The organism is Sphaerisporangium sp. NPDC004334 (assembly GCF_053602655.1).
Window position 1 is genome coordinate 1 of the sequence record NZ_JBSGDZ010000014.1, and the last position, 53,624, is coordinate 53,624.

Annotated in this window: 52 protein-coding genes and 1 pseudogene; 28 read left to right on the forward strand and 25 right to left on the reverse strand. The window is 73.3% G+C overall.

Annotated features, from left to right (window positions below):
* Together ACWEN6_RS19195 and ACWEN6_RS19200 are read left to right on the forward strand one after the other, a co-directional pair.
* A pseudogene (locus ACWEN6_RS19195) lies at positions 1-459 on the forward strand (potassium-transporting ATPase subunit B); the annotation flags it as partial.
* Positions 460-1,335: a potassium-transporting ATPase subunit C gene (locus ACWEN6_RS19200; RefSeq protein ID WP_452571439.1), complete on the forward strand. Its 876-nt coding sequence runs from the start codon at positions 460-462 to the stop codon at positions 1,333-1,335.
* A 112-nt stretch (positions 1,336-1,447) separates the two neighbouring features.
* Here ACWEN6_RS19200 and ACWEN6_RS19205 read toward each other — a convergent pair whose 3' ends face one another.
* The 3 genes from ACWEN6_RS19205 to ACWEN6_RS19215 form a co-directional block, all read right to left on the reverse strand.
* Entirely contained in the window at positions 1,448-1,828 is a 381-nt protein-coding gene (locus tag ACWEN6_RS19205; protein WP_452571441.1) for a MerR family transcriptional regulator, read from the reverse strand.
* A 16-nt stretch (positions 1,829-1,844) separates the two neighbouring features.
* Positions 1,845-2,864, reverse strand: coding sequence for an MDR family NADP-dependent oxidoreductase (locus ACWEN6_RS19210; RefSeq protein ID WP_452571442.1), 1,020 nt, complete (start codon positions 2,862-2,864; stop codon positions 1,845-1,847).
* A gap of 229 nt (positions 2,865-3,093) precedes the next feature.
* On the reverse strand, positions 3,094-3,738 hold the full coding sequence (locus ACWEN6_RS19215) for a TetR/AcrR family transcriptional regulator (protein WP_452571444.1): 645 nt from the start codon (positions 3,736-3,738) through the stop codon (positions 3,094-3,096).
* 207 nt (positions 3,739-3,945) lie between these two features.
* Between ACWEN6_RS19215 and ACWEN6_RS19220 the strand changes: the two genes are divergently transcribed.
* The gene (locus ACWEN6_RS19220) at positions 3,946-5,064 is read left to right on the forward strand and encodes a substrate-binding domain-containing protein (RefSeq protein ID WP_452571446.1); all 1,119 of its coding nucleotides are present in this window, start codon (positions 3,946-3,948) and stop codon (positions 5,062-5,064) included.
* Here ACWEN6_RS19220 and ACWEN6_RS19225 read toward each other — a convergent pair.
* The gene (locus ACWEN6_RS19225; RefSeq protein WP_452571448.1) at positions 5,015-6,988 is read right to left on the reverse strand and encodes a DUF2264 domain-containing protein; all 1,974 of its coding nucleotides are present in this window, start codon (positions 6,986-6,988) and stop codon (positions 5,015-5,017) included. The genes ACWEN6_RS19220 and ACWEN6_RS19225 overlap by 50 nt on opposite strands.
* A gap of 148 nt (positions 6,989-7,136) precedes the next feature.
* On the opposite strand from ACWEN6_RS19225, the gene ACWEN6_RS19230 reads away from it, so the two are divergent.
* From ACWEN6_RS19230 to ACWEN6_RS19255, 6 genes are all read left to right on the forward strand, one after another.
* Entirely contained in the window at positions 7,137-8,153 is a 1,017-nt protein-coding gene (locus tag ACWEN6_RS19230; RefSeq protein WP_452571450.1) for a hydroxyacid dehydrogenase, read from the forward strand.
* Between the two features lie 38 nt (positions 8,154-8,191).
* On the forward strand, positions 8,192-9,496 hold the full coding sequence (locus ACWEN6_RS19235; RefSeq protein WP_452571452.1) for an ABC transporter substrate-binding protein: 1,305 nt from the start codon (positions 8,192-8,194) through the stop codon (positions 9,494-9,496).
* A gap of 79 nt (positions 9,497-9,575) precedes the next feature.
* Positions 9,576-10,517: a carbohydrate ABC transporter permease gene (locus ACWEN6_RS19240; protein WP_452571454.1), complete on the forward strand. Its 942-nt coding sequence runs from the start codon at positions 9,576-9,578 to the stop codon at positions 10,515-10,517.
* Positions 10,514-11,440 carry a carbohydrate ABC transporter permease gene (locus ACWEN6_RS19245; protein ID WP_452571456.1) on the forward strand — a complete coding sequence of 309 codons (927 nt, stop codon included), beginning with the start codon at positions 10,514-10,516 and terminating at the stop codon, positions 11,438-11,440. Before ACWEN6_RS19240 ends, ACWEN6_RS19245 begins: the two co-directional genes overlap by 4 nt.
* A 5-nt stretch (positions 11,441-11,445) precedes the next feature.
* Positions 11,446-12,138 (forward strand): hypothetical protein, encoded by a 693-nt coding sequence (locus tag ACWEN6_RS19250; protein WP_452571458.1) that lies wholly within the window; start codon positions 11,446-11,448, stop codon positions 12,136-12,138.
* Positions 12,135-12,935, forward strand: coding sequence for a sugar phosphate isomerase/epimerase family protein (locus ACWEN6_RS19255; protein WP_452571460.1), 801 nt, complete (start codon positions 12,135-12,137; stop codon positions 12,933-12,935). The genes ACWEN6_RS19250 and ACWEN6_RS19255 overlap by 4 nt, the downstream gene beginning before the upstream one ends.
* On the opposite strand, the gene ACWEN6_RS19260 is transcribed toward ACWEN6_RS19255, so the two are convergent.
* Positions 12,899-13,054 (reverse strand): hypothetical protein, encoded by a 156-nt coding sequence (locus ACWEN6_RS19260; RefSeq protein ID WP_452571462.1) that lies wholly within the window; start codon positions 13,052-13,054, stop codon positions 12,899-12,901. The two genes, ACWEN6_RS19255 and ACWEN6_RS19260, sit on opposite strands and share 37 nt — an antisense overlap.
* 577 nt (positions 13,055-13,631) lie before the next feature.
* On the opposite strand from ACWEN6_RS19260, the gene ACWEN6_RS19265 reads away from it, so the two are divergent.
* Both ACWEN6_RS19265 and ACWEN6_RS19270 read left to right on the forward strand, forming a co-directional pair.
* Positions 13,632-15,998, forward strand: coding sequence for a beta-xylosidase/alpha-l-arabinosidase (locus tag ACWEN6_RS19265; protein ID WP_452571464.1), 2,367 nt, complete (start codon positions 13,632-13,634; stop codon positions 15,996-15,998).
* Between the two features lie 156 nt (positions 15,999-16,154).
* Positions 16,155-17,015 (forward strand): hypothetical protein, encoded by an 861-nt coding sequence (locus tag ACWEN6_RS19270; protein WP_452571466.1) that lies wholly within the window; start codon positions 16,155-16,157, stop codon positions 17,013-17,015.
* A gap of 119 nt (positions 17,016-17,134) precedes the next feature.
* Here the strand turns inward: ACWEN6_RS19270 and ACWEN6_RS19275 are convergent, their stop codons facing one another.
* Entirely contained in the window at positions 17,135-17,557 is a 423-nt protein-coding gene (locus ACWEN6_RS19275; RefSeq protein WP_452571468.1) for a DoxX family protein, read from the reverse strand.
* 225 nt (positions 17,558-17,782) lie between these two features.
* Here ACWEN6_RS19275 and ACWEN6_RS19280 point away from each other — a divergent pair, with 225 nt between their 5' ends.
* The 3 genes from ACWEN6_RS19280 to ACWEN6_RS19290 all read left to right on the forward strand — a co-directional run bounded on the left by ACWEN6_RS19280 (position 17,783) and on the right by ACWEN6_RS19290 (position 19,640).
* Positions 17,783-18,151: a ClpX C4-type zinc finger protein gene (locus tag ACWEN6_RS19280; protein WP_452571470.1), complete on the forward strand. Its 369-nt coding sequence runs from the start codon at positions 17,783-17,785 to the stop codon at positions 18,149-18,151.
* A 64-nt stretch (positions 18,152-18,215) separates the two neighbouring features.
* Entirely contained in the window at positions 18,216-18,842 is a 627-nt protein-coding gene (locus ACWEN6_RS19285; protein WP_452571472.1) for a class I SAM-dependent methyltransferase, read from the forward strand.
* 93 nt (positions 18,843-18,935) lie between these two features.
* Complete coding sequence (locus ACWEN6_RS19290) at positions 18,936-19,640, forward strand: TetR/AcrR family transcriptional regulator (RefSeq protein WP_452571474.1); 705 nt, start codon at positions 18,936-18,938, stop codon at positions 19,638-19,640.
* A 168-nt stretch (positions 19,641-19,808) separates the two neighbouring features.
* Here ACWEN6_RS19290 and ACWEN6_RS19295 read toward each other — a convergent pair whose 3' ends face one another.
* Positions 19,809-20,807, reverse strand: a complete 999-nt coding sequence (locus ACWEN6_RS19295; RefSeq protein WP_452571476.1) for an Acg family FMN-binding oxidoreductase — start codon at positions 20,805-20,807, stop codon at positions 19,809-19,811.
* Between the two features lie 385 nt (positions 20,808-21,192).
* Here ACWEN6_RS19295 and ACWEN6_RS19300 point away from each other — a divergent pair, with 385 nt between their 5' ends.
* Positions 21,193-22,083, forward strand: a complete 891-nt coding sequence (locus ACWEN6_RS19300; RefSeq protein ID WP_452571478.1) for a universal stress protein — start codon at positions 21,193-21,195, stop codon at positions 22,081-22,083.
* Positions 22,084-22,259: 176 nt separating this feature from the next.
* Here the strand turns inward: ACWEN6_RS19300 and ACWEN6_RS19305 are convergent, their stop codons facing one another.
* The 8 genes from ACWEN6_RS19305 to ACWEN6_RS19340 all read right to left on the reverse strand — a co-directional run bounded on the left by ACWEN6_RS19305 (position 22,260) and on the right by ACWEN6_RS19340 (position 27,281).
* Complete coding sequence (locus ACWEN6_RS19305) at positions 22,260-22,676, reverse strand: CBS domain-containing protein (RefSeq protein WP_354851463.1); 417 nt, start codon at positions 22,674-22,676, stop codon at positions 22,260-22,262.
* A gap of 65 nt (positions 22,677-22,741) precedes the next feature.
* Positions 22,742-23,566, reverse strand: a complete 825-nt coding sequence (locus ACWEN6_RS19310) for a hypothetical protein (protein ID WP_452571480.1) — start codon at positions 23,564-23,566, stop codon at positions 22,742-22,744.
* Positions 23,563-24,210 (reverse strand): divalent metal cation transporter, encoded by a 648-nt coding sequence (locus ACWEN6_RS19315; RefSeq protein WP_452571482.1) that lies wholly within the window; start codon positions 24,208-24,210, stop codon positions 23,563-23,565. Before ACWEN6_RS19315 ends, ACWEN6_RS19310 begins: the two co-directional genes overlap by 4 nt.
* Positions 24,207-24,785, reverse strand: a complete 579-nt coding sequence (locus ACWEN6_RS19320; RefSeq protein ID WP_452571484.1) for an NRAMP family divalent metal transporter — start codon at positions 24,783-24,785, stop codon at positions 24,207-24,209. The genes ACWEN6_RS19315 and ACWEN6_RS19320 overlap by 4 nt, the downstream gene beginning before the upstream one ends.
* A complete protein-coding gene (locus tag ACWEN6_RS19325) occupies positions 24,782-25,267 on the reverse strand; it encodes a hypothetical protein (RefSeq protein ID WP_452571486.1) in 486 nt (161 codons plus the stop codon). Before ACWEN6_RS19325 ends, ACWEN6_RS19320 begins: the two co-directional genes overlap by 4 nt.
* Positions 25,268-25,428: 161 nt before the next feature.
* Positions 25,429-25,758, reverse strand: coding sequence for a DUF3140 domain-containing protein (locus tag ACWEN6_RS19330; protein WP_452571488.1), 330 nt, complete (start codon positions 25,756-25,758; stop codon positions 25,429-25,431).
* A 1-nt stretch (position 25,759) separates the two neighbouring features.
* Positions 25,760-25,960, reverse strand: coding sequence for a DUF2945 domain-containing protein (locus tag ACWEN6_RS19335; RefSeq protein WP_452571490.1), 201 nt, complete (start codon positions 25,958-25,960; stop codon positions 25,760-25,762).
* 112 nt (positions 25,961-26,072) lie between these two features.
* The gene (locus ACWEN6_RS19340) at positions 26,073-27,281 is read right to left on the reverse strand and encodes a hypothetical protein (protein ID WP_452571492.1); all 1,209 of its coding nucleotides are present in this window, start codon (positions 27,279-27,281) and stop codon (positions 26,073-26,075) included.
* A gap of 156 nt (positions 27,282-27,437) precedes the next feature.
* On the opposite strand from ACWEN6_RS19340, the gene ACWEN6_RS19345 reads away from it, so the two are divergent.
* The 3 genes from ACWEN6_RS19345 to ACWEN6_RS19355 all read left to right on the forward strand — a co-directional run bounded on the left by ACWEN6_RS19345 (position 27,438) and on the right by ACWEN6_RS19355 (position 30,751).
* The gene (locus ACWEN6_RS19345; RefSeq protein WP_354851484.1) at positions 27,438-27,947 is read left to right on the forward strand and encodes a hypothetical protein; all 510 of its coding nucleotides are present in this window, start codon (positions 27,438-27,440) and stop codon (positions 27,945-27,947) included.
* Between the two features lie 360 nt (positions 27,948-28,307).
* On the forward strand, positions 28,308-29,930 hold the full coding sequence (locus ACWEN6_RS19350) for a cellulase family glycosylhydrolase (protein WP_452571494.1): 1,623 nt from the start codon (positions 28,308-28,310) through the stop codon (positions 29,928-29,930).
* A 233-nt stretch (positions 29,931-30,163) separates the two neighbouring features.
* On the forward strand, positions 30,164-30,751 hold the full coding sequence (locus ACWEN6_RS19355; RefSeq protein ID WP_452571496.1) for a hemerythrin domain-containing protein: 588 nt from the start codon (positions 30,164-30,166) through the stop codon (positions 30,749-30,751).
* A 92-nt stretch (positions 30,752-30,843) separates the two neighbouring features.
* On the opposite strand, the gene ACWEN6_RS19360 is transcribed toward ACWEN6_RS19355, so the two are convergent.
* Entirely contained in the window at positions 30,844-32,049 is a 1,206-nt protein-coding gene (locus ACWEN6_RS19360; protein ID WP_452571498.1) for a hypothetical protein, read from the reverse strand.
* Between the two features lie 222 nt (positions 32,050-32,271).
* Positions 32,272-32,469, reverse strand: a complete 198-nt coding sequence (locus ACWEN6_RS19365) for a hypothetical protein (protein WP_354851495.1) — start codon at positions 32,467-32,469, stop codon at positions 32,272-32,274.
* 587 nt (positions 32,470-33,056) lie between these two features.
* Between ACWEN6_RS19365 and ACWEN6_RS19370 the strand changes: the two genes are divergently transcribed.
* Entirely contained in the window at positions 33,057-33,281 is a 225-nt protein-coding gene (locus ACWEN6_RS19370) for a DUF2277 domain-containing protein (RefSeq protein WP_354851498.1), read from the forward strand.
* A gap of 71 nt (positions 33,282-33,352) precedes the next feature.
* Here the strand turns inward: ACWEN6_RS19370 and ACWEN6_RS19375 are convergent, their stop codons facing one another.
* Positions 33,353-34,051, reverse strand: a complete 699-nt coding sequence (locus ACWEN6_RS19375) for a hypothetical protein (protein ID WP_452571500.1) — start codon at positions 34,049-34,051, stop codon at positions 33,353-33,355.
* 150 nt (positions 34,052-34,201) lie between these two features.
* Here ACWEN6_RS19375 and ACWEN6_RS19380 point away from each other — a divergent pair, with 150 nt between their 5' ends.
* From ACWEN6_RS19380 to ACWEN6_RS19390, 3 genes are all read left to right on the forward strand, one after another.
* Complete coding sequence (locus tag ACWEN6_RS19380; RefSeq protein WP_452571502.1) at positions 34,202-34,876, forward strand: response regulator transcription factor; 675 nt, start codon at positions 34,202-34,204, stop codon at positions 34,874-34,876.
* Positions 34,876-36,345, forward strand: a complete 1,470-nt coding sequence (locus ACWEN6_RS19385; protein ID WP_452571504.1) for an ATP-binding protein — start codon at positions 34,876-34,878, stop codon at positions 36,343-36,345. The genes ACWEN6_RS19380 and ACWEN6_RS19385 overlap by 1 nt, the downstream gene beginning before the upstream one ends.
* Before the next feature lie 568 nt (positions 36,346-36,913).
* On the forward strand, positions 36,914-37,972 hold the full coding sequence (locus ACWEN6_RS19390; protein ID WP_452571506.1) for a PP2C family protein-serine/threonine phosphatase: 1,059 nt from the start codon (positions 36,914-36,916) through the stop codon (positions 37,970-37,972).
* A 31-nt stretch (positions 37,973-38,003) separates the two neighbouring features.
* Here the strand turns inward: ACWEN6_RS19390 and ACWEN6_RS19395 are convergent, their stop codons facing one another.
* Genes ACWEN6_RS19395 through ACWEN6_RS19405 form a run of 3 tightly spaced genes read right to left on the reverse strand, consistent with a single transcriptional unit; the run spans position 38,004 to position 40,765 of the window.
* Positions 38,004-39,218 carry a site-2 protease family protein gene (locus ACWEN6_RS19395; RefSeq protein WP_452571508.1) on the reverse strand — a complete coding sequence of 405 codons (1,215 nt, stop codon included), beginning with the start codon at positions 39,216-39,218 and terminating at the stop codon, positions 38,004-38,006.
* A 37-nt stretch (positions 39,219-39,255) separates the two neighbouring features.
* Positions 39,256-40,146, reverse strand: coding sequence for a universal stress protein (locus tag ACWEN6_RS19400; protein WP_452571510.1), 891 nt, complete (start codon positions 40,144-40,146; stop codon positions 39,256-39,258).
* Positions 40,147-40,159: 13 nt separating this feature from the next.
* Complete coding sequence (locus ACWEN6_RS19405) at positions 40,160-40,765, reverse strand: Rv1733c family protein (protein ID WP_354851517.1); 606 nt, start codon at positions 40,763-40,765, stop codon at positions 40,160-40,162.
* A gap of 400 nt (positions 40,766-41,165) precedes the next feature.
* Here ACWEN6_RS19405 and ACWEN6_RS19410 point away from each other — a divergent pair, with 400 nt between their 5' ends.
* The gene (locus ACWEN6_RS19410; protein WP_452571512.1) at positions 41,166-42,128 is read left to right on the forward strand and encodes a hypothetical protein; all 963 of its coding nucleotides are present in this window, start codon (positions 41,166-41,168) and stop codon (positions 42,126-42,128) included.
* Between the two features lie 114 nt (positions 42,129-42,242).
* On the opposite strand, the gene ACWEN6_RS19415 is transcribed toward ACWEN6_RS19410, so the two are convergent.
* On the reverse strand, positions 42,243-43,514 hold the full coding sequence (locus tag ACWEN6_RS19415; protein ID WP_452571514.1) for an APC family permease: 1,272 nt from the start codon (positions 43,512-43,514) through the stop codon (positions 42,243-42,245).
* 124 nt (positions 43,515-43,638) lie between these two features.
* Positions 43,639-45,744 carry a cytochrome c oxidase assembly protein gene (locus tag ACWEN6_RS19420; protein WP_452571516.1) on the reverse strand — a complete coding sequence of 702 codons (2,106 nt, stop codon included), beginning with the start codon at positions 45,742-45,744 and terminating at the stop codon, positions 43,639-43,641.
* Between the two features lie 246 nt (positions 45,745-45,990).
* On the opposite strand from ACWEN6_RS19420, the gene ACWEN6_RS19425 reads away from it, so the two are divergent.
* Positions 45,991-46,185: a CsbD family protein gene (locus ACWEN6_RS19425; protein ID WP_452571518.1), complete on the forward strand. Its 195-nt coding sequence runs from the start codon at positions 45,991-45,993 to the stop codon at positions 46,183-46,185.
* A gap of 140 nt (positions 46,186-46,325) precedes the next feature.
* Here the strand turns inward: ACWEN6_RS19425 and ACWEN6_RS19430 are convergent, their stop codons facing one another.
* Positions 46,326-46,955 carry an RraA family protein gene (locus ACWEN6_RS19430; RefSeq protein ID WP_354851529.1) on the reverse strand — a complete coding sequence of 210 codons (630 nt, stop codon included), beginning with the start codon at positions 46,953-46,955 and terminating at the stop codon, positions 46,326-46,328.
* Positions 46,956-47,267: 312 nt separating this feature from the next.
* The gene (locus ACWEN6_RS19435) at positions 47,268-47,723 is read right to left on the reverse strand and encodes a VOC family protein (RefSeq protein ID WP_380830155.1); all 456 of its coding nucleotides are present in this window, start codon (positions 47,721-47,723) and stop codon (positions 47,268-47,270) included.
* Between the two features lie 374 nt (positions 47,724-48,097).
* Between ACWEN6_RS19435 and ACWEN6_RS19440 the strand changes: the two genes are divergently transcribed.
* From ACWEN6_RS19440 to ACWEN6_RS19455, 4 genes are all read left to right on the forward strand, one after another.
* A complete protein-coding gene (locus tag ACWEN6_RS19440; protein ID WP_452571520.1) occupies positions 48,098-49,429 on the forward strand; it encodes a hemolysin family protein in 1,332 nt (443 codons plus the stop codon).
* Complete coding sequence (locus ACWEN6_RS19445; protein WP_452571522.1) at positions 49,426-50,445, forward strand: hemolysin family protein; 1,020 nt, start codon at positions 49,426-49,428, stop codon at positions 50,443-50,445. The genes ACWEN6_RS19440 and ACWEN6_RS19445 overlap by 4 nt, the downstream gene beginning before the upstream one ends.
* 203 nt (positions 50,446-50,648) lie before the next feature.
* Complete coding sequence (locus ACWEN6_RS19450) at positions 50,649-51,929, forward strand: acyltransferase family protein (protein ID WP_452571524.1); 1,281 nt, start codon at positions 50,649-50,651, stop codon at positions 51,927-51,929.
* Between the two features lie 141 nt (positions 51,930-52,070).
* On the forward strand, positions 52,071-53,510 hold the full coding sequence (locus tag ACWEN6_RS19455) for an LCP family protein (protein ID WP_452571526.1): 1,440 nt from the start codon (positions 52,071-52,073) through the stop codon (positions 53,508-53,510).
* The last annotated feature ends 114 nt before the right edge of the window (positions 53,511-53,624 follow it).

The following is a 53,624-nucleotide window of genomic DNA, read 5'->3' on the forward strand; positions in this document are numbered from 1 at the left end:
GGCGTCGCCATGAACACCGGCACCACCGCCGCCAAAGAAGCCGGCAACATGATCGACCTCGACTCCAACCCCACCAAACTCATCGAAATCGTCGAGATCGGCAAACAACTCCTCATCACCCGCGGCGCCCTGACCACCTTCTCCATCGCCAACGACATCGCCAAATACTTCGCCATCATCCCCGCCATGTTCACCGCCGTTCACCCCGGCCTGGACACCCTCAACATCATGCGCCTGGCCACCCCCCAATCCGCCATCCTGTCCGCCGTCATCTTCAACGCCCTCGTCATCATCGCCCTCATCCCCCTGGCACTACGCGGAGTCCGCTACCGCCCCTCCAGCGCCTCCGAACTGCTGTCCCGCAACCTCTACATCTACGGCCTGGGCGGCATCATCGTCCCGTTCATCGGCATCAAACTCATCGACCTGCTCATTCGGTTGCTTCCGGGGATGTCATAGATGCGCCATCTGCCAAGCTGGATCAACCGGCACCTGGCCGCCCTGCGCGCCCTGCTGGTGCTCACCGTGATCACCGGAGTGATCTACCCGCTGGTGGCGACCGGAGTCGCCCAGGCCGTCTTCCACGACGGCGCCAACGGCTCGATCGTCCACGACAAGGCCGGCAAGGACGTCGGCAGCGCCCTGCTGGGACAGAGCTTCACCGACGCCGACGGCGCCCCGGTGCGCAAGTACTTCCAGTCCCGCCCTTCGGCGGCCGGTGACGGATACGACCCGACGTCCACGGCCGCGAGCAACCTCGGCCCTGAGGACGTCCTGGACGTCCTGCCGGTGCCGGGCGCCAAGGACGACGAGGGCGCCCCCGACACCGGGAAGCAGAGCCTGCTCACCCAGGTATGCGCCCGCAGCAAGGCCGTCGGCGAGCTCGAAGGGGTCAGCGGCGCCCGCCCGTACTGCACCCCCGACGGCGTCGGCGCCGTCCTGAAGGTCTTCCCCGCCACCGGCGCCCCCACCCGCGCCGTCAGCGTCAACCAAGCCTGCCCCGCCACCCCCTTCATCACCACCTACCAGGGCGTGAAGGTCGAATGCGGCAAGCCCGGCGACGACCACGCCGCCGGCCGCACCGTCACCGTCCGCGGCACCGCGACCGCCCTCGTCCCCCCCGACGCCGTCACCGCGAGCGGCTCCGGGCTGGACCCCGACATCAGCCCGGCCTACGCCGAGCTGCAGGCACCTCGTGTCGCCAGGGAACGCGGACTCGGGCTCGACAAGGTCAAGGCCCTCATCGAGCGGAACACCACGGGACGGGGCCTCGGCTTCATGGGCGAGCCCGCGGTGAACGTCCTCTCGCTCAACCTGGCCCTCGACCGCCTCTAGGCGCGACCCGATGAACCCTCCCCGCGGGCGGCCGCGCATCCGCCTCGGCGCCCCCGGTGCCGGCAAGACCTGCGCGATGCTCCGCCAGGGACGGACCGGGCGTCCGCGGGGCTCAGGGGGTCTTCGCGGCCCGCACCCCGGCCCGCGAGGCGAGCTGATCGCGCAGTTGTGTCAGGCGGGAGATCTCCGCGTCGAGGACGGCGAGCCGGCGCTCGACCACACCGCTCGAAGCGGTGCATCCAGGGGCGCCGCGCGCCGGGAGCCTGCCGCCTTCGAGCAGGTGCAGGCGGTCGGCGCAGCGGCTCACGTCCTCGATGGTCAGCCCAAGCGAGAGCAGCTCACGGATGACGCGCACCCGGTCCACGTCGCGCTGCCCGTACTCCCGCTGCCCCGTCACCGTGCGACGGGGCGGGGGCAGCAGCCCGCGCTGCTCGTACAGGCGCAGTGCCCGCGGGGTGGTCCCCGCCGCGGCCGCCGCGTCGCCAATGCGCATCGGTCCTCCCAGAGGTCTACAACTCCACGATGACGGTCCCGAAATGCCGTCCACGCATCGTGTCGTACAACGCCCGGGGTGCGTTCTCGATGCCCGTCACCCGGACGTGCGGGAAGGTGATCGCTCCGGAACGCAGCCAGCCGCCGAAAAGCCCGGCCCACTGCGACCGCGTCCGTTCGTCGGCGCCCTGGAAGGCGCGGATGGACAGGCGCCGGAGGATGAGCCGGTAGGTGTCGAGCTCGACCGGCGCCGTCCCGCCGGTCCCCTCCGGAGCCATCTGCCCGGACAGCGCTCCGACCAGCACGAACCGGGCACCGGGCCGGGCCGCCGCCACCGCCGCCTGGAGCTGCTCGCCGCCGACGTTGTCCAGCAGGACGTCGATGCCGTCGGGGGCGGCCTTCGCCAGTTGCTCGCCGATCGGCTCCCCGCCGCGGACCACGGCCGCGTCGTACCCGAGCTCGGAGACCAGCCGGCCGGCCTTCTCCGCCGAGCCAGTGCTGCCGATCACCGTGCCCGCGCCGAGCAGGCGGGCGATCTGGCCGGCGAGCGACCCGACCGCGCCGGCGGCGCCGGTGACCAACACCGTGTCGCCGGGCCTGACCTCGGCGTCCCGGGTCAACGCGGTGTAGGCCAGGCCGCCCTGGCTCAGGTGCGCCGCGGGGTCGGGCAGCGCGTCGCCCAGCGGCGTGAACCCGCCCTCGGGCACGACCGCGTACTCGCGCCAGCCCAGCCAGTGCGAGACCAGGTCGCCCGGGCGCACCCCGCTGTCCGCGGGCGCCGACACGACTTCGCCGACCGCCGCGCCGAACAGCGTGTCGCCGGGACGCAGCGGCGGGTAGGGCGCGTCCCGCACGCTCCCGCCGATCAGGGTGCGGAGGGCGGCGAAGACGTGGAAGAACCGGTTGCGGACCAGCACCTGGCCTTCGCCCGGCGCCGGAACCGGCACCTCGGCGACCACGAAGTGATCCGGCTCGGGCAGGCCGCCGGTCGCGACGGCGAGCCGGACTTCTCTGGACACCTGCGGCAGATGCGGCATGGGACGCTCCTCAAGGTCGACGGTCGTCAAGGCGTCGAGACCCTAACCCCTGACCCGCAGGTCAAGGGCAACCCCGAAGAGACGCCCGTCGGCGTGGACGCACCGCCGGCCCCGCGTCCCGCCGGGAGCCGGGACGCGGGCCGTGGATCACCGCGGCGAGCCGGTCGGCGCGGGGCGGCGCAGGCCGTTCACCGCGGCGAGCCGGTCGGCGCCGGGTGGCGCAGGCCGTTCAGCAGGGCGAGCCGGTCGGCGCGGGGCGGCGCAGGCCGTTCAGCACGTCGGCGAGGCCGGTCTCCAGGTAGGACAGGTCGTCGGTGGCCTGCAACATGGTGGCGCCGCCGCAGACCGCGGTGAGGATCGTCGTCGCCGCGCGGCCGGCGTCGACGGAGGGCGCGATCTCGCCGGAGTCCTTCAGCGCCTGGACCCCGGCCGCGAGATGGGCGTGCCATCTGCCGTACATGCCGGTGACGATGGTGCGGGTCGCGGGGTTGGAGAGGCCGAGTTGCGCCGTGAGCGCCGAAAGCGGGCAGTGCCGCCGTTGCGCGTCGTACTTCTCGACCACCCGCGTGCGCCACGCCTCCCACTTCTCCCACGTGGTGAGGTCGCCGAGCATGGGCTGCTGGTCGGCGAGCACCTGCTCGGCCTCGTAGGCGGCCACGGCCAGCAGCAGATCGGCCTTGCCGTCGGGGAAGTAGTGGAACAGCTGGCTCTTGCTCGTCGCGGTGACGGCGCGGATGTCGTCCAGCCCGACGTTGGCCGGCCCGCGCTCACGGACCAGTTCGACGGCGCCGTGGATGATGCGCGCCCGGGTGGCGGTCCCCTTCGCCGTCAGCGCTCGCTCGGCGCGCTGGACGGCGGGAGATCCTCGTGACATGCGCCAATGGTAAAGGATGCCCCATCTGCTGCCTCGGACCCGGACGAAGCGGGGCCTGTCCAGGGGAAGCCCGGAGTTATCCCCAGTGTCCACAGGTTCGTACACAGGTTCGAACGCGCCCAGCCGTGCGTGTCGCCGCAGCCGCGGGGACCGGTCAGCTTCGATCAACAACGATCGGTACCATGGCTGTCTCTGGGGAGGGGAGCCATGACAGAGTCCGCCGGGGGGCCCTCGCCCGCCCCGCTGCCGTACGAGCGCCGCGCCCAGGTGGTCGACCTGCTGCGCCGGCGCGGCGTGGTGCGCGCCGACGAGCTGGCCGCCGAGCTGGACGTCTCGGTCATCACCATCCGTCGGGACATCGCCCTGCTGGCCTCCCAGGGGGTCATCCGCCGGGTCCGCGGCGGGGCCGTCATGGAAGGCGCGGACGAGCGGGACGCACCGGTTGCCCCGCAGCCCGCGACCGTGGCCGGGCGGCGGCTCACGGTCGGCGTGGTGGTGCCGTCGCTTACCTACTACTACCCCGACGTGATCCGCGGCGTGCGCGAGGCCGCCGCGGCGGCCTCCGCGCGGGTCGTGCTGCGGGGCGCCACCTACCAGGCCGACGACGAGCGGCGTCAGCTCGCGTGGCTGGTGGAGTCGATGGAGGTGGACGGCCTGCTGGTCGCGCCGACCACCACCGGCGAGGAGGGCGAGGCGCTGGTCCGCTGGCTGCAGTCCGCCGAGGTGCCGGTGGTGCTGCTCGAGCGCGCCGCCACGGTCGGGCCGCTCCGCGAGGCGATGGAGTCGGTGGTCAGCGACCACGCGCTCGGCGCCGCCATGGCCGTGCGGCACCTGGCCACGCTCGGCCACCGGCGGGTCGGGCTGCTCACCCCCGCGCAGAGCCCGACGACCGCGCACGTGCGGCGGGGGTGGCGCCAGGCGTGCGAGGAGCTCGGCCTGGACCTGACGGACGTGCCGGACGTGAACGCGGCCGGGGACGCCGGGCGGGCCGCCGTGCTGGACGAGGTGCTCGACGCCTGCCTCGCCTCGGGGACGACGGCCATGCTGGTCCACTCCGACCCCGAGACGATGTCCCTGGTGGAACGCTGCCAGCTGCGCGGCGTCCGGGTGCCCGGCGACCTCAGCCTGGTCGCCTACGACGACGAGGTCGCCGAGCTGTGCGATCCGCCGCTGACGGCGGTGCGCCCGCCGAAGGCGGCCGTCGGCCGGGCGGCGTTCGAGCTGCTCGCGGCCCGCCTGGCCGGCGGCGACGCCGAGCGCCCCGCCCACCGCGTCGTCATCGCGCCCCGCCTGATGGTGCGCTCCTCCTCGTCGGCTCCGCGCTGACCTCACCCGCCGCGAGGTCCACGACGTCCCGGACGCCGTCGGGCCAGCTCAGCCGCACCGATGCCGGGCCGTCCCACGACAGGTCGGGCGTCCCGGCGGGCTCGCCCCGGCCGAGGTAGACCAGGGCCTGGTACCACCGGCCGGGCCGTGCGGCCGCGGGCGTGGCGCACCAGGGCACGAGCGTCCACGGGGCCAGCGGCGAGGAGTCCTCGGCGCCGACCACCCCGGAGGCCTCCAGCCCCGGGCCGCCGAGCACGCGCGAGCACAACCGGCTCCGGCCGGCGGCCTCGTCGGGCCCGTCCGCGGGCAGGGGCCAGCCGCCGACGCGCAGCGGGCCGTCCCACGGCGTCCCCTCGGCGGGCGACAGCCGTACCAGCCGGGCCTCCCATGGACCGCGCACGACCGAGACCACCTCGATCCACGGCCCGAGGCGCACCGGTCCCGGGCGTCCGTGCCCGTGGTCCGGGCCGCCGGTCTCGGGGGTGACCCAGTGGGCCCGCCAGCGCGAGGCGCCGACCGGCGTCCCGGAGGGCAGGCGGCGGGCGGGCAGGGCCTGGAACCCCGTGCGGTGGCTGGGCGTCCCGTCCGCGTCGAGCAGCACCACCGACTGGTCCAGCGGGCGGGCCGCGTGCTCCCCGGCCAGGACGGGCGCGGTGGCCGTCGAGTACCCGAGGCGCGCGTACAGCGGCGAGTCGGTCAGGTGCGAGCCGGGGAAGGAGTGGTCGGCGCCGTGGTTGACCACCCGCACGACGCCGTCGGCCCGGGTGCCGCCGACCAGCCATCCGGGGGCGCGGAGCACCCGGTGGAAGTCGCCGGACTCCACCGGCAGCGGCTCCTCGACCGCCGTCCACACCGGGTGGCCGGCCGGCAGGGCGAGCCCGAACAGCCCCTTGGAGGCCCAGTACGGGGAGCCGGGCCCGGAGTAGGACTGGGCGATCGGCCGCCACGGACCGTGCCAGCCGAGGCTCAGCACGCCGTCGCCGTCGGGCGCGCCGTGGTCGGCGAAGTGGCGGGCGACGCCGGAGGCCGCGCGGCGCAGCAGGCCGGGCGAGGGCCGCCCGAGCCCGGCCCGCGCGCCTACCCAGAACTGCGCGGCCACGGCGAACCGGTAGGTGAGGCTGCGTCCCTGGATCAGCGGCGAGCCGTCGGCGCCCACCAGGTGCAGCGCGTCGTCCAGGTAGCGTTCCAGCCGCCGCAGGTACACCGGCCGCCGGGAGTCCGCGCGCTCGTCGCCCGCGGCCATCTCGGTCCACAGCAACGGGTAGAACTGCAGCGCCCACCCGGCGTAGTGGTCGTAGGAGCGCTCGGCGCCGTCGGCGTACCAGCCGTCCTCGCGGGCGAAGCCGTCGGAGAGCGCGAGCCCGGCGTCGATGTCCTCCCGCGAGCACGGCCCGCCGACCGAGGCGAGGAACTGCTCGACGACGATCTGGAACCAGACCCAGTTGATCGGCGGGTAGTCCGCGCCGATCGCGGGGGCGAGGTAGTCGACGATCTGCTCCCGCACGACCGGGCTGAGGCGGTCCCACAACCACGGCCGGGTCAGGTGGAGCACCATGGCGATGGACGCGGCCTCCACCTTGGCCTGGCCGTGCTCCTCCAGCCGCACCCAGCGGTCGGGCGAGCGGGGGTCGGTGCCCGCGGCGAGACCTTCGGCGTACCACTCCATCAGTCCCAGCGGGTCGCGGCCGTCCTCGCCGGCCACCCGGAACCCGGCGGCCAAGAAGGTGCGGGCGAAGCCCTCCAGCGCGTCGACGTCGGCCCCGTAGCCGCCCGGCGGTCCGGGGAAGCCGATGCGGGCATGCGAGGGCGAGGCGTACCGCCGGGCCGACAGCAGCAGGTGGTCGGCGAGGGCCGCCCAGTGGTTCCTGGTCCATCCGGTGTAGGGGGACAGCTCCCGATCGTCGAACTCCCGCCAGGCATTCATGGACGCCTCCTCGGCACCTCGTACGCATATCGATCAGAAGTGATCAGAAGTTGTGATTTCCTGTGCATAACACACCGTTGACATGATTGTCATGACCGGACATGATCGGCGCACTGGTAAGCGCTTCCCAGACGAAGGGAACCCGCGCGTGACCGACCGACGACGCCCGCAGGCCCTGCTGGTCATGGACCCCGCCCACTACCGGGTGCAGTTCCACGAGCCACAGCTCCGGCGGCTGCGCGAGCTGGTCGAACTCGGCGAGCCCGTCCTGACCGACGACCTGGACGCCGCCCGCGCGCGGCGCCGGCTGCGCGAGGTGGAGGTGCTGGTGACCTCATGGGGCTGCCCCCCGCTGACGGCCGAGCGCCTCGCCGACGCGCCCCGGCTGCGGGCGGTCTTCCACTGCGCCGGCACCGTCCGCTCGTTCGTCACCGACGAGGTCTGGCGCCGCGGCATCCTGGTGACCAACGCCGCCGACGAGAACGCGATCCCGGTGGCCGAGTTCACCCTCGCCGCCGTCATCTTCGCCGGCAAGAAGGCGCCCTTCCTCGCCCAGGACGCCCGCCGGCACCGCGACGACTGGTCCTACGCCGCCCGCCGCGGCGAGCTGTCCAACCGCGGCCGCACCGTCGGCGTCGTCGGCTTCTCCCGCGTGGGGCGCCGCGTCGTGGAACGGCTGCGCGACCTGGAGCTCGACGTGCTGGTCGCCGACCCCTACGCCTCCCCCGCCGAGGTGCGGGCGGCCGGCGCCCGCCCGGTGGAGCTGCCGGAGCTGCTGCGCCGCTGCGACGTGCTCACGCTGCACGTCCCCGCACTGCCCTCCACCCGCCACCTCATCGGAGCGGAGGAGCTGGCGCGGCTGCGCGACGGCGTGACCGTCATCAACACCGCCCGCGGCGCCGTCCTGGACACCGCCGCCCTGGAACGCGAGTGCGCGGCCGGCCGGCTGGACGCGATCCTCGACGTCACCGACCCCGAGCCGCTGCCGGCCGGCTCGGTGCTGTACGACCTGCCCAACGTCATGATCACCCCACACGTCGCCGGATCGCTCGGAGCGGAGACCCGGCGGATGAGCGAGAGCGCGCTCGACGAGCTCGACCGCTACCTGACCGGCCGGCCGCCCCGGGCCGCCGTCACCCCCGCCGCGTTCGCGACAGGCGCCTAGAGCCCCGCACCGGCTCGACCGAGAGGAGACCCGGATCGATGAGCACAGCCACCACCTCAGCAAGGCCCGGCGGCGCGCGGCGACGTCTCGCGGGATGGCTGGCCGCCGTGGCCGCGCTCGCCCTCCCCCTTGCCGCCTGCGGCTCCGGCGGCGGTCAGGAGAGCGGCGACGGCAAGGTCACGCTCACCGTCGCCGGATGGAGCCTCGCCAAGAACACCGAGTTCGGCGCGCTCTTCGACGCCTTCCAGAAGGCCGATCCCGGCATCACGATCAAGCCGCTGGACATCCCCGCCGACGACTATTCCGAGAAGGTCACCACCATGCTCGCCGGCGGCGACCGGACCGACGTGATGGCGATGAAGACGCTCACCGACTACGCGCGCCACGCGAGCCGCGGCCAGCTCCTGGAGGTCACCGACCTGGCCAAGGCCCCCGACGGCGCCAAGCTCGCGGGCCTGCCCGCCTACGACCTCCAGGGCAAGTACTACGCGCTGCCGTTCCGCCACGACTTCTGGCTGCTCTACTACAACAAGAAGTACTTCAAGGAAGCCGGCCTGCCGCAGCCCGAGGCCCTCACCTGGGACCAGTACGCCTCGCTCGCGCGGCGGCTCACCAAGGGCGACGGCGCCAAGAAGGTCTACGGCGCCTACCACCACACCTGGCGGTCGGTCGTCCAGGCCATCGCGGCGGCCCAGACCGGCGGCGACCAGCTCGGCGGCGACTACGGCTTCTTCGCCGACCAGTACAAGATGGCCCTGGCGCTGCAGAAGGAGGGCGTGGTGCTCGACTTCGGCACCGCCACCTCCCAGCACTCCGACTACCGCACCATGTTCGAGACCGGGGCGGCGGCGATGATGCCGATGGGCACCTGGTACGCCGCGGGCGTCATCCAGGCGAAGAAGAAGGGCGCCACCGACGTCGACTGGGGCCTGGCCCCCCTGCCGCAACGCCCCGGCGCCACCGGCGTGACCACCTTCGGCGCGCCGACCGCCTTCGCCGTCAACAGCAGGTCCGAGCACGCCGACGCGGCCAGGAAGTTCGTCGCGTTCGCCGCGAGCCGGGCGGGCGCGCAGGCCATCGTCAAGGTCGGCGTCGTGCCGGCGCTGCAGGCCCCGGAGATCACCGACGCCTACTTCTCCCTCGACGGCATGCCGTCCGACGCGCTGTCGAAGAAGGCGTTCGCGCCGGACAAGGTCGTGCTGGAGATGCCGGTCAGCGACAAGAGCTCCGACGTCGACACCATCCTCAACGAGGAGCACCAGCTCATCATGGTCGGCGAGAAGTCCGTCGACGACGGCGTGCGCGCGATGAACGACCGGGTGAAGACCGAAGTCCTGAACTGACCCGGTGACGGCCCGCCCGCGGCCGGGCTCCGATCACCCTCCGCCCGATGTGCCCCCCGGAAACGCACGAAGGACCGCAATGATCCACGCAACGACGCGGCCCGCGCCCGTGGCGCCGCACGACCCGCCAGGGCCGGCGGCCGCCCGGCGACGGCCCTGGCGGGGCACGGTGGTGGGGTGGAGCTTCATCCTGCCGAACTTCGTCGGCTTCGCCGTGTTCACGCTGGTGCCGATGCTGGCGGCGTTCGCGCTCGCCTTCATGGACTGGGACTCCTACGGCACGCCCGAGTGGGTGGGGCTGTCGAACTTCCGGCGGCTGCTCGGCGACCAGACCGTGCGGGTGGCCCTGCTGAACACCCTTTACTACGCCGCCGGCCACATCCCGCTGACGCTGGTGGCGGCGCTGGCGATGGCGCTGGCGCTGAACAGCAAGGTCCGCGGGGCGCGGTTCTTCCGCACCGTGGCGTTCCTGCCCTACATCACCTCGCTGGTCGCCGTCGCGGTCGTGTGGAACATGCTGTTCAACCCGGACGCGGGCCCGGTCAACCAGCTCCTCCAGGCGCTGGGCGTGGCGGAGCCGCCCCGGTGGGTGGCCAGCACCACGTGGGCGATGCCCGCCGTGATCGCCACCAGCGTGTGGCGGGACATGGGCTACTACATGGTGCTCTATCTGGCGGGGCTGCAGACGATCCCGGTGGAGTACCACGAGGCCGCCAAGGTCGACGGGGCGAACGCCTGGCACCGCTTCTGGAGCATCACCCTGCCGTGCCTGCGGCCCACGACGTTCTTCGTCCTGGTCATGCTGACGATCCAGAGCTTCAAGGTGCTGGACCTGATCGTGGTGATGACCAAGGGCGGGCCGGGACGCAGCACGCTGGTGCTGTCGCAGCTGGTGTACCGGGAGGGGATCGTCGAGGGCCACTTCGGGTACTCCTCGGCCATCGCGCTCGTGCTCTTCGCGATCGTGCTCACCGTGACCGTGGTCCAGTTCCGGTTCAACGAGCGGAGGCGAGTGCGATGACCCTGCCGGACGGCCTCCCCACGGCGACGGCCGCGCCCGATCGGCCCGGGGCGGACGACGGCGCCGCGCGGCGACGGGCGCGCACGGCCGGCGACGGCGCGCGGCCCGGCCCGCTGCGCACGGCGCTGGCGTACGCCGCCCTCGCCGCCGTGGCGCTGCTGGTGCTCGTCCCGTTCGGGTTGATGGTGTCGGCGTCGCTGAAGCGCGACAACGAGGTGTTCACCATCCCGCTCGAGTGGATCCCCCGCGAACCGCGCTGGTCGAACTTCGCCGAGATCTGGGACCGCGTCCCGATGCTGACCTACCTCGGCAACTCGGTGCTGCTGTCGGCCGCCATCACCGTCCTGCAGGTGCTGACCGGCAGCTTCGCCGCCTACGGCTTCGCCAAGGTGCGCTTCCCCGGCCGCGACGCGCTCTTCCTGGCCTACATCGCGACCATCGCCGTGCCGTGGCAGGCCTACATGGTGCCGCAGTACATCATGATGCGGCGGGCCGAGCTGACCGACACCTACTGGTCGGTCATCCTGCTCCAGGCGTTCGGCGCGTTCGGCGTCTTCCTGATGCGGCAGTACTACACCTCGATCCCCGACGAGCTGTGCGAGGCCGCGCGCATCGACGGGCTGAGTGAGTACGGCATCTACCGGCGCGTCATGCTGCCGCTGTCCAAGCCCGCGCTCGCCAGCCTGGCCCTGCTCACCTTCGTCACCACCTGGAACGACTACATGGGGCCGTTCATCTACCTGACCAGCAACGAGCTGTGGACCGTGCAGCTCGGTCTGCGCTCGTTCGTCGGCCAGTACGAGTCGGAGTACGCGATGATCATGACGGGCGCGGTGCTGTCGGTGCTGCCCATCCTGGTGCTCTTCCTGTTCGGGCAGCGCTACTTCATCCGCGGCATCGCCACGAGCGGGCTGAAGGGGTGAGCGCGATGCGCAGGCTGCTGCGGCCGGCCCGGCAGGCCACCTACGACACGGTGTTCGCCGGCGTGTACACCGCCCTGATGACCAACCTCCTGCTGGCCGTCGCCTGCGCGCCGCTGGTCCTCGCGCTGGCGCTGGTACGCGACCCGTTCGCGTCCTGGCCGTTGTTCGCCGTGCTGTCGCCGGTGTGCGCGCCGGCGCTGGCCGGGGCGTTCGGCTGCTTCGCCGGGATCGGCGAGGGGTCCGCGCGGGTGGCCGGCACGTTCTGGCGCACCTACCGCCGGGCGGCGCCCAAGGCGCTGGCCGCCTGGACGGCCGGGCTCGCCGCCGTCGGCGTGCTGGCCGTGGACGTCGCCGCGGTCGCGGGCACGCCGTGGGGCCCGGCGCTCGTGCCGTTCTTCGTGACCGCGGCCGTCCTGGTCATGGCGGCCGTCGTCGCCGTGCTGGTGCTGGCGGCCGAGCCGCCGCCCGGCAGGTTCGCACGGCCGCGCGACGCCGTCCTGCCGTGCCTGTACCTGGTCGCGCGGCGCTGGTACCTCGCCGCCGCCTCGGTCGCCGTGCTCGCCCTGGCTGCGGCCGTCGTGCTGGCCAGGCCGGTCGCCGGCGGCCTGGTGCTGTTCTCGCCCCTGCTGTACGCCGGGTGGGCCACCACGCGCTTCGTCGTCGCCCCCCTGCTGCCCGCCGGGCGGGTGGCGGCATGAGGGGCGGCGGGCGGCCGCTCACGGCGGGGGTGTGCAGCGTCACCTACCGGGCGCTGTCCGCCGACCGCGTCATCGCACTGGCCGCGCAGGCCGGGCTCGCCCAGATCGAATGGGGCCAGGACGCCCACATCCCGCTCGGCGACGAGGCGGAGGCGGCCCGGGTGGCCGAGGCCACCCGGGCCGCCGGCCTGGAGGTGCCGTCCCTCGGGTCGTACTACCGCGCGGGCGCCATCGACGACCCGCAGGAGGACCGGCGGGTGTGGCGGCGGGTGCTGGCCGCGGCCCGCGCCCTCGGCGCTCCGCGCGTGCGGGTGTGGGCCGGTGACCGGGCCTCGGCGGACGCCGGCCCGGCCGGACGCCGCAGGACGCTGGACGCGCTGAAGCGGTGCGTCGACAGCGCCGGTGACCTCACCGTCGCCACCGAGTACCACTCGGGCACGCTCACCGACGACGCCGGCTCGGCCAGGGCCATGCTGGACGAGGTCCCGGGGCTGCGCACGTACTGGCAGCCGCCCAACGGGATGCCCGACGAGCGGGCGCTGGACGGGCTGCGCGCCGTGCTCGACCGCGTAGACGCGGTGCACGTGTTCAGCTGGTGGCCGACGCCGCGGGAGCGGTGGCCGCTGGACCACCGGGCGGCGCTGTGGCGGGAGGTCGCGCGCCTGCTCGCCTCGACGGGCCGGCCGATGTCCGCCCTGCTGGAGTTCGTGCCCGGCGACGACCCGGGGATGCTCGCCGGGGAGGCGAGGAGCCTGCGCCGCTACCTGTCCGGCGCCGGGGCCGGCCGGCCGCGGTGACGGGCGGCGGCCAGGAGGTAGGCGTCGCGCAGGCCGTCCACGAGCGTCCGGGAGCCGTAGGCGGCGGCCGCCGCGGAGGCGAGCCCGGCCCAGGTGGCGCGCACCTCGGGGACGCACACCCGCGCCCGGTCGTTCCCTGGACTTCGCCAGGCGGGCCGTCCCTCGATCGGCCGTTGACGCGCTGGACCCGTGTCGGGCGCCCGATTTCCGCGCGTCTCTGAAACTTTCGGAAGGCGGTGCCGTCCTTCGTCCGTCGTCCCAGCGCACTCCGGTGAGCATCAGAGGTGTCATCAGCGACGTTCCGATGCCTATACTTCTGCGGCGAATAACGGTTTGGCAGCTCTGCCTCCCGACCGTTGATCTCGATGTCCACCGCCCCTTACTGTCCACGTAGCCGACACGTTTCGGAAACGGACTCGAAACTTTTCGGAAAGGTTCGTATGAGCCGTTCGCGCTGCCGGTCTCCGGACTCGTGCCGTCCGGGGTGATGCGTGGCATCACGCCGGAGCCGTAGGAGGCCATGGCCGTCGATGGCGCCCCCCGAGGCGACTTTCCTCCCGTTCGCCCTCCGTCTGATCAAGACGGACCGCCGGCCACGGTGACGCTCTGCATGGTCCCCATCCTTCTCGTGTATCTGTTCGCCCGTCGCGCCCTGGCAAAGGGGCTGAGGGGCGTCGGAGGAAAGTGACCCCAATCGTGTCCGTTGAAACAGACCCCGCCACCCCCCTCTGGCAGGACCCCGCTCAGGACGCCGAGACCCGTGTCGAGGCCCTGATCGCGGAGATGACCGTCGAGGAGAAGGTCGCGCAGCTCTTCGGTGTCTGGGTCGGCGCGTCCCGCGAGGGCGGGGAGGTCGCGCCGCACCAGCACGAGATGGACGACGCCATCGACCTGGACGTCCTGCTGCCCAACGGCCTCGGACAGCTGACACGGCCCTTCGGCACGGCACCGGTAGACCCGGCCGTCGGCGCGCTGTCGCTGCTCAGGACCCAGCAGCGCATCACCGGCGCCAACCGGTTCGCCATCCCCGCCCTGGCCCACGAGGAGTGCCTGGCCGGCTTCGCCACCTGGGGCGCCACCGCGTACCCCGTGCCGCTGTCGTGGGGCGCCACGTTCGACCCCGCGCTGGTCCGGCAGATGGCGGGCGCCATCGGCGGCGACATGCGGTCCGTCGGCGTCCACCAGGGCCTGGCCCCCGTGCTGGACGTGGTGCGCGACGCCCGCTGGGGGCGCGTCGAGGAGACCATCGGGGAGGACCCCTACCTGGTCGGCACCATCGCCACCGCCTACATCAAGGGCCTTGAGTCGGCGGGCATCATCGCCACGCTCAAGCACTTCGCCGGATACTCCGCCTCGGTGGCCGGCCGCAACCTGGCCCCGGTGGCGATGGGCCCCCGCGAGCGCGCCGATGTGATCCTGGTGCCGTTCGAGATGGCCGTGCGCGAGAGCGGCGTCCGCTCGGTCATGCACGCCTACACCGACACCGACGGGATGCCCGCCGTCGCCGACGAGTGGCTGCTGACGACCCTGCTGCGCGACACCTGGGGGTTCGAGGGCACGGTCGTCGCCGACTACTTCGGCATCGCCTTCCTCAAGACGCTGCACGGCATGGCGGGCGACTGGGCCGAGGCCGCGGGCGCCGCCCTGGCCGCCGGCGTGGACGTGGAGCTTCCGACCGTCAAGACCTTCGGGCGGCCTCTGGTGGAGGCGATCGCCGCCGGGAAGGTCCCCGAGGCGCTGATCGACCGGGCGCTGCGCCGCGTGCTGGTGCAGAAGGCGCGGCTCGGCCTGCTCGACCCCGGCTGGAACCCGGTGCCGCCCGGGCTCGCGGGGGCCGACCTGAGCGACGCCGAGGCGCTGCGCGGGTCGATCGACCTGGACTCGCCGGCCAACCGGGACATCGCGCGGCGCATCGCCGAGCAGGCCATCGTCCTGCTGGGCAACGACGGGACGCTGCCGCTGCGGCGGCCGGAGAGGATCGCGGTCATCGGGCCCAACGCCGACGACCCGCTGGCCGTCCTCGGCTGCTACTCCTTCCCCCTGCACGTCCTGGTCCACCACCCCGACGTGCCCACCGGCATCGGGCTGCCCACGCTGCGCGAGGCGCTGGCCGCCGAGTTCCCCGGCGCCGAGATCGTCACCGCGCCCGGCGCCACCGTGGACGGGCCGGACACCGGCGGCTTCGCCGAGGCGGTCGAGCTGGCGCGCGGCGCCGACGTCGTGGTGGCGGCGCTCGGCGACCGGGCCGGCCTGTTCGGCCGGGGCACCAGCGGCGAGGGGTGCGACGCCGAGTCCGCGGCGCTGCCCGGCGTCCAGCAGCAACTGCTCGACGCCCTGATCGCCACGGGGAGGCCGGTCGTCACCACCCTGCTGGCCGGCCGGCCGTACGCGCTGGGCGGGGCCGTGGAGGGGGCCGCGGCGATCGTCCAGTCGTTCTTCCCGGGCCAGGAGGGCACCTCCGCGATCGCCGGGGTGCTCAGCGGGCGGATCAACCCGTCGGGCCGCCTGCCGGTGAGCATCCCGCGCCGGCCGGGCGTGCACCCGTCCACCTACCTGTCGGCGCGGCTCGCGCACGCCACCGAGGTGTCCAACATCGACCCGACGCCCGCGTTCGGCTTCGGCCACGGTCTGTCGTACACGGCGTTCGAGTGGTCGGACCTGTCCGGCGACGGCGCGCGCATCGGGACGGACGGCGAGGTGACCCTGGCGTTCACCGTGCGCAACGCCGGCGACCGCGAGGGCACCGAGGTGGTACAGCTCTACCTGCACGACCCCGTCGCCTCGGTGGTGCAGCCGGTCCAGCGCCTGATCGGGTACGCCCGGGTGCCGCTCGCGCCGGGGGAGGCGAGCCGCGTGCGGGTGAGCGTGCCCGCCGACCTGGCCTCCTTCACCGGCCGCCAGGGCCGGCGGATCGTCGAGCCCGGAGAGCTGGAACTGCGGCTGGCCGCCTCCAGCACCGACCCGCGCCTCGTCGCGGCGGTCACGCTTACCGGGCCGGTCCGCGAGGTGGACCACACGCGCCACCTGCATGCAACGTTCACGGTGGCCGAGCCGGGCGCCTGAGCGCCGGCGGCGTCGAGGGCCGCTCCGACCTGGTGTCCCGTGCGAGGCATCCGGGCGGGGCGGCCCTCACGCCTTCCCGGGAGGCCGCCGCCTCTATGGGAGCGCTCCCATTTCCCGTAGCTTACGTTCGGATCATCTGTCGCGAAGGAGCACGCCGTGCGGAAATGGTTATCCATGGCCTCCCTGGCCATGCTGCTTCCCCTGACGGCCACGCCGGTCGCCGAGGCCGCCGGACCCGGCCGCGATGCCGGTCAGAGCGCCGGTCAGAGCACCGTCCAGAGCGCCGTCCAGAGCGCCGGGCGGTGGGGACCCGGCACCTGCGCCGGCAAGACCCTGCTGTTCTGCGAGGACTTCCAGAACCTGCCCATCGGCGGCGCCGCCAGCCTCGCGTGGGGCGTCGACACCAAGCACGGCGCCCTGACCGTGGAGCGCGTTCCCGGCGGACGGGCCGGGCAGAAGGCGCTGCACGTGCGCACCGAGGGCAACGGGCGGGCCTTTCTGAAGGTGGACGACTTCGCCCCGCCGGGCAACGGCTTCTACGGCCGGGTGCGGCTGCGCGTGAAGGCGTTCCCCGTGGCGCCGGACTGGGCTCACTACACCCTCATCGAGGCGACCGGCGCCGGTCCCGAGGTCGTCCGCCCGCTCGGTGGCCAGTACGTCCCCGTGGTCGGCGGCGGCACCGCGCTCTGGGGAGTCGGCGCCGACGGCGGCCCCACCGGCGACTGGACGAACTGGCGCGAGACCGCCCCGTCCCGCGCGGGCGTGTGGCAGTGCGTGGAGTGGCGGATGGACGCCACCGACAACCGCATCTCGACCTGGTTCGACGGGGTGCCGCGGCCCGAGCTGAGCGCCTCCACCCACGAGCACGGGGGCAACGACGTGGACTTCGTCTTCCCCCGCTTCGACACCGTCAAGCTCGGCTGGCAGCTCTACCAGTCGAACCCGTCCCCGGGGTCGTACGAGGTGTGGCTCGACGACATCGCGCTGAGCACCCAGCGCCTGGGCTGCTCCGGCTGACCCCGGCCCGGTCACGCCGGACCACATCCGACGACCTTGGGTCGCGTCGGCCTGACCCACGCCCTCGACCGGCCGGCTCCGGCACGGCCGGTCGAGGGCGGGGCACCGCCGGTGGCGGGTCAGCGCGTGAGGGAGCGGACCAGGTCGCGGGTCTGCTCCCGGCGGTCCCAGGCGATCAGCGCGAACACCACGCCCATGCCGATCGGCATCAGCGCCCAGACGGGGTCGATGACCAGGATCTGGGTCAGGGCCGCGCCGATCATCAGGCCGACGAGCCCGGTCGCGGCCGCCCCGGCCAGGCGGGGGACCAGCAGCCCGACGCCGCCGGCCAGCTCGACGGCGCCGGTCACGTACCGGAACCACTGGCCCCAGCCGATCTGGGCGAAGGTCTCCACCGCGTCCTTCTGGCCGGCGAACTTCGGCAGCGCCGAGGCCACGATCAGGAACAGCCCGAAGAGGACCTGCAAGGCCCACAGGACCCTGCGCAGGACGCGGGGGCGGGCGGTGGCGGCGGTGCCGGGGGTGAGGGAGGTGGCGGCCATGATGGGAGTCCTTCCGTGTGCGGTGTGTCGCGGTGCGGTGTTCCGCTCTCACCCGGGCGTCGAGCGGGACCACCGCGCATCGACACGGGCCGCGAATTTCTTCTCTGATTTCTCGCCGCCCGCATTCTGATCTCCGCCGTCCGCTCCTTGTCAGGAATCGCCTGACGCGATACGTTCCTCGATGTCCGTCAGGAGATGCCTGACACGAGGGCGGGAGGACCGGCGATGGCCACGATCATCGACACGACGCCGACGGTGCGGTGCTCGTTCTGCGGCAAGGGGCGCGCCGAGGTCGCCCGGATCGTCGCGGGCGCGGGCGTGTTCATCTGCGACGAGTGCGTGCGCCTGTGCGTCCAGATCATCGAGACGCTCGACGAACCGGGGGAGCCGCACATCCCGGTGTGGGAGGCCATGACGGACCAGCAGATCCTCGAGCACCTGCCCCGCGTCGCCGCCGTCGGCAAACAGGCCGAGGAGAACCTTCGCGACTGGGTGCTGCGCCTGCGCGAACGCAAGGTCACCTGGGCGAGCATCGGAGCGGCGCTCGGCATGACCCGGCAGTCCGCCTGGGAGCGCTTCTCGGGCGAGGAGTGACCGCCGTGCGGCGCCGGAGGCCGGGCGGCCCCGCCGGGCATATGATCGCCCCCGGAGGTGGCGCATGAAGAACGCGGAGTGGGACCGCCGCTACGAGGCGAGCGAGTTGCTCTGGACCGCCGAGCCCAACCGTTTCGTGGTCGAGCACCTCTCCGGCCTGCGTCCCGGCCGCGGCCTGGACCTCGGCGCCGGCGAGGGCCGCAACGCCGTGTGGCTCGCCGAACGCGGATGGCGGATGACCGGCGTCGACTTCTCCACCGCGGGGCTGGCCAAGGCCCGGCGGATGGCCGGCGAGCGCGAGGTGGCCGTCGAGTGGGTGATGGCCGACCTGTGCGAGTACCGCCCCGAGCCCATGGCCTACGACCTGGTGCTCATCGCCTACCTGCACCTGCCGCCGGACGACCTGGCCCCCGTGCTCAGCAGGGCCGCGGGCGCGGTGGCGCCCGGCGGCCGCCTGCTGATCGTCGGGCACGACGTCACCAACCTCGAGGAGGGCGTGGGCGGCCCGCGCGACGCCGCCGTCCTCTACACGCCCGAGTCGGTCGTCGCGTCACTGGCGCCGCTGGCCGTCGTGCGGGCCGGCCGCGTCCGCCGTCCGGTGCCCACGGACGACGGCGTGCGGGACGCCATCGACACCCTGGTCATCGCCGGCCGCGACCTGCCGGACGGGGCCCGGGGCCCGGGGGCCTGAGGCGAGCACCGGCGCCCGCGGCACAATCCTCTATCGTTGGTTACGGCATATAACGAGCGCGAGCATGCCGACGGCGTCGAGAGGGTGATTCGCATGGCGGTCCGCGACGGCACACCGCGGCAGCGCTACCGCGACCAGGTGCGCGCCGAGATCAAACAGGCCGCTCTCGCCCAGATCGCGTCCGGCGGAGCGGCGGCGCTCAGCCTCAACGCGGTGGCCAAGCAGCTCGGCGTCACAGGCCCCGCGCTCTACAAGTACTTCCGCAACCGCGACGACCTGCTGACCGAGCTGATCAGCGACGGTTACGACTCGGCCGCGGCGGCGGTGCGGGCGGCGGCCGGCGCGGCGGCCGGGCGGTCCCCCCGCGAACGCCTGCACGCACTGGCCGCCGCCTACCGCGAGTGGGCCGTGACCGCGCCGCATTTGTACCACCTGCTCGCCGGGACGCCGTCCCCCGACTACGCCGCCCCGCCCGAGACGCTCGACCGGGCCAGGGCCGCGCTCGGCCCCTTCCTCGCCGTGGTCGCGCACGGGATCCGCCCGCCGGAGGCCGAGGGGCTCACGGCCCAGATGGAGCGGTGGGCCGCCGAGAACGCGCCCGTCGCCGCATGGGTGCGGGCCCACGCCCCCGAGGGCGACCCCGCCACCGCGCTGGCCGGGACCGTCGTCGTCTGGTCCCGCCTGCACGGCGTCGTGAGCCTGGAGGTCCAGGGCCAGTTCGACGGCATGGGTCACCGCCCCGCCACCCTCATGGAGGCCGAGATCGAGGCGTTCGCCACGGCCTGGAACCTCCCCTGACCCCCGTTTCCTCCACGGCCGCCTCCGGGTACGACGTGTTCGCACCCCACCGCGGCCGGCGATCCGGCGGCGGCGAGAAGACGGACCCGGCCCCTCTCCGACCGCCGGGCTCGGCGGGTGGTCCGACCGCCGGTCCGGCGACCAGGGGACGACACCTGGATGCCGGGTTCAGCGTTCCTCGACCATCTCGGCGGCCGGGCGGCGGACGCTGACGCCTTCCCGGGGAACGCGGCCCAGCCGCATGATCATCTGAGGGTGCTCTCCCGAGCACACCTGGTGGCGCAGGAACTCCCGCAACTCGGGCATCTCCAGCGCCTGGGTGTGGAAGGCGGCGTGCACCCCGTGGGCCGAGGCGTGCAGCAGGACACGCTGCAGCGCCTGGCCGGCGGCCAGCCAGTCCTCGGGGGTGTCGCCCGCCGTGGTGAGCACGGCGACCAGCCCCGTGGCGTTCGCCGCCGGATCGCCGGCCTCGCCGCCCCACCCGTGGCCGTGGGCGTAGTCACGCTGGGCGAACCGCTGCGGATGCGTGTGCGGCGGCGTGCTCGGGTACGCCGCCGCCACCACCCCGTCGCGCCGGGTGCTCCCGGGGGGCCGGCTCCATCGGATCAGCTCCAGGGTGAACAGGCGGTCCTGCGACTGCGCCTCCTGGGCCGCGTTCGTGATGGCGCCGAGCAGGCGGACGGCGGGCCCCGACCGGACCGGCGTGAGGCGCGCGCCCTCCATCCCCGCCTCGCGCACCAGCGCGTCCGCCAAAGCCTCGGGCACCGCCTCCTCGGTGAACCCGCCCCGGTGCGTGCGGCGCCGTTCGACCTGCTCGTACAACGCGCGGGCCGCCTCGTCGGGCGCCGGGCCCGGCCGCGGCCGCACCCTGGCCAGCAGGGAGGGACGGTCCGGGTCGGGCAGAAGCCGCACCTCGGGGGCGTAGCCGAGGGCGTGCAGCGCGATCCGCACGTCCAGCAGGGCGGCGCCGCAGCTGATCAGCATCTGGCGGCCCGCCGGGTCGGCGACCGGCAGAAGCCTGTCGCGGTCGGCCCGCAGGCTGATCTCCTCGCCCGTCACGGTGAAGGACCACGGCTGGGTGTTGTGCACCGACGGCGCGTGGACGGCCGCCTCCACCGCGGCCCTGACCGCCTCCGCCACGGTGCCGGCCGACGTGCGAGTGTCCATGGCTCTCCCTCCCTCCGGCACACCGGTGCTCCGGCGGCCGGGAACGGCGGCGTTCGCCCCACTGTCGTCCTCCCCCTGGCGGAGCCGGGTACCCGGGGCACTGGTCCCAGCCCTTGGGGCCGAAAGGCCCATGTGCCCGCCGCGTCCCGCGTTCCGCCGCGTCCCGGGCGCCGCCGCGTCCCGGGCGCCCGGCGGGCACTGGTGACCGGCGCGGCCGGGCCATCGCGCGGGTCACCGGCGTGGTGGACGTGGTGGGCGGGCTCGCCTGGGACGAGGATGACAGTGCCACGCGGATGTCCCGGCGGGCCGGGTCCCGGTGATCCGGCGAAAGACGGGGTAGCGGCGCGGACCGGCCGGGTCGTCCGGCACGACGAAGGAGAAGGACATGTTCGGGCTTGTCACCGTCGCGGTCGACGGTTCCCCCTCCGCCCTCGCGGCGGTCGACTGGGCGGCCGACGACGCCGCGCGCGCGGGAGACGCCCTGCGCATCGTGCACGTCCGCGAGCCGTGGGCCAACGAGTACCCCTTCCACCGCGTGGAGGGGTTCGACCAGTCGCTCACCGACTACTGCGAGGGCGTGCTGGCGAAGGCCGCCGAGCGGGCCGGAGAACGGGCGCCCGGCCTCGCCGTGACCACCGAGCTGGTCACCGGCGCCGTCGTGGAGCGGCTGCTGGACGAGTCGGGCCGGGCCGACGCCATCGTGCTCGGCAGCCGCGGCATGGGCGGCTTCACCGGGCTCATGGTCGGATCGGTGGGCGTCGCCCTCGCCGGCCACGCCGCCGGACCGGTCGTGGTCGTCCGCGACCTGCCGCGCGAGCGGTTCGGCGAGATCGCCGTGGGCGTCGACGGGTCGCCGCACTCCGAGGCCGCCCTGGAGTTCGCCTTCGAGCAGGCGCGGCGGCGCGAGGCGCGCGTCCACGCGGTGTACGCCTGGGCGGTTCCGGTGTTCTCGCCGCTCGCGGCCGGCTACACCGACGTCATGCGGGACGTCTTCGAGTCCGGGACGCAGCGCCTCAGGCAGTGGCTCGCGCCGTGGCGGGAGCGCTACCCCGAGGTGCCGGTGGCGGAGTCGGCCGTGTGCGGGCATCCGACCCCCGCCCTGGTGGAGGCCTCGGAGAAGGCCGACCTGCTCGTCGCCGGGTCGCGCGGGCTCGGCGGGTTCCGGGGGGCGGTGCTGGGCTCGGTCGGCCACGGCGCCCTGCACGGGTCCCACTGCCCCGTCGCGGTCGTCCGTCCCCGCGAAGAGGCCGCCGCACCGGGGAAAGATCCGGCTTGACCGGCCGAGCCCGTACCCCGGCTCGTCCCGAACTCACGCGGACCGCGGGGAAAAGTGCCGTCCGGAATGCCGTGACCTGTGGAGAGCTCCGGCCTAGTGCCTCCGGGCCGGAGCTCTCCGCACGTCCGGCACCCGCCGGGCGGGCCGGCGGCCGGTCATCCGGCCGGCCGCGCCGCTCAGTCGGCCGTCAGCGCGTCGACCAGGTCGCCCACCGGCGAGTCGGGCAGGGCGCGGGCGACATCGGCCAGCGCGACGATCCCGACCAGCTCGTGGCCGTCGATGACCGGCAGGCGGCGCACCTGGTGCGAGGCCATGGTCCTGAGGATCTCCTTGGCGTCGTCGTCGGCGCCGATGGTGACGGCCTCGCCCTGGGCCAGCTCGCCGGCCGTGCAGTCCTTGGGCGACCTGTCCTTGGCGAGCACCTTGACCACGATGTCGCGGTCGGTCAGCATGCCCTTCAGCCGGTTGTCGGCGCCACAGATGGGGAGCGAGCCGACGTCGAGGCGGGCCATCTTCTCCGCCGCGTCGAAGACCGTCTCGTCCGCGAGCACGCATTCGGCGTTGGGGGTCATGATCTCTCGTGCGGTCGGCATCCTGCTCTCCTTGCCTCTAGTACGGGATCGGTCTTCGGCTGCCCCCGCATCGGGCGCCGAAACCGTCACCCTGCGGTGTCCCGCTCGTAGAGCTCGGCGAGGGAGGCCAGCTCCGCCAGGCGCGCGGACAGCCGTATCGGGCCGGCGTCCGGGAGCGGCGAGGCCAGTTGCGGCCAAGCGACGTACCTGCTGCCCCGGTGGAGGCGGCGGATGATCGTGCGGACCAGCGCCGGCGCCTGGCCCCCCGGGCCCCGCTCGTACCCGAACAGCTGCCCGGTGTGCCGGGGGACCACGATGAGGCCGGAGACCTGGAAGGCGTTCTGCACGCCCTCCAGCAGGGGGCCGTCCTGGGTGAGCTGGACGTCGGCCACCTGCCCGACCGGCGCGCCGTCGGCGTCGAGGACCCGGCGGCCGAGGAGCGGCGCGAGGCGCGTGCGATCCCCGTCCTCGGGCTCGGCGGAGGGACGCGGGGCGGGCGGCTCCTCGTCGCCGCCGTCCCCCGCCTCGCCGCCGCCGTCGCTGCCGGGAATGGGCGCGATGAGGTGCTCCCGCACCCAGCGTTCGAGGGCCGCCTCCGGGGGATCCCCGCTCACCTGGACGGCGCCGCCGATCTCCGACACCAGCGCCATCGGGATGCGCTGCGGCGCCGGGCGCTCCTCCGGCCGGAACAGCTCCGTGGTGGCGACGATCAGCCGGCCGGCCACGCCGCCGATCCTCGGCCCGAGCGCGAGCGGCCCACTGAGGATCGCGGTCGCGTACGGGCGGCCGTCCTCACCGGCCGACAGCTCCACGTCGTCCACCTTGCACACCAGGCGGCCGTCGCCGGCGTGCACCACCTGGCGGTCCAGCAGGTGGAGCTGGGCGTGCAGGGTCCTCGCCTTCTGGCTCATTGTCCCGCCTTCGTCGCGAGCATCAGCGGGATCGCCGCCACGGCGACCACGACGAGCAGCACCATGTACACCGTGCCGAGCGCGTTGGAGAACCGGCCGTTGACCTGGTCGCCCATGTAGTCGGGATCGTTGCTGATCATCAGCACCGGCAGGTAGGTCAGCGGGAGCGCGGCGGCCGAGAAGACCAGCGAGTACTCGGTCACCTTGATCGGGTCCACGGTGGTGAGCACCAGGGCGGCCGCCACGATCGTCACCACCAGCACCACCACATGGAACCGCGACGCCTGCCGCGGCCGCACGTACTTGCCCCACTGCCAGCCGAAGTACTGGCTGAGCGTGTAGCCCGACGACAGGGCCGTCTCCAGCGTCGCGCCGAACGTGGCCGCGAAGATCCCGAAGATGACCAGCGCCAGACCGACCTGGCCGAGGCCGAGCCCGACGGGCAGCACCATCTGGCCCAGGGTGTCCACCTGCGCGTGCACCGGCAGGAACACCGTGGCCGCGCATCCGGCGATCGCCAGCGACAGGAAGCCGCCGAGGGGGAACCCGACGAAGACGTTGGCCCGGGAGGTGACCAGGTCCTTGCGCGTCCAGCGCTCCTCGACGCCGCCCGAGGAGAAGAAGAACACCTCGTAGGGCGTCATGGCCCGCCGAGCAGCGCGATCGCGTAGTACCAGTACGTCGGCACGCCCTCGTCGGATGGCGGGTGGGTCACCTGGTGGGCCAGCCGCCCCCAGTCGGGGCCGAGCAGCCACAGCGCCACCGCGAAGACGACCAGCGCCAGCCCGGCCAGGCCGAAGATCCGCTCCATCGTCTCGAACTTGACCCGCCACATCACCAGCCAGGCCACCAGCGCCACGCCGGGCACCCACAGCAGGTAGTTGACGCCGGTGGCCAGCTCCAGCGCCAGCGAGGCGCCGCCGATCTCCGCGGCCAGCGTCAGCACGTTGATGAAGAAGGAGGCGCCGAGGTTGACCAGGCCGGCGCGCGGGCCGAGCCGCTCGCGCACCAGGTCGAAGACCGGGCGCTGGGAGGCGGCCGCGATGCGTCCGGACATCTCGGCGAACAGGCAGATGCCGATGACGCCGACGATGACCACCCAGGCCAGCGACATGCCGAACCGGGCGCCGACCAGGGCGTTGGCCACCAGGTCCCCGATGTCGACGAACCCGCCGAAGGCGGTCAGGATGCCCAGGGTCACGGCGAACAGCTTCTTCACCGGTGGGCCTCCTCGATCTCCCGCAGCCGCCCGGCGAGTTCCCCGAGCCTGCGGTCGGCCCCGCGCGGGTCGCGCAACCCGTCCCGCCTGACCTCGATGAGCAGGCTCTGGACCTCCTCCTCGGCCTCCGAGGTGAGGTCGGTGACCTGCGTGCGCAGCCGGTCGGCGGCGTCGGAGGGCGGCTGCACCCCGCCGAACTGGTCGTTCACGCTGCCGAGGTCCCCGGACGCCTCGGTGAGCACCGTCTTGAGGTACGGGGTGGTGAGCCGGTCGTGGTCCCTGACCGCGAGCCGCACCAGCTCCACGCTGGACGCGGCGGCCTGGGCGGTGGCGCCCGCCTTGAGCCCGTAGTCGTGGTCGTCCCAGGCCGGGCTGACGCACGCGGTGGCGAGGACCGCGAGCAGCGCCGCCTGCGGGAGGGCGCGCGCGAGCCGGCGCCTTCCCGGCCGCGGCGCGGGACCCGGCGGCGCGGGGGGCCTCATGACCTGCCCCGCAGCAGGAAGTACCCGAGCAACGCCAGGAGCGCGAGCAGCTGGCTCCACGCCAGCAGCAACACCAGTCCCTCGTCGACCACGGGTTCCCCTCTGCCCGCCGCGAACGGCCCTAGTCCTGGAAGGGCGCGGAAACGGCGGTCAGCACGGGGTCACTTGAGCGGGTCGTGGCCCCAGTTCATGAGCGAATGGCGCCAGCGGGAGTCCCGGACGTCGTGGGAGGGGCGCTGCGCGAGGTGGCGGTGGACGTAGCCGGTGACCTTCCGCATGTGGGCGTAGTCGTCCTCCGAGAGGTCCCCGGCCTTCTTGCGGAGGATCTCCGCGATGCGGCGGCCGGAGGCGTGCCCGGTGGACTCCTCGCCGCCCGATTTGTCCCCGGCGGCCTGGGACTGCGGGGTGTCCAGCCACCGCTCGATCTCCTTGGGCGTCATGTTGACCGCCTCGCCGAACTCCGCGGCGATGCGGTGCTCGTCCTTCGCCATCTCAGCGCTTCTTCCGCAGGGCCGACGCCTTGTGGACGGCGCTCCTGCCGCTCTTGTCGCTGCGCACCAGGTACTGCGGCTCCTCCTCCGAGGCGTCCACGACACGGCCGGCTCGCTCGGTGCGTTCGGTGATCTTCTCTTCGACCGTCCCTGAGGCGGTGGATCCGTGGCTCTTCCAGGTGACCGCGTCACCGACGGCCACATCACAGGGGTCACGGGGTTGCGTCGTTCTGACCATAGGGAAGATGTGCCCGCCATCGAATGGGACATTCGACTCAATAATCCCCGAATGGCGGGCATGCCTCCCGGAGAGATCAGGAGCGCAGGGTCCACCGCGGGCCCTGCGGGGTGTCCTCGACCAGGACGCCCCCCTCGGCGAGCGCGTCCCGCACCGCGTCGGCCGTGTCGTAAGCCCCCTCCTTGCGCAGCCGTCCCCGCAGGGCGACCAGCGGCTCGACCAACGGCGCGAGCCGGTCGTGCGGGGAGCTCAGGTCGGCCAGGCCGCCGAGCCGCGCGACCAGGTGGCGCAGCACCGCGCGGGCCTGGTCCACTCCGCCCTCGTCCTCCTCGGTGTCGGCGGCCCACCGGGTGATCTCGCCCTCCAGCTCCAGGACGGCCTCGCTCAGCGCGCCGGCGTCGCCGGACGCGGCGGCGGCGTCGAACCGCGACTCGCACCGCTGCACCGACTCGGCCAGCGTGGCGCTGGAGGACTCCTCCTCGGGCGCCTGGGCGACCGGCGCGGCGGGGACGAACCCCGAGACGCCCTTGGCCAGTTCGCGCAGCTCCGCCAGGGCCAGGGTGCTGCCGGTGGGGAACTCGGTCTGCGCGCCCGGGCGGCGGACGGTCAGCGCGCCGCGTCCGCGCACCGTGACGGTCTCGGCCCGCAGGTCGATCTCGACGGCCGTGTGCTCGTCGATGCCGAGCACCGCGACCTCGTCGGGTAACTCGCGCTCCATCTGCGACAGCCGCCGCTCGCCCAGATAGCAGAAGCGCGTGTCGTGCGTGCCGCCCTCGGTGTTGTCGTAGTGCGGGATCACCACGACCGGCAGCCCCAGCGACGACAGGATGTCGACCCCGTCACGCCAGTGCGGCTCGGCGCCCACCTTGTAGATCTCATAGACCGGCACGGCCGCCACCCCCACCGTGCACGCCGCCGCGGAGGCCAGCACCGTGGCGCCGCTGCGGGAGCCCACCCGGGCCTTCAAAGCGGCGCCGACCTCCGTCCCCCGCCAATGATCGAGCGCGTAGGTCGGGCTGCCCGGCCCGGAGAAGACCCAGTCGGCCTCGATCAGGGCGCCCGAGCCCGAGGCGACCTCCACCTTCACCCCGACGCTGTCGGCGAAGTAACGCCGGGCGCGGGCGGAGATGTCGGCCGCGTTCTCCTGGAACGCGTAGGGCGTGTCCAGCAACAGGGCCCGGGGTCCCCGGCCGAATCTGCCGACCACGGAACGGTGGACCTCCACCATGGTCGGGGCCGTCTCCCCCGATCCCATGAGCACCAGCACTCCCGGTCTCTCCGGCATCGCACTCGCCTCCTCATGCACGAGTCCAAGCCAGCACACATGCGGCACTTACGGCAATAGCAAAGATGCGATGCGTGGTGACCGCTCCTGCATACTCGTTGCAATAGCCCTGATGGGGGGCGCCCACGGGTGGGCCGATGACGGGATTGGAAACGCATGCTGACACAAGAGATCGGCACTTCTACGGCGACGGTGATGGTCGAGACCCTCGCATTGCGGGCGGATTCCTCCGGCGGCTGGTCCTACCGCCGGCTGGTCACCACGCCTCTGCCCGGTGAGAACCCCGACCAAGCCGCCCGCCGTGCCGCCGGGGTGAGCGCCGAACAGGTGAGCGTGACCGTGCACTCGACGAGCTGGCGGTACGAGCCGAGCGGCGAGGTCGTGCTGACGTACGCGGTGTGCCCGGACCCGTGGACGCACCTGCCCGCCGTGCGGTTGCCCTACATGCGCGTGGCGAGAGGAGGCGCGCCGGCCACTCCCACTCCTGACGACATGACCGTGGCGAACGTCGTCGCGCACGGCATCCGGCACCTGGCGTACCTGAAGGTGACCGACCCGGTGGTGCGCGCCACTCTGGAGGTGGTGCCCGAGATCGCCGCGGCGCTCGACCGGTTGTGCCCGATCTCCAGCCTGGGGGTGACCGTGCCGCAGAGCATCTTCCTCTGACCGGCCGAGCCCCTTACCCTCCTCCTTCCCCCGGCCGGAGACCGGCTCGTCGTGCGCTCGTCTCCGACCGGCGGAACGGTCGCGCGCGCCCCTGACGAGCTGAAAGTTTCAGCTCCTCCTCCCACCCCCCACCGCCGGGGCGCGAGCCCGGCGCGGCGCCGTGCCGGCGTCTTGCGATGTCGCGGGACGGTCGCGCGCCCGCGCCGGGGCCGGCGCGGGCGCGCCGTGCCGTCCGGCGCACACCCCATGCTGTACATCCGAACGCGACCTACCCACCATGAGAGCGCTCCCCGACCGTCGGACTCAGCGGCGTCCGCCGTGTGACTTAACCGGTTAATGGCCTCCCATGAAAGGTGATCGATGAGAAAGCGACTCCGAACGGCGGCGGCGACGGCCGCCCTGCTCGCGCTCCTGGTCTCGATGCTCGCCGCCGCACCGCCCGCGGGCGCGGCGGCCGGACTGCACGTGAGCGGCAGGAACATCGTCGAGGCGAACGGCAGCACCTTCGTCCTGCGGGGCGTCAGCCACGCGCACACCTGGTACGCGAGCCAGACCACCTCCTCGCTCGCGGGCATCAAGTCCCTCGGCGCGAACGCGGTGCGCGTCGTGCTGAGCGGCGGGCGCTGGACGGCCAACGGCGCGAGCGACGTGGCGAACGTCATCGCGCAGTGCAAGGCGAACCGGTTGATCTGCATCCTGGAGGACCACGACACCACCGGCTACGGCGAGCAGAGCGGCGCCGTGACGCTCGACGCGGCGGTCGACTACTGGATCAGCGTCAAGAGCGCCCTGGTCGGCCAGGAGGACTACGTCGTCCTCAACATCGGCAACGAGCCGTACGGCAACAACAACGTCAGCGGCTGGACCCAGGCGACCTCGAACGCGATCAGCCGCCTGCGCGGCAACGGCTTCCAGCACCTGATCATGGTGGACGCGCCCAACTGGGGCCAGGACTGGCAGTTCGTCATGCGGGACACCGCCGCCACCGTGGCCGCCGCCGACTCCCAGCGCAACACCGTGTTCTCCATCCACATGTACGGGGTCTTCGACACCGCCGCGGAGATCAACGCCTACTTCGACGCCTTCCGGACGGCCGGACTGCCGCTGGTCGTCGGCGAGTTCGGCAACATGCACTCCGACGGCGACCCCGACGAGGACACGATCATGGCGCAGGCCCAGTCGCGCGGCATCGGCTACCTCGGCTGGTCGTGGAGCGGCAACAGCGGCGGCGTCGAGTATCTCGACATGGTCACCAACTTCAACCCCAGCGCACTGACGTCCTGGGGTCAGCGCATCCTCAACGGCGCCAACGGCATCAAGCAGACGGCCAGGCAGGCGTCGATCTTCGGCGGCGGCGACCCCTCCGACACGACACCGCCGAGCACCCCGGGCACCCCGGCGGCCTCCGCCGTGACCTCCTCGGGCGCCACGCTGACCTGGACCGCCTCGACCGACTCCGGCGGCTCCGGCCTGGCCGGCTACGACGTCTACCGCGAGCAGGGCAGCACCGACCCGCGGCTCGGCCAGACGACCACCAACTCCATCACCCTCACCGGACTGAGCGCGAGCACGCGGTACCAGGTCTACGTGCGGGCCCGTGACGGCGCGGGGAACCTCTCCGGCGACTCCGCCCTGGTGACCTTCACCACCACGGCGGGAAGCGGCGGCACGGGCGGATGCAGCGTCACGGCGACCACGCAGGGCCAGTGGGGCAACGGCTACGTCATCCAGCCGATCACGGTCACCAACACCGGCACCGCCGCCATCAAGGGATGGACGGTGACCTTCACCTTGCCCTCCGGCCACACCATCACCGGGTCGTGGGGCGCGACCGTGAGCACCAGCGGGCAGACGGTGACCGCCCGCAACGCCTCCTACAACGGCGCGCTCGGGCCGGGCGCCGGAACGACGTTCGGCTTCCAGGGCGGCCGTCCCGACGGCACCTCCTCGGTGCCGTCCGGATACACGTGCGCCGCGAGCTGAGCCGCGCCCTTCGCGGGAGTACGGCCCCCGGCCGTACTCCCGCACCTGCCGGCGGACCCGGGGCGTTCCGGCATCCGGGGACTTCCGGCATCGAGGGAGTTCCGCTCCGAACATGACCTCTTTTGCTGGCCCTTGTCGGTAGATGTCCGTGTCGCCACCGGCGGTGGGGAAGGTCTTCATTGCCCGACGGCGGAGAACCGAGCCACCGCGGCGACGACACGGGGGGAACCGCAATGGCCAAGAGCAAGACCATGCCTGAGCTGATGGACGAGAGCGACGTGGTGGGGCTGCTGATCCGCCAGCACGCGGCCATCAGGGACATGTTCGACGAGGTGGAGCAGGCCACCGGCGAGACGCGGGCCGACGCGTTCCAGGACCTGGTGCGCCTGCTGGCCGTCCACGAGACCGCCGAGGAGGAGGTCGTCCACCCCTACGCCAGGCGCGCGCTCGACGGCGGCGACGCCATCGTCGACGAGCGGCTGCGCGAGGAGAACGAGGCCAAGCAGCTGCTCACGCTCATGGAGGAGCGGGGGACCGACGACCCCTCGTTCCCCTCACACCTGCAGAAGCTGCGCATCGCCGTCGAGGAGCACGCCCGGGCCGAGGAGCGCTACGAGTTCGCCCAGCTCGTGCGGGAGACCAACTCGGCCGAGCGGCGGGCGATGGCGCTCGGCGTCAAGGCCGCCGAGGCGCTCGCCCCGACGCACCCGCACCCGGGCGTGGAGTCGGCCACCAAGAACGTCCTGGTCGGAACGCCGACGGCCATGTTCGACCGCGTCCGTGACGTGGTCCGCCAGGCGATGGGCAAGAAGAACACCTGACCGCCGACCGCACACGCCACCGCCCGCCCGGTCCTTGGAAGGCCGGGCGGGCGGTGCCGCGCCGCGCGGGCGCCGGTCCTGTCCGTCCCCTGTCAGTGGGCGGGACGGCGCATGCTGGGCACGGGGTGCGGGCCCTCGGTCTCCATCCGGTAGTCCTGCCCGAACTTCGCCGTGGTCTCCTCCAGCACCTGGTCGCTGGGCGCGGGCTCGCCGCCGTGCAACCGGTCCTGGAAGCGCTGGAACCGCTCGTGCGCGTCGCGCACGTACCCCGTCCCGAGCGTGGTGAGATCGATCTGCGTGGCGAGGATCTCACGAATGTAGATCTTGTTCGGCTCGAAGGTCACCGGCTCCGGGAAGCTCGGCGCCAGGATCTCGGCCGGCTCGCGGCCCTGGTGGCGGCGCATCAGGTCGCAGGCGATGCGCAGGTGCTCCAGCTCCATGTTCAGGTGCAGCTCCCAGATCGACTTCAGCCGGTCGTCGGACTCGGTCTCCATGAACGAGTAGTACATGTAGCACTCGTTGTACTCATGGTTGACCAGCATCTCCCACCAGGTCTCGTTCGGATCGAGCAGCGACTCGTAGTGGGTGACGTGCTCTTCTTCGATGAGCCCGATCTCCTGGTAGAGCCGGCGGGCGATCTCCTCCATGTACTCCGGCCCGACGTTCATGTAGAAGTTCATGGTCTGCTGCTCGGCGGCCATGATCGTCAGGGTGTGCAGCTTGGAGATCGGGCTCGCGGTGTCCTTGTCGTAGTGGTCGCGGACGTTGTCGATCGGGTGCCGGTGGTGCAGGGGCGTGGGCCGCCCGGGCATGACCTCGGTCAGCGCGTCCACGATCTTCTCGGCCTTGCGGTGCTCGATCAGCTCGTACAGGTTGGCGTACCGGTACAGGTGGTCGAAGTCCTCCAGCATGCCGAACTCGAACGCCTGCTTGAGGTAGGGGTCGGGCTCCATCCGGGCGACCCAGGCCGTCAGGTCGACGGCCACCTGCTCGTAGGCGATCGTGGTCTCCAGCACCGAGGCCAGGCCGGGCAGCAGCCAGTTCACGGCCTTCTGCTGCTGCTGCTCGATGTAGCGCACCTCGGCGAGCTGCCGCCGCACGTCCAGATCGGGGCAGTGCCGGGCGAAGTGGTGGCCGAACATGATCGCTTCGACCTCGATGCCGTTCATGGTGATGACCCGGCAGCGGGCGTAGGGATCGGAATGGTCCGGGTCGAGCTGGGGGACGTTGAGTTCCCGCCAGTTGCGCAGTTGCCGGTCCAGCGGGATTCCCTGCTGTTCCAGAGGGTTGAAAGTCATTGATATGACTCCTTTGTCCTATTTCGGCGGGCGAGGACCATGTACCCGAGCCGAACGGACCACAACCGATTCACCGAACGCCGATATCCGCCCCCTGTCGAGACTTGTTGCCATGTTTGCGGTCCGTTGCCGATGGTCGGCGTGTTGGAATTTTGCGCGCTATTGACGATAAGCGATATTCATCGGCATTGACGGTCATCAACCGGAAATGCGGCATTCACTCTAGACGGCCTCCGCCGCCTGTCCTATGCCTCGCAGGACGCGCGAGAGACGCTGCTCCGCCAGGAAGTGCCCCAATCCGATGACCAGCGCCAGCGGCCATTCGATGATGTTGAAGGCCGAGAGCAGGCCCAGCGCCGCGTAGAAGGCCAGCCGGTCCGGCGGCGGCAGGACCACCCGCCCGATCAGCGGCAGCGTCACCGCCGGCCGCGAGGCGGGGGCCCGATGGCGCCGGGCGGGCGCGGCGGCCTCAGCCCGCGGCCCCTCCCCCCCGGCGCCGCCCGACCGCGACGCGGCACCCCGCGCACTACTCGATCGCGCCGCGGAACTCCGGGCACCACCCGACCCCGACGCCGCACTCCGCGAGCCGCCCGACCCCGACGCCGCACTCCGCGAGCCGCCCGACCCCGACGCCGCACTCCGCGAGCCGCCCGACCCCGACGCCGCACTCCGGACGGCGCCTTTCCGGGGCTCCGCCTTCCGCGCGGCGGGGCGCGCGGAATCCTCGGGGCCGGTCTCGGCACGTCCGCGCTCGGCGTCCTTCGGGGCGGCGGTCGTCTTCTGCGCCATGGCGGCCTCCGTCGGTCAGAGATGTAGTGCCCATCCCCTCCGGACGTCGGCGGATAACGCCCGCCAACCGCCGCTTTACCGGGAGTTTCCCGGCATACGGAGCACAGGCGCGACGCGGCCAGGCCGACGCCCGTCCCGTGCGCGCCCGCCCGCTGGGGTCACCCCTGCGCCTGGGACGGGGTCCCCCGCCCTCCGCGCCCATGACGTACCGTCCTTTCATGTGCCGGAGCATCAAGACACTTCGCGAGCCCTACACCAGTGACGTCACCGACGACGACGTAAGGGCCGCCGCGTTGCAGTACGTCCGCAAGATCTCAGGGTTCCGCGCCCCGTCGGCGCGCAACACCGAGGCGTTCGAGCGCGCCGTCGAGGCGGTCGCCGCGGCGACCAGCAGCCTGCTGGACGAGCTCCAGCTCAAGCCACCGGCCCGCGAACACCCTTGAGCCGGCCCCCCGACCCGATGGCACGGTAACCACCTCAGCCGGGGCCGCCGGCCGCCTTGCGCGTCGCCGGCCTACTCGGCCTGCTCTTCCTGTCGGGCCTCATGGGTCTGGCGCGTCCCCCGGGCCTCGCCGTCCTGCCGGTCCTCCCGGGCCTGGGCCGGCACGGCGCAGGTCAACGTGCCCGCGCCCTTCCCGTCCCCGTCCGGAGCCGTCCCGCTCACCCTGGTGTCCTTCTCCGCGCGGAGGATCTCGGCCTTCTCCCCGGGCTCCGGCGCCCCGGCGGCCGGCGGCACGCCCTCGCCATCGGGCACCGTGGTCAGCGTCCTGGTGGCGTCGGGCGTGGCCAGGGGCGTGCCGCCGCCATCGGGCACGACCGGCGCCGTGGTCGCCCCCTCCGGCGCGTCACCGGCGGGCGGAGCGCCCTTCTCCGGCGCGTCGCCGTCGGGCGGGGTGGCCGTCTCGGGGGCGTCGCCGTGGGGCGGGGTGGCCGTCTCGGGCGCCTGGCCGGTCGGCGGCAGGGCGGGGACCGCGGGCGCCGCGGGCGCCGCGTCGCCGGGCTTCAGCTCCTTGAGTCCCGTGCCGTCGTCGAGGTAGACCTTGCCGTCCTTGCGCACCAGCGTCATCGTGTGCCCGCAGGCGCGGGTCGCATGGAGCACCACGGGGTCGTCGCCGGGTGCGTTGTCGGCGTTCGCGGCGGCGGTGAGCGTGGCGGCCAGGGCCACCCCGAGCACCCCGGCGGACAGCACCACGCGCAGGCGCTTGTCGATCATGAGCTTCTCCTAGTGACCGGCCGGCCCCTCGCGGGCCGGCCTTGCGGGTCCGACGGAGAAAGACCCTGCCGACGGTCACCTGAAGCCACCCTGAAGCCGGCCGAAATGATCTTAAGCCGCCTTTCAGGTGGCGTCCGGCACCCTTGACCCATGCGCGTGCTACTGGTCGAGGACGAGCGCCGCCTGGCGGCCCTGGTCAAGAACGGCCTGGCGAACGAGGGCTTCGCCGTCGACGTCGCCCACGACGGGCCCGAGGGCCTGTGGATGGCTGCCGAAAATGCCTACGACGCGATCGTGCTCGACGTGATGCTGCCCCGGCTGAACGGGTACGCGGTCTGCCGGCGCCTGCGCGACGGGGGCGACTGGACGCCGATCATGATGCTGACGGCCAAGGACGGCGAGTACGACGAGGCCGAGGCGCTGGACAACGGGGCCGACGACTTCCTGTCCAAGCCGTTCTCCTACGTCGTGCTGCTGGCCCGGCTGCGTGCCCTGGTGCGGCGGGGCGGCCGGGAGCGGCCGGTCGCGCTGACGGTCGGCGACCTGGTGGTCGATCCTGCTGGAATGCGGTGCAGCCGCGCCGGGGTGGACATCGCCCTCACTCCCAAGGAGTTCGCGGTGCTGCACGGCCTCGCCCGGCGGCCCGGCGAGGTGGTCTCCAAGGCCGAGCTGCTGCGGCAGGCGTGGGACTTCGCCTACGAGGGCGATCCGAGCATCGTGGAGGTCTACATCAGCGCGCTGCGCCGCAAGATCGACACCCCGTTCGGCCGTTCTTCCCTGGTCACCGTGCGGGGTGCCGGCTACCGCCTCGACGGGCGACGCTGATGCGGTGGTCGGTCCGGCTGCGCGCGACCGTGGCCGCGACCCTCATCGTCGCGGCCGCCCTCGCGGCCGCGGCCGTCGCGCTGACCACGATCCTGCGCGCCGACCTGGAGCGCAGCGCGAACGCGGAGGCCGCGCAACGGGCCGGGGTGGCGGCGAGCCGCCTGGCCGTCGCCCCCATGCCGGCGGTCCCCGAGTCCGACGCGAAGAAAGCCGGTTCGCCCGGTCCGGCGGAAACGGCCGGTACATCCGGCCCCGCGAAGACGGCCGGTTCCCCCGGCCCCGCGAAGACGGCCGGTTCCTCCGGCCCCGTGAAATCGGCCGGTGTCCCCGGCTCGGCGAAGGGCGCCGCGCTCACGATCACCAAGGACGGCGTGTCCGGCGCGCCGAGCGAGGCCTCCCTGCGGACGGTGCCCGATCCGGACGTCCATATCGGGCTTCCCGCCGAGGCCCCGGGCCCCGGCTGGGGCGCCGGGGCGTACACGACGGCCAGCACCGTCGTGGAGACCGGCGCGGGGCCGGTGACCGTCATGGCACGCAGTTCGCTGGGCCCGGCGCGTGAGGCGCTGGCCGTGCTGAACCGGCTGCTGGTCTTCGGCATCCCGGTCCTGTTGCTTCTGGTGGCCGCGATGACCTGGTTCTTCGTCGGCCGGGCGCTGGTGCCGGTGTCCGCCATACGGGCCCGGCTGGCCGACATCACCGCGCGCGACCTGCACCGGCGCGTACCCGTGCCGGCGGCGCGGGACGAGGTCGCGGCGCTCGCCCGCACCGTGAACGCCACCCTCGACCGCCTGGAGAGGGCCGTCGAGCAGCACAGGCGCTTCGTCGCCGACGCGGCCCACGAGCTGCGCAGCCCGATCGCGACGCTGCGCACCCGTCTGGAGCTGGCCCCCGCCGGCGAGACGGCCGTCGAGGCGCTGTGCGACGTGCGGCGGCTGCAGTCGCTGGCCGCCGACCTGCTGCTGCTGGCGGCCCTGGACGCCGGGGCGCCGCCGAGGGCCGACGAGGTGGACCTCGGACAGGTGGCGGCGGAGGAGTCGCTGCGCCCGCGCCCGCGGGCGGGCATTCGCGTCGAGCTGGACGTCCAGCCCGACGTGGTGGTGCGCGGCTCCCGCCCGCACCTCGCGCGGATGATCGTCAATCTGGTGGACAACGCCGTGCGGCACGCGACGTCGTCGGTCGAGGTCCGCGTGGCCGCCGAGGGGGCGGACGGGGACGGCGCCGTGCTGGAGGTGCGCGACGACGGGCCCGGCATTCCCGTGGAGGACCGCGACGCCGTCTTCGACCGTTTCACCAGGCTCGACGAGGCCCGCACGAGGGACGCGGGCGGGTCGGGCCTCGGCCTGGCGATCGTCCGGGAGATCGTCGTCCTGCACGGCGGCGCCGTGGCCGTCACCGAGAGCGGGGGCGGCGGCGCGTGCTTCACCGCCCGCCTGCCCGCGCATCGACGAACTCCCACCAACGACTCATAGCAAGCTGCCGGCCTGAGCATGATTTATCGTCTCAAAGCATTATCGGAGGGCATCCAGGCGGACCGGTCGTGGAAAGTCGAGGGCCTGCATCGAATCGGTCCCGGCCGGCTGATCCCCGAGTAAAGTTCGATTCATGAGCCCTTCAGAGACCTCCCGGCTAGAATTGCGCTCGGGCAGGCTCGATCCGGCTTTCCGACGCCGGAGGGCGTCCAGTTCGTTGTAGTTGTGAGGTTGTCGAGGTGCTTTCTGGCATAAGCGGTAAATGGTGGAAATTATCCCATTTCGCCGTAACTCAAGATTCTTTCATGACCCGGGTTCCCCGCGAACGCCGGCTCACTTCCGATTCGCCGGCTGCCCCGGCCCGCCGTCTCCGTAGCCGCACCGTTCACGGCTGTGGCCATCGCGTAAGGCCAGAACGCTGTTCGCCCTTTCGCCGCCTTGTTACAGTTACCGCGGAGCACCGGGAAGCCTGGTCGGCACACCACCGAGAAGGTCCTATTCCACGGAGGCATCCTGTGACGAACGGTCGGCAGCGAGAACGAACCGTCACGGCAGCGGGACGCCGCCTATGAGCGCGGTCAGTCGCAGAACGCAGCGGCTCATGGGCGCGCTGCCTTTCGCCTCCCTGGGCATCGTCGCCGCGGTCGACGTCATCTCCGGACCCGACCTCAACTACCTCTCCCTGCTGGCGGTCGGATCCGCGTTCGCCAGCCTGGTGGGCGGCGTGCGGCGCACGGTCGTGATCGGCGTCGTGGCGCTGATCCTCTCGCTGCTCCTCGCGCTGTACGCGGGGGTCCTCGGCGACCGCCAGAGCAACATGAGCCTGATCTCCATCACCGGGGTCACCGCGGCGAGCATCCTGGCCACGGTGGGGCGGCAGCGCCGCGAGCGCGAGCTGGCGAGCGTCCGCTCCGTGGCCGAGGTCGCGCAGCGCGTGCTGCTCAGGCCGGTCCCCCGGCTGGCGGGCCACCTCCGCGCGGCCGTCTCCTACACCTCGGCGAACGCCGAGGCGCGCATCGGCGGCGACCTCTACGAGGTGGTCACCGGCCCCGGCGGGGTGCGCGCCATCGTCGGCGACGTTCAGGGCAAGGGGTTGGAGGCCGTCGAGACCGCGGCGCTGGTGCTCGGCGCCTTCCGCGAGGCGGCCCACGACGAGGCCGACCTGCGCGGCGTCAGCGGCCGGCTGGAGAAAGCGCTCAACCGGCGCCTGTCGGGCGAGGAGTTCGTCACCGCCATCCTGGTGGACGCCGACCCCGGCGGGCGGCTCACCCTGCTCAACTACGGCCATCCGCCGCCGCTCATCCTGCGCGCCAACGGCGAGATCACGCTGGCGGAGCCGGACGACACCGCCCCGCCGCTGGGGCTGGCGGTGCTGGAGGTCGACGGCCCGAACCCCCACCAGGTCGACTTCGCGCCGGGCGACCAGATCCTGCTCTACACCGACGGGGTGATCGAGGCCCGCGACCGCGCGGGCCGCTTCTACCCGCTCACCGAACGGGCGTTCCTGCTCAAGGACGACGACCCTGAGGCCGCGCTGGAGGCCCTGCGGCTCGACCTGGTCGCCCACGTCGACGCGCCGCTCCACGACGACGCCGCGATGCTGCTGCTCCGCTGCCGCGACGGCTGAGACGAGTCCGCGACGGTGGACGGCACCTCGATCAGCCGGGCAGGCGCCGGTCGGGCGGCTCGTCGCCGGGCGCGTCGGGGTGGGGGTGGAGCGGCGGCCCGGGATGACCGGGGGGCGGGGCGGCCGTGGTGGTGCGCAGGACGGCCTGCTGGAGGGCGCGGGCGAGGTCGGCGGAGGTCACCATGCCGACGACGTGACCCGCGTCGGCGACCACGGCCACCAGTTCCCCGCTGAGGGACGACAGCCCGAGGATGCGGCCGGCGTCGTCGTCCGGGCCGAGCACGCGGTCGGGGGACAGTGGCCTGCACACGCTCGCCACCCGGCTGTCGTGGCGCTGCCGCGCAGGGATGGCCGTCAGCCTCTCCAGCGACAGGGTGCCCGCCGGGCTCCCCGCGAAGTCGACCACCGGGAACACCGTCTGCCGCGAGCGCAGCGCCACGTTGCCCACGAAGTCGTCGAGGTCGCCCCAGGCGGGGGCGAGGTCGGGCGAGGGGGTCATGACATCGCGCACCCGCCACCCGGCGAGCCCCCGGTGGGCCGCGCGGGCGATGTTCTCGCTGCGCGCGGCCCCCGCCAGGAACCACCCGATCAGCATCGTCCACAGGCCGCCGGTCCAGGCCAGCAGCAGCAGCTCCGCCCCGCCGATCGCGATCAGCGCCATGCCGAGCGCCTGCCCCGCCCGGGCCGCCGAGCGGTCGGCCCGCAGGCGGTCGCCGTGCCGGCTCCACAGGATGGCGTGCAGCACCCGGCCGCCGTCCAGCGGAGCCCCGGGCAGCATGTTGAACACCGCCAGCACGGCGTTCATCAGCGCGAGCCACCGCACGGCCGGGACGAGCACGGCCGGGCCCCGCAACGGCAGCGACGCCAGGAAGAACAGTCCCGACAGCGCCAGGCTGGTGAGCGGCCCCGCCGCCGACACCTGCAGCTCGTCCTTCGGGGTCTTCGCCTCCTCTCCGGCGAACTCGGTGACGCCGCCGAGCAGCCACAGGGTGATCGACCGCACAGGGATCCCGCGGCGGCGGGCTACCAGGGCGTGCGCCAGCTCATGGGCCAGCAGCGTGCCGAGGAACACCACGGAGGTGACCACGGCGACCGTCCAGTACTGCACCGGGGGCAGTCCGGGGACGGCCTCGGGCAGGACCGAGCCGGCCAGGGCCCAGCCGATCAGCGCGATGATCGCCAGCGTGGACCAGTGGGCGCCCACCGGGATGCCGGCCACGCGACCGAGCCGGAGGCTCTGCTTCATCCGCCTCGCCTCCCCTTTCCTCGCCGGAGGCCGCCGCTCATCGGTCCCGGCTCCCCTCGACCGGCCGGGCGGCCCGCGAACCCACCACCGCGACCGAGCTCGCGGCGTGGTGGAGCACGCCGTGGCTGACCGAACCGAGCACGGCCGAGCCGAGGCCGCCCCTCCCCCGCGACCCGACGACGAGCAGGCCGGCCGCACGCGACGCCTCGCACAGCGCCTCGACCGGATGGGCCTGGACGACCGAGTCGCGCAGCCGCACCTGCGGGAACTTCTCGCGCCAAGGCGACAGCCGGTCCTGTGCGGCGCGCACGCCGGACTCGTACACCTTCTCCAGGTCCGAGCCGTAGGCCCCGAACATCGGCAGCATGGAGCCCACCTGCCAGGCGTAGATGACGCGGAGCGGCGTCCCCCGGCGGGCGGCCTCCTCGAAGGCGTACTCCAGTGCCGCCTCAGACCCCGGTGAGCCGTCGTGACCCACGACGACCTCGCCGTACGCCGCCTGCTCGGTGTGCCGGACGACCACGACCGGGCAGGCGGCGCGCCCGGCGACGCCCATAGACACCGAGCCGAGCAGCAGGCCGAGGAACCCACCCAGGCCGCGGCTGCCGACGACCAGCACCTCGGCGTCCCTGGCGGCGGTCAGCAGTTCCTCGCGGACGGTGCCGGTGAGGGTGACCGCCTCCACCGCGAGCGCGGGCGCCAGCCCGCCGGCCCCGCGCGCGGCCTCGGCCAGCACGGTGCCGGAAAGCTCCGACAGGGAGTCGCGGAACCCCGGCGGAGTGGTCAGCGGCTGGTCGAAGACCCAAGGGTCGATGACGTGGACCACGCGCAGGGTCCGCCCACGCCGTACGGCGTCCATGGCGGCCCAGCGCACGGCCGCGAGCGACGGCGGCGAGCCGTCGACGCCGACGACCACGGGCCGGTTCACGGCGTCACCGCTCTCACGGCTGCCGTGGCCGCCGCCACCGCTGGTGGGCGCCCGCCCATGCCTGGTCCCATTCGGCGTAGCGACGGCGGTCGAGCAGCCACCGGAACAGCGCGAGGTTGGTGAACAGGACTCCGCAGGCCGCGAACAGCACGCCGAGACCGGCGACGACCGTGTCGGCGACGGTCTGCGCGTGCGTCCGGGGAGCGGCGACCGGACGACCCGAGGCGTCGACCCACATCTCCAGAGTGGAGCCGGACTTCGCCTGGGCGGGAACGGCCAGGGTCTCGGTGTGCGGACGACCGTCCGGGGTGTACCAACGGACCTTGGCCTTGATGCCGAGCACGGCGCCCTGGGAGGAGACCGTGCTGGTGCTGGCGGCGTCCTCCATCAGGACGGCGGTGACCTGCTTGCGCTGGACCGGCTCCAGGCGTTCGGCGGCCACGCCGCGCTGGTAGACCAGATGGGCGGCGATGGCGGCCGGCCACACGCTGATCAGCAACGCCAGCAGCGTGACCAGCACGGCGATGGCCTCGATGCGGTCGGATCGGCGGCGTAATGGGTTGTGATCGAACCGATATCGGCGGGCACACCTCACCGTCCACCTGGCCAAGGATCGCATGGGGCACCTCCCTGTCAGGGAATCTGCTTTCCAGACTCGGCCATGACCGAGCGACCTGGCAGGGTCTTACGGCGCCTGTGCGATGGGACGTTCGGCCCTGCCGCCACCTGCCCGCCACCTGCGCTTTCACCCGCTTAGTGACGCCATATACCCAAAATACGACGACCACCGGCAGATCGGTATCCGGGTGCCGGAACGCGTCGGGAAGCCGTCCGCCGCGCCCTGGGCGACGGGGTTACGGACGGACGGAGATCGCGGCCTTATTCCCGATTCCGGCCTGTGGCCTGGGTGACCCATGGGAAGATTGCGAAAGTTGGAAAAACTGTGAAGTTTCCGGACAGGCCGCTGTCGGAGCTGCTATGCAGGTGCGCGGCCAGGTTCTAGAGCAGAGAGGTTCGATATGGACCGCGACGGCAACCCGAGATCCCATGATGAGGATCCTCTGAAGCAGACCGGTCCCTTCAGCATCGAGTGGGCCGCGGAGGCGGAGCGTCCCGGCGGCGACGTGCTGTCCGACGGATGGACGCCCGGGCAGGAGCCCGTCCGCCCGCACAACGACGACCCCGCGCGGCCCGAGCGCCCCGACTACGAGCGGAGCGAGGCTCCCGAGGGCCACGACCGCGCCGAGGGCCACGAGAAGCCCGGCGAGTACACCGAGGGCTATCCGGTGATCGAGGACCACGAGCGGCCGGAAGGCTACGAGCGGCCCGAGGGCTACGCCCGGCCGGACGGGGAGGACTGGGACCCCGACGGCGAGCAGGGCCCCGCGACCGAGGAGCGCCGCGGGTTCCTCGGCTCCGGCTGGACGGGCGACGCCGACCTCGAGGAGGAGAAGGGCAGCAAGAACAAGGGCCTCATCCTCGCCATGGTCGCGATCGTGGTGCTCGCCGTCGCCGGGGGCTGGATCGTCTCCTCCTCGGTCGGCTCCAAGCCCGAGGCGGCGTGCGCGGCCCCCGCCGACTGCACCCCCGCCGGCCAGAAGGCGCCCGCCACCGGCAGCACGGCCGCCGCCACGCCCACCGACGAGGCCACCGGCGCCGCGGGTCCCGACGAGACCGCGGAGCCGACGCTGACGCCCAGCGCCTCGCCGTCGACCGCGCCCACGACGGCCGCCCGCCCGCGGACGCCGCCGGAGCCGACGCCCCGGCCGACGCCGACCCGCACCCGGCACACCTCGGCCCCGCCCGCGCCGAAGCCGACCGAGCGTGAGCAGGAGCCGGAGGACGACCCGCAGGTCCAGGACGACAAGCCGACGGCCTCGCCGACGACCTCCGCTCCCACGCAGGCTCCGCCCACCACGCAGGCGCCCGTGCCGAGCCCCACCGAGACCAAGAAGACCGGCCTGCTGGACTGGCTGTTCTAGTTCCCGGACGCCGGCCGGGACCTCACCCGGCCGGCCACGCCGTCGTCCACGGACGCGCCGTCGGCCACGCCGTCGTCCACGCCGTCGTCCACGGACGCGGCGCCGCCGGGGGCGTCAGGAGGAGCGTCGCCACGCCCTTCGCGCCGCCCAGGCGACCGCCCCGGCGGCCAGCACCCCGGCCCCGGCCAGCGCCGACGGCAGAGGCAGGCTGAAGGCGAGCAGCAGGCAGCCCGCCAGCCCGATCACCGGCACCGCCCTCGGGGGGCGGCCCTCGTCCGCTGACAGCGTGAGCGCGGAGGCGTTCGCGATCGCGTAGTACACCAGCACGCCGAACGAGGAGAAGCCGATCGCGCCGCGGACGTCGGCCGTCCCGGCGACGACGGCCACCACCGCGCCCACGGCCAGCGCGGCGCGGTGCGGCACGCGGAAGCGCGGGTGCACGGCGTCCAGCGGGCGGGGCAGGTGCCCATCCCTGGCCATCGCGAGCACGGTGCGCGAGACGCCGAGGACCAGCGCCAGCAGCGACCCGAGCGCGGCCGTGGCCGCCCCCACCGTGACCAGCGGGACCAGCCCGCCGGCCCCCGCGGCGCGGACGGCGTCCGCGACGGGCGCGGCCGAGCGCGCCAGACCCCCAGGGCCGAGCGTCGCGAGCAGGGCGAAGGCCACGGCGGCGTAGACGACCAGGGTCACGCCGAGGGCCACGGGGATGGCCCGCGGGATGGTGCGCGCCGGGTCGCGCACCTCCTCGCCGAGGGTCGCGATGCGGGCGTAGCCGGCGAAGGCGAAGAACAGCAGCCCGGCCGCCTGGAGCACCCCGCCGGCCGTCGCCCCGGCGGAGGCGACCGGCGCGGGCCGACCGCCGGTGAGACAGGCGGCGACGGCGACGGCCAGCACCACCAGGACGACCGCCACGATCAGCCGGGTCACCCACGCCGCCTTGTGCACGCCGGCGTAGTCGACCGCCGTGATCGCCGCCACGGCCGCCACCGCCACCAGGTGCTCGTGCCCGGGCCAGGCGTAGGCGCCCACGGTCAGCGCCATCGCCGCGCAGCTCGCGGTCTTGCCGACCACGAAGCCCCAGCCGGCGAGGTACCCCCAGAACTCGCCCAGGCGCTCGCGGCCGTACACGTACGTGCCGCCCGAGGCGGGGTGGCGGGCGGCGAGCCGGGCCGAGGAGGTGGCGTTGCAGTAGGCCACCAGCGCCGCGAGCGCGAGCGCCGGGAGCAGCCCGGACCCGGCCGCCGCGGCGGCGGGGCCGAAGGCCGCGAACACCCCCGCGCCGATCATGGAGCCGAGGCCGATGACGACGGCGTCGCCGGTGCCGAGCCGTCGCGCGAGCGTGCCGGGGGCCCCGTCCGCGGGGTCGGGGGAAGGCGACCGCGTCATGGCCACACTCTAAAGGCGCCGCGGATCCCGGCGCAGCGCCCGGGTCACGGCCAGGTCCCGCGGATCACGGCCGGGTCGCGTGGGTCACGGCCGCGTCGCGTGGGTCACGGCCGGGTCGCGTGGGTCACGGCCGGGTCGCGTGGATCTGCGGCGGGGCGTCCTGGGACGCGAGGCGCCGGCCGGCCCGGCGCCGCCAGGCGGTCATGAGGACGATCAGCAGCGCGATCGTGACCGCGGCGGGCCCGGCGCCGAGGAGGGCGCCCGCGCTCTGGTCGGCGGCGCGGTCGGGCGCCCAGGGGATGGCGAGGGCGGCGTACCAGTCCGGCCCCTGCGGGGGGCCCGCGAGGAACAGCAGCGCCGTCCAGACCTGGACGACCAGCGCGCCCGCGAGCATGCGGACGCGGGCCGCCGGGCCGATCGCCCGGGGCAGCGGGTCGAGTCCGAGGGCCACCGAGAAGAACCACGTCCCGCTCAGCGCCATGACGGCCATGGCGGTCAGCCGGACGGCGAGGCTCGACTGCGCCTGGTCGAACAGGCCGGTGACGTACAGCACGAAGTAGGGCGCCGCGTACACGGCCGTGGCGGCGGCCGGGTGGGTCAGCGCCGTCGCCACAGGGCCGTTCACCCCGCGGCCCAGCAGCGGCGCGGCCTCCCTGAACGGCACCAGAGGCGCCCCGAGGGCGAGCAGGGCCGGGCCCACGGTGCCGACGAGCGCGTACTGCAGGGCGTGCACGGAGAACAGCGCGGGGCCGTAGGCGGACACTCCACCCGCGACGCCGTACAGCAGGACCAGGACGCCCGCCAGCGCCGCCGCCGTGCGGCCGGCCGGCCACCCGTCCCCGCGGCGGGCCAGCCGCCACACGCCGACGAGGTAGGCCGCGGCCACGCCGGCCACGGCCAGGATCAGCAGCGGGTCGGGACGGGTCTCGGTGAGCAGCCGCCACGGGGAGAACGGTGGCAGCGAGTAGCCGAGCAGCTCGTGCTGACCGTGCGGGGCGTCGGCGCGCGGCGGCGGGGTGCGCGACAGTCCGACCGCGAGCGCGATCGTGCAGGCCATCACCCCGACCTCCGCGGTCGCCAGCCGCAGGAACCTCCCCCCGGCCCGCGCCTGCTTCTCGTCGGACCGCTCACCATCGGGCCGCTCACCATCGGCCTGCCCAGCGTCGGACCGCTCACCATCGGGCCGCTCACCATCGGCCTGCCCAGCGTCGGGCCGCTCAGCGTCGGACCGCTCACCATCGGCCTGCCCAGCGTCGGACCGCTCACCGCCGGACCGCTCACCGCCGGACCGCTCACCGCCGGGCTGCTCAGCGTCGGGCCGCGCGGCGTCGGGCTCCGCCTCCAGGGCGGCGATGGTGCCGCGGCGGTGGGCCCAGCCGAACCAGCCGAGCACCCCGAGTGCCGCGATCTTGGCCAGGACCAGCAGGCCGTACCGGGTCTCCCAGAACTGGGCCGCGCCGCCGAGCCGGATCCAGGCGTTGACCAGCCCGGAGAAGCCGACGACGACGAAGCAGCACAGCGCGACCGCGCTGAACCGCCGCACCGCGACGACCCGTGCGGCCCCGGTGGCCCGCGAACGGCGCAGGTGCGAGACCAGGGCGAACAGGCCGCCGACCCACAGCGTCACCCCGCCGATGTGCGCCATGAGGCTGGAGACGGCGATGTTGTGGTCGGCGGCCGACGCGGAGTGCCCGACGTAGGCCGGCGGCAGGACGGCGAACAGCGCCACGGCGAGGAGCAGGACGCCGGCGCGCGAGCCGAGGCGCAGCGTGCTCCCCACCGCCACGGCCACGGCCAGCAGCATCACCAGCAGGAACGCCTGCCCCTGCGGCACCTCCATGCTGTAGGTGGTCAGGAAGCCCGACTCCAGCGCCTGCCCGATCGGCAGTCCGAGCAGGTCGGACATGGTGAGGATCTGGGTGAGCGCCGCGGTGAGGGCCCAGCCGAGCGCCCAGGGCCCGGCGGCGCGGGTGACGGCGCGCCTTTCGTCCGGGTCGCCGGTCAGCGCCGTGGCCGCGAACAGCGTGCCGACCGTCGCGACCGCGCACACGTCGAGCAGCACCCGGACGACCGGCAGGCCCGCGGTGGTCAGCGGGCCTGGCGAGGGAAGGCCGGGGATCTGCTGCGGGGGCCAGCCGCCGCCGGACACCAGTGCCGCGAACAGCACGGCGAGCGCCGCGACGGTCACCGCCGTGGTCACGACCACGATCGAGCGCCGGGGAGAGGCCATCGTCCTGCTTCCTCATCATCGGAACCGCGCTACATCGCCGGAACCGCACTACCGCTGTTGCCCGCGCGTGATCGAGTATGTCCGGCTTTCCCGGCCATGGCGAGGTTTCTGGTCAGGGCTTGTTGACCGGCTTTGTCGGCGCCCCGCCGGGACTTGACGCACTGGTTAGCGGGCGGCGGCGTTTACCGGCCCTCGCACCGGACAGGTGCACTAGCGGGACAGACCCACAGTGAAGGGGGCCGGATCATGGGCGCTGATGACAAGATCTCGAACAAGGCGGAGCAGCTCAAGGGCAAGATCAAGCAGGGCGTCGGCGACGCGACCGACGACGAGGAGCTCAGGGCCGAAGGCGAGGCCGACGAGGCCAAGGGCAGCCTGAAGCAGGCCGGGGAGCGGGTGAAGGACGCCGCGAAGGACGTCAAGGACGCCTTCAAGGACTGACCGCTCCCGCCGGCGCCGCGGCGCGGACCCGCCCGGTGGAAGGCAGGTACGCGCCGCGGGGCCGGCGGCGCCTTGAGAGCGGCCGGGTCCCCGCGGCGCGACGCCGTGAAGCCGGCCCCCGAGACCGGTGGCGGGGCGGATCAGGTCGCGCGGAGCAGCTTGGTGACCATGTCCTCCTTGTACCGGTTGGCCTCGGCGAGGGTGGCGCCCTCGCGCAGCGCCGTGACCACGTTCTCCTCGGCGTCGGCGTACATGTAGGAGTCGGCGAAGACGTCGGTCGAGGGCAGGGCGACCACGCCCGAGCCGTCCATGACGATGGTGGCGCTCTCGTCCACCGTCACGCCTCCGATCTCCACGGGGCCGCCGAGGGCGGCGACGTGCACGTCCGGGCCCGGACCGGCCGTCGCCTCGTACAGCGCCCACACGGGCAGGCCGAGGTCGCGATAGGCATTGACGTCGCGCACCCCGCCCTCCACGAGCAGGCCGCGCGCTCCCCGGGCCAGCGCTGCCCGGGTCATGATCTCGTCCCACACGGCGCCGGCCGCGGCCTGGGCGCCGGCCACGACGATCACCCGGCCGTCCAGGCACTCGTCCATGACCGCGCGCAGCGGTTCCAGGCCGTGTTCGCCCGGTCCCGGGGCGAGCCGCACGGTACGGGGCCGGCCGAGCAGCCCCGGCGCCCGGTGGACGGGGCGCAGCGGCGGGCTCAGCCAGCCCGTCTGGCCCCGCAGTTGCAATACGTCCGCGATCGCGGTGGTAGGCGGAACCACAGTATCGATCACCTCTTATGGTGGATTTCCGGATCTTGCCGACTGAGATGGGCGTGGCACGCCCCTCGGGTGCGGTGTCAGACCTGCCGGAACGGGCGACGCCGGGGCGGGCCGCGCACGCACGGCGCGATATGGGCGATGCGCATGGCACTCCTTCTCGTGCGCGGGACCGGCCCCGGGGGCCGGGCCGCGTCGGACGATCGTGGACCGTGCTGGAATCCAGCTCTAGTGAAGCGCTTCACTCCGCGCTCGTCCGCCGTTCGGCGCAAAGCCGCGCGGCGGACCGCCACCGGCGGACGGCGGAGCCCGCAGTCAGCCGGCCCAGAGTGTGCGTACTTCCTCGAACACCTTCTGATCGTGAGAGATCTCCACAACGTTGCCGTCGGGATCGGTCAGGGCGCAGACGTAGCCCACGGGAGGCGGCAGTCGCATCGGCTCCCAGTGCAGGCAGCCGAGCTCGCGCGCCCGGCGGGCGATCTCGTCGACGTCCTCGCGGGTGGGCACCTCCATGCCGAGATGCGCGAACGGCGCCAGTTGCGGCTGCCGGCGGCCCCTGTCCTTGGCGAACTCCACCAGGACCAGCACGAACGGCGTCTCCACCTGCTTGTCGTTGGACAGCCAGGCGTTGCGCCCGTCCTTGTCCTCGTGCCTGGCGGCCACCACGAGCGGGGTCATGGTCGTGTAGAACTCGATGGCCTTGTCGAGGTCGCCGCTGGGCAGGGCGATGTGCGTCCAGCGTGCCTCGGTGAGCTTCTTGCCGAGCACCATTGCCTCCTTCAGCCGTTCGCCTCGGCCTGCGGCGGCCGGCCACGGCGGGCCGTCGTGCGCGCCAGGCGGCGGCCTTGCTCTCCTGCCTGGTATCTGCCCCGTATCGCCATCGCTGACGGCCCTCACCGGTCCCTCCGCGCCCCTGCGCCCAACGGCCCCGATGTCGCTCGCCTGCGCGTAGTATCCGGTCGGCGCGCCGCCGTGCCTAGGGGAGGCCGGCCGCCGGTTCGCCCGGCCGCCGCCGGCCCTCGGCGGTCGCGGGCGCCGGGCCCGGCGTTCCCAGCACGGAGCCGTGCCGGTACGGTTCCGGCCAGAGCCGGACATGGCGTGGAGTCCGAGCCACGGAAGGAGCGGCTCCACGGGAGGGCGACACCGTGATCGTCGATTGGATCTTCCTGCTGGGCGCGCTGGCGCTGGTCATCGCCAACGGCGTCTTCGTCGCGGCGGAGTTCTCGCTGGTGACCGTCGAGCGGAGCGAGGTGCAGCGGCTCGCCGCGGCGGGCGACCGGGGTGCCCAGGGCATCCTGGCGGCGGTGCGCCGCCTGTCCTTCCAGCTCTCCGGCGCCCAGCTCGGCATCACGATCACCTCGCTGCTGCTCGGCGTCATCGCCGAGCCCGCGATCTCGCATCTGCTGCGCCCGCTCGTCGAGCTGGTCCCCGGCCTGCCCGCCCGGGCCGCCGAGAGCGTGGCCGCGCTGCTCGGCCTGCTCGTCGCCACGGTGAGCCAGATGGTGCTCGGGGAGCTGGTGCCCAAGAACGCCGCCTTCTCCCGCCCCATGGCCATGGCCCGCGTCTCGGTCCCCGTGCAGCGGGCGTTCTCCGCGGTGTTCGCCCCGCTGATCAAGGGATGCAACGCGGTCGCGAACGCGCTGGTGCGCGCGCTCGGGGCCGAGCCGCAGGACGAGCTGGCCTCGGCCCGGTCCCCCGACGAGCTGAGCCTGCTGATGAGCCAGTCCGCGGAGGCCGGCGCCCTGCCGGGCACCACCGCCGCCATGCTGCGCCGCGCGCTGAGCTTCGGCGACCGCACCGCCGCCGAGGCGATGACCCCGCGCACCGACTGCGTGACCGTGACCGACACCGGCACCGTCGCCGAGTTCCTGACCCTGGCCCGGCGCGAACGCCACCTGCGGCTGCCGGTGTCCGGCGGCGAGCTGGACGACATCGTGGGCGTCGCCTCGGTCGTGGACGCCTTCGCCGTGCCCGAGTCCGAGCGGGCCGCGACCCTGGTGGCGGCGATCCGGCGGCCTCCCCTGCTGGTCCCCGAGACGCTCGACCTGGAGACCGTCCAGGAACGCCTGTTCACGGCCCACCGGGAGATGGCGGTCGTCGTGGACGAGTACGGCGGCTTCGCCGGCATCGTCACCGTGGAGGACCTGGCGGAGGAGCTGATCGGCGACATCGCCGACGAGTACGACCTGCCCGAGGAGGGCTCGGACGAGCCCACGGGCGCCCTGCTCGCGCCCGGGCGCTCCATCGCCGTCCCCGCGTTGCTGCGCGGCCACGAGGTGGAGGAGCGCACCGGCTTCCAGATGCCGGAGGGGCCCTACGAGACGCTCGCCGGGCTGCTGATCAGCAGGCTCGGCCGCCTGCCCGACCCGGGGGACAGCGTGGTGGTGAACGGCTGGACGCTCAGGGCCGACACCGTGCGCCGGCACCGCATCGAGCAGATCACGCTGACCGCCCCGGACGCGGAGGAGGACCGATGACCATTCTGGACGCCCTGGCCATCGTGGTCCTGCTGACGGTCAACGGGTTCTTCGTCGGCGCCGAGTTCGCGCTGATCTCCGCGCGCCGCACCCAGATCGAGCCGGCCGCCAAGGAGGGCTCCCGGCGGGCGCGGGCTGTGCTGGCCGCCATGGACGCCGTGCCGCTGATGCTCGCCGCCGCGCAGCTCGGCGTGACCCTCGCCTCGCTGGCTCTGGGCGCCGTCGGCGAGCCGGTCCTCGCGCACGCGCTGGAGCCGCTGTTCGCCGCGCTCGGGCTGCCGCCCGGTCTGGTCCACCCGACGGCGTTCGCCCTGGCCATGATCATCGTGGTGTCCGCGCACGTGATCATCGGCGAGATGGTGCCGAAGAACCTCGCCCTGTCGGGCCCCGACCGCGCCGCCCTGTGGCTGGTGCCCACCCTGCGCGTCGTCGCCCGCGCGACCCGGCCGATGCTGGTCGTGGTGAACGCCATCGCGGCGGGCGTGCTGCGGGCGCTGCGCATCCCGCGCACCGAGGAGGTGCGGTCGGTCTTCACCTCCGACGAGATGCCCGCGCTGATCCAGGAGTCGCATCGGCACCGGCTGCTGGACCGGGACGAGCACGACCGCATGATCGCCGCCCTGGCGCTGTACGCCCGGCCGGTGGAGTCGGTCATGGTGCCGATCGGCGAGGTGGTCAGCGTGCCGGCCACCACCCGGGCGGCCGAGCTCGAGCAGTACGCCGGCCGGTACGGCCACTCGCGCTTCCCGGTGAGCGGGGCGGCCGGGCGGCTGGGCGGCTACCTCCACGTCCTGGACGCGCTCAACGGCCACGCGCCGGACGAGCCGCTGCCGGTCCGCGAACTGCCGCACGTCGGCCGCCGGACGACCATGGCGGACGTGCTGGCGACGATGCGCCGGCGCCGGGCGCAGCTCGCCGCGATCACCGCCGACGACGGCACGGTGGCCGGCATCGTCACCCTGGAGAACGTCATCACCGGCCTGCTGCACCACGCCCACGAAAAGCCACCCGGCTGACGACCGAGCGCCGCGCACAGGATGACCTGACCGTCACGGGCGGGCGCCGCCCGCCGGCGTCAGGACGGTGACGGGCGGTCCGCCGGGCGGGCGCCGCCCGCGGGTGACCGCACGGTGACCGGCGGGCCACGACGTGCCGCTCATGGGGTGAAGACTCCCGGGGCCGGGTTAGACCCGCGGGCATCGCGGGTAGCCAGCCGCGAATGCAGGTCGCGACCCTCCCGCCGCCCCCGCCCACCACGCGTCCGACCCCGCGTCGCACGCGGCAGTCCTGGCTGGACGCCCTTCGCGGGTTCGCCGCGCTGGTGGTGGTCTTCGAGCACTCGCTGGACCCGCTGCTCCCGGAGATCCGCGGGGTGATCAGCCCCTGGTTCGACTTCGGGCAGTACGGCGTCCTGGTGTTCTTCCTGGTCAGCGGCTATGTCGTACCGATCTCGCTGGAGCGGCGCGGCGACGTCCGTGCCTTCTGGATCACGCGTGTGTTCCGCCTACACCCGCTGTGGGCGCTCGCCGCCGCGGCGGGCGCGGCCTTCGCGGTCGCCGGGGTCTACACCACACTGCCCGGCCAGATCGCCGACCGGCCGTGGACCGCCGCGCTCGCGCACCTCACGATGCTGCAGGACCTGCTGCGGGTGCCGGGCGTCGTCAACGTCTTCTGGACGCTGTCCTACGAGATGGCCTTCTACCTGCTGGTGACGGCGATGTTCGTGCTGGGCGCGCGCGGGACCGGAATCCGGGCCTCGCTGGCGTTCGCGGTGGGCGCGCCGATCGCGGGCGCGCTCGTGCCCGCCGGGCTGCTGTCACGGGGGCTCGGCGTGGAGGCGGCCGTGGCCGTCGCCGCGACGGTCCTGGCGGGCGGGTTCGCCGCCGTGCTGTCCGGGCGCCCGGATGTGCGGCGGCACGGGGCACTGGCCCTCGCCGTCCTGGCCGTGGCGCTGCTCGCCCTCAACAGCAGGGTGGGCGCCTGGCAGAGCCTGGCGATCATGGCGACGATGTTCGGTGGCACGGCGCTGCACCACATGGAGCGCTCGGCCGCCCTGCGCGCGCAGTGGGGCTGGGTGGTCTGCCTGGTGCCGGTGCTGGCGGTCGCCACCGCGGTGTGGCTCGGGCCCGGCTGGGGCATGCCGGAGGCCGATCAGCAGGCGTTCAAGTGGAGCTGGTCGACCGCCATGATCGGGGCCTGGCTGACCTTCGCCGCCGGTCTCGCCCTGCGCCGGCGCGCCATTCCGCCCGTGCTCGCCTGGCTGGGGCTTGTCAGCTACTCGATCTATCTGCTGCACCCGCTGGTGCTCCAGGTCGTCCGGCGGATCACCGTCGATCCCTCGGCGATGACGCTCGGCGTGCGGCTGGCCTGGGAGGCGGCGCTGTTCTCCGCCGTGGTCGCCTGTGCGGCCCTGAGCCACCGTTTCGTCGAGCGTCCAGCCCAGATGCTCGGCCGCCGTCTCGCCGCCGAACGGCCGGTCAAAATAGCTCAAAACCGATGATTTCCTGCGAATACTGCGACACGTCACCACAAAGATGACGGCCATGGCTAGACTGGCTCGCGGCTTGCCGGGCGGGTGGATCCGGCGCCTGTAGTCGGCGTGTGGCCAGAGGCCACCAGCCCTGGCCATTCCGTGGGGACAATGAACGGCGGGCTTGTCGATGTGCGCCCTACCCATCCCGTGGAGCCGCCTCCGGGCGGGACCCGGGGTGGCGCCAAGGGACTGTGGAAACCGTGGCTGTGGTGCCTGGTCGCGGCGGTCGCGGGCGTGTCGCTCGCGGCGGGCGCGACGCTGGTCGGCGCCTACACCAAGCTGAGCGGCAACATCAAGCACGTGAACGTCGACGCCAAGGATCTCGGCACCCGCCCCGCGAAGGTGAGCAAGGCGCTGAACATCCTGATCGTCGGCTCGGACACCCGCGCGGGCGCGAACGTCAAGTACGGCCACAGGGAAGTCGGCGAGCGCACCGACACGATCATCCTCGCACACATCTCGCCCGACCGGGGCAACGCGCTGCTCATCAGCTTCCCGCGCGACTCGCTGGTGCAACTGCCGGCCTGCGCGCCCAAGAACGGCCTGACCGGCCAGCGCCCGCACGTCGGGATGATCAACGAGTCGTTCAACTTCGGCGGCATCGGCTGCACCTGGAAGACGATCGAGTCGCTCACCGGCATCCACATCGACCACTTCGCCAAGGTCGACTTCACCGGGTTCAAGAGCATGGTCAACGCGCTCGGCGGCGTCGAGATCTGCGTGCCCAAGCCGATCAACGACGTCAAGGCCATGCTGCACCTGCAGGCCGGCCGCCAGCTCGTCAAGGGCGAGGAGGCGCTCGGCTACGTGCGCGCCCGCTACAGCCTGGGCGACGGGTCCGACATCGGCCGCATCCAGCGGCAGCAGATGTTCATCGCCTCGATGATCAAGAAGGCGATGAGCGGCGCCACGCTCACCGACCCCGCCCGCCTGTTCCACTTCCTGGACGCGGCCACCAAGTCCGTCACCACCGACCCCCAGCTCACCGTCGGCGTCATGAAGGACCTGGCGACCAGCGCCCAGGGACTCGCGGCCGGTGACATCCGCTTCGTGACGACGCCGTGGCGCTACTCCCTCACCCAGCCCGGCCGGGTCGAGTGGGTCCAGCCGCAGGCCAGGCAGCTCTTCCGGCTGGTGGCGACCGACACCAAGATCAAGGGCTCGAACGTCAAGACCGGGCGCCAGACCACCAGGATCCCGAAGTCCAAGATCCAGATCTCGGTGCAGAACGGCACCTACCGCAGCGGCCTCGGAGCCCAGGTCGCCGCGGCGCTGGAGCAGCGCGGCTACAGCGTCGTGAAGGTCGGCGACCTGAAGAAGAAGCCCTACGCCAAGACGACGATCAGATACGCGGCCGACGGGCAGACCCGGGTGCCGACGCTCGCCGGCGACCTCGTGCTCTCGCGCAACCTGCCGGTCACCGATGTGAAGACGGCGCGGCTCGTGCTGGTCATCGGCGCCGACTGGAAGGGCCTCAAGCCGATCGCGACCTCCGAGGACGACCTCAAGGGCATCGACGCGACGCAGGACTCCTGCTCCGACACCTGACCCCGGGGGACTCCCGTCCCGGCCGCCCGCAGGACCCCTGCTCGGACACCAAACGCCCCGGGGACTCCTGCTCGGACACCAGGCGTCCCAGGGAGTCCTGCTCGGACACCAGGC

Coding starts and splice junctions, on each gene's coding strand:
- ACWEN6_RS19380 (WP_452571502.1), top strand. CDS start 34,202: ATGCGCGTGCTACTGGTCGAGGACGAGCGCCGCCTGGCGGCCCTGGTC.
- ACWEN6_RS19315 (WP_452571482.1), bottom strand. CDS start 24,210: ATGACGCCCTACGAGGTGTTCTTCTTCTCCTCGGGCGGCGTCGAGGAG.
- ACWEN6_RS19445 (WP_452571522.1), top strand. CDS start 49,426: ATGACCATTCTGGACGCCCTGGCCATCGTGGTCCTGCTGACGGTCAAC.
- ACWEN6_RS19405 (WP_354851517.1), bottom strand. CDS start 40,765: ATGCGATCCTTGGCCAGGTGGACGGTGAGGTGTGCCCGCCGATATCGG.
- ACWEN6_RS19350 (WP_452571494.1), top strand. CDS start 28,308: ATGAGAAAGCGACTCCGAACGGCGGCGGCGACGGCCGCCCTGCTCGCG.
- ACWEN6_RS19240 (WP_452571454.1), top strand. CDS start 9,576: ATGATCCACGCAACGACGCGGCCCGCGCCCGTGGCGCCGCACGACCCG.
- ACWEN6_RS19300 (WP_452571478.1), top strand. CDS start 21,193: ATGTTCGGGCTTGTCACCGTCGCGGTCGACGGTTCCCCCTCCGCCCTC.
- ACWEN6_RS19290 (WP_452571474.1), top strand. CDS start 18,936: ATGGCGGTCCGCGACGGCACACCGCGGCAGCGCTACCGCGACCAGGTG.
- ACWEN6_RS19250 (WP_452571458.1), top strand. CDS start 11,446: ATGCGCAGGCTGCTGCGGCCGGCCCGGCAGGCCACCTACGACACGGTG.
- ACWEN6_RS19305 (WP_354851463.1), bottom strand. CDS start 22,676: ATGCCGACCGCACGAGAGATCATGACCCCCAACGCCGAATGCGTGCTC.
- ACWEN6_RS19345 (WP_354851484.1), top strand. CDS start 27,438: ATGCTGACACAAGAGATCGGCACTTCTACGGCGACGGTGATGGTCGAG.
- ACWEN6_RS19295 (WP_452571476.1), bottom strand. CDS start 20,807: ATGGACACTCGCACGTCGGCCGGCACCGTGGCGGAGGCGGTCAGGGCC.
- ACWEN6_RS19225 (WP_452571448.1), bottom strand. CDS start 6,988: ATGAATGCCTGGCGGGAGTTCGACGATCGGGAGCTGTCCCCCTACACC.
- ACWEN6_RS19370 (WP_354851498.1), top strand. CDS start 33,057: ATGTGCCGGAGCATCAAGACACTTCGCGAGCCCTACACCAGTGACGTC.
- ACWEN6_RS19330 (WP_452571488.1), bottom strand. CDS start 25,758: ATGGCGAAGGACGAGCACCGCATCGCCGCGGAGTTCGGCGAGGCGGTC.
- ACWEN6_RS19395 (WP_452571508.1), bottom strand. CDS start 39,218: ATGAAGCAGAGCCTCCGGCTCGGTCGCGTGGCCGGCATCCCGGTGGGC.
- ACWEN6_RS19435 (WP_380830155.1), bottom strand. CDS start 47,723: ATGGTGCTCGGCAAGAAGCTCACCGAGGCACGCTGGACGCACATCGCC.
- ACWEN6_RS19280 (WP_452571470.1), top strand. CDS start 17,783: ATGGCCACGATCATCGACACGACGCCGACGGTGCGGTGCTCGTTCTGC.
- ACWEN6_RS19425 (WP_452571518.1), top strand. CDS start 45,991: ATGGGCGCTGATGACAAGATCTCGAACAAGGCGGAGCAGCTCAAGGGC.
- ACWEN6_RS19450 (WP_452571524.1), top strand. CDS start 50,649: ATGCAGGTCGCGACCCTCCCGCCGCCCCCGCCCACCACGCGTCCGACC.
- ACWEN6_RS19255 (WP_452571460.1), top strand. CDS start 12,135: ATGAGGGGCGGCGGGCGGCCGCTCACGGCGGGGGTGTGCAGCGTCACC.
- ACWEN6_RS19205 (WP_452571441.1), bottom strand. CDS start 1,828: ATGCGCATTGGCGACGCGGCGGCCGCGGCGGGGACCACCCCGCGGGCA.
- ACWEN6_RS19215 (WP_452571444.1), bottom strand. CDS start 3,738: ATGTCACGAGGATCTCCCGCCGTCCAGCGCGCCGAGCGAGCGCTGACG.
- ACWEN6_RS19285 (WP_452571472.1), top strand. CDS start 18,216: ATGAAGAACGCGGAGTGGGACCGCCGCTACGAGGCGAGCGAGTTGCTC.
- ACWEN6_RS19455 (WP_452571526.1), top strand. CDS start 52,071: ATGAACGGCGGGCTTGTCGATGTGCGCCCTACCCATCCCGTGGAGCCG.
- ACWEN6_RS19325 (WP_452571486.1), bottom strand. CDS start 25,267: ATGAGGCCCCCCGCGCCGCCGGGTCCCGCGCCGCGGCCGGGAAGGCGC.
- ACWEN6_RS19210 (WP_452571442.1), bottom strand. CDS start 2,864: ATGCCGCATCTGCCGCAGGTGTCCAGAGAAGTCCGGCTCGCCGTCGCG.
- ACWEN6_RS19410 (WP_452571512.1), top strand. CDS start 41,166: ATGGACCGCGACGGCAACCCGAGATCCCATGATGAGGATCCTCTGAAG.
- ACWEN6_RS19375 (WP_452571500.1), bottom strand. CDS start 34,051: ATGATCGACAAGCGCCTGCGCGTGGTGCTGTCCGCCGGGGTGCTCGGG.
- ACWEN6_RS19360 (WP_452571498.1), bottom strand. CDS start 32,049: ATGACTTTCAACCCTCTGGAACAGCAGGGAATCCCGCTGGACCGGCAA.
- ACWEN6_RS19310 (WP_452571480.1), bottom strand. CDS start 23,566: ATGAGCCAGAAGGCGAGGACCCTGCACGCCCAGCTCCACCTGCTGGAC.
- ACWEN6_RS19415 (WP_452571514.1), bottom strand. CDS start 43,514: ATGACGCGGTCGCCTTCCCCCGACCCCGCGGACGGGGCCCCCGGCACG.
- ACWEN6_RS19275 (WP_452571468.1), bottom strand. CDS start 17,557: ATGGCCGCCACCTCCCTCACCCCCGGCACCGCCGCCACCGCCCGCCCC.
- ACWEN6_RS19420 (WP_452571516.1), bottom strand. CDS start 45,744: ATGGCCTCTCCCCGGCGCTCGATCGTGGTCGTGACCACGGCGGTGACC.
- ACWEN6_RS19355 (WP_452571496.1), top strand. CDS start 30,164: ATGGCCAAGAGCAAGACCATGCCTGAGCTGATGGACGAGAGCGACGTG.
- ACWEN6_RS19220 (WP_452571446.1), top strand. CDS start 3,946: ATGACAGAGTCCGCCGGGGGGCCCTCGCCCGCCCCGCTGCCGTACGAG.
- ACWEN6_RS19340 (WP_452571492.1), bottom strand. CDS start 27,281: ATGCCGGAGAGACCGGGAGTGCTGGTGCTCATGGGATCGGGGGAGACG.
- ACWEN6_RS19235 (WP_452571452.1), top strand. CDS start 8,192: ATGAGCACAGCCACCACCTCAGCAAGGCCCGGCGGCGCGCGGCGACGT.
- ACWEN6_RS19200 (WP_452571439.1), top strand. CDS start 460: ATGCGCCATCTGCCAAGCTGGATCAACCGGCACCTGGCCGCCCTGCGC.
- ACWEN6_RS19245 (WP_452571456.1), top strand. CDS start 10,514: ATGACCCTGCCGGACGGCCTCCCCACGGCGACGGCCGCGCCCGATCGG.
- ACWEN6_RS19390 (WP_452571506.1), top strand. CDS start 36,914: ATGAGCGCGGTCAGTCGCAGAACGCAGCGGCTCATGGGCGCGCTGCCT.
- ACWEN6_RS19385 (WP_452571504.1), top strand. CDS start 34,876: ATGCGGTGGTCGGTCCGGCTGCGCGCGACCGTGGCCGCGACCCTCATC.